Origin of the sequence: Legionella israelensis (genome assembly GCF_004571175.1) — a bacterium.
GTDB classification, from domain to species: Bacteria; Pseudomonadota; Gammaproteobacteria; order Legionellales; family Legionellaceae; genus Legionella_D; species Legionella_D israelensis.
In genome coordinates this window covers 57,672-115,342 of the sequence record NZ_CP038273.1, presented here as the reverse complement: position 1 = coordinate 115,342, position 57,671 = coordinate 57,672, and the positions used below count along the sequence as shown (strand labels likewise).

Below are 57,671 nucleotides of genomic sequence, written 5' to 3'. Positions count from 1 at the left end.
AGTCATCCACGACTAAAAATGAACTTTTTCGCAAGCTTATCGCACAAGCGGTTAGTAATCATGTGTTGTTTGACTTTGTACTTGCGGACAATTGGTTTGGCTCGAAGGCCAATATGGCTTACATCCATAATGACCTTCAAAAATCGTTTATTATTGGGATTAAATCTAATCGAACCTTAGCTTTATCCAAAAACGACGCCAACAACGGACGGTACACAAAAGTCAGAGAATTAGAGCTTGAAGAGGACATAGCCCACACAGTCTATCTCAAGGGATTAGACTTCCCAGTGAGGCTTTTGAAGAAAATTTTCAAAAACGAAAATGGTTCTACAGGTGTTCTCTATCTCGTTTCTAATGACATGACCAGTAGTGCCGAACGTCTTTATGAAGTGTACCAGAAACGGTGGCGGATTGAAGAGTATCACAAGTCAATTAAACAAAATGCAAGCCTGAACAAATCTCCAACCCGCACGGTTAAAACACAATCCAATCATATCTTTGCCGCAATCATTGCATACTGCAAACTGGAAATGATGAAAATAAAGACAAAATTGAATCACTTTGCCATCAAGTACAAATTAATACTCAGGGCTAACCAAATTGCCATGCAGGAGTTAAAAAATATGGCTCGTTAAAGTCAATTGTGCGTAACATGAGTAAATCATAGTATTTGATGTTCGAAGCGTTTTATCTTTTTGTCATTTACAGGATACGTTTTTTCATAAGGGGTATAGATAAGCCTGAGTTAATAGCTGAATGTGGCTTTTTCCGAGGGCTTCCAATCTCGCTCTTCGTCTTTAAAAATCAATAAGAAACTCTCATTGTCTTCCTGACATGAATCATTAAATTTTTCGATGATCTGTTCTTCATATTGTTTTTCAGCATCAAACCGTTTCCTGAACCAGGACAGGTAAAAACCATTTAATATTTCTTCATCGACCACATGAATAATAAAATCACCACTGTTTCTGCAATAATTATCGAAGAGTTTATTTAATATTAAATTGCCAATTCCTTTGCCCTGAGCATTTTCGTTGACTTCTATCCAGCGCAGGTGGAGATTATTGTTTTCATCATAATTATATTTGGCCCATCCAAGGGTTTTATTTTCCTGCGTTATCGTAAGAATAAAATCATCAGAATAGTTTTTTGATAACTTAAATTGAATGGCGTCAATTTTCATGTTTTAAAAAATAAAAACAGCCACTACTGCCCGTTCATTTAGCAATACATTATAAGTCCGGCAGGCAGCTCCAATAGACATGCATTCGATGCCAATTCGTTGCTTAGACAATTGACTTATGAGTTTTGCGGATAAAAAATGTCCAGGTTGGCTGTGGCCAATAATAATAACTTCCGGACTAAATTCAATGAGCCTGTTGATAAAATTTTCATCGATCTCTTGAATAGATTGAAGGGACAATTCACTGAGAATGGCATCCTGAGAAACTATAAGGCTTTTCTGATAAGTGATCGCATTAATTTTAATTTCATTTTCTGAGTAGGCTTCTACTGCATGATTTTCACGTTTTTCCAGATGAAGATGCATAGCGTTTCATGGTTCATTCATTTATAATCTCTTTATTATATCACAATGAGGTTGTAAAATGAGTCAGTTTTCCCGCATTAACCGACTTCCCCCTTATGTTTTCAATACATTAAATCAGTTAAAATCAGAAGCGAGGGCACGCGGTGAAGATATTATTGACTTCGGTATGGGTAATCCAGATCAACCGACACCACCACATATTGTGGATAAACTGATAGAAGCCGCCCAACGTCCGGACACCCATCGTTATTCCATGTCAAAAGGGATCCCGCGATTAAGAAAAGCTATGGCCTCCTGGTATGAGAGGCATTATAGTGTCAGCCTTGACAGCGAAACTGAAATTGTAGCTACTATCGGCTCCAAAGAGGGGCTAGCACATCTGGCGCTTGCTATTTCAGAGCCGGGAGATACTGTCATTGTTCCTGATCCAGCTTATCCTATTCATACTTATGGTTTTATAATTGCAGGAGCCAATGTCAAACAGATTCCATTAATTGATGAGACCCAGTTTTTACAGGCAATAGATGAGGCCATTAATAGTTTATGGCCAAAACCGAAAGCAATCGTATTGAACTTTCCGGCCAATCCCAGTACACACTGTGTGGATATCCAGTTTTTTGAACAGGTTATTGCTTTGGCAAAACGACATAATATCTGGATTATCCATGATCTGGCTTACGCAGATATCGTCTTTGATGGATATAAAGCACCTTCCATTTTACAGGTTCCCGGTGCGATAGATATTGCTATTGAAACCTATTCAATGTCCAAATCATATAATATGCCAGGCTGGCGAGTGGGATTTGCCTGCGGGAATAAGGACCTGGTGGCCGCTTTAACCCGAATTAAATCCTATCTGGATTATGGAACTTTCACTCCCATTCAGGTTGCTGCTATCGCTGCGCTGGAAGGATCTGATGATTGTGTTCATGATATTAGAAAATTATATGAAAAACGACGGAATGTATTGTGCGAAGGTTTGCAGGAATTAGGCTGGTTTGTGGAAAAACCAAAGGCCACGATGTTTGTATGGGCGCCGATTCCTGAAATGTATCAATACATGGGTTCATTGGAGTTCTGTAAGTATTTGCTCAAAGAAGCCGAAATCGCTGTATCACCAGGCATAGGTTTCGGACAGCAGGGAGATGGCTATGTACGATTTGGATTAATTGAAAACATTCAGCGTACAAGACAGGCCTTAAGAAATTTAAAAGCTTTATTCAGACGTGATGGGTTGTTAAAAGCTGTTTAATATGGATGTTATTATTGATTCAAGAATAAAGGCTGTACCGGCTTCTACATTGGAGCTGACAGGCCAGAAGCTGGTTTATTTGAATCTATTGCAAAGCCTGGGATATGCAAGTCATCAATTGCCCCTTGCCTCTCTGCTTAGCCAATTACACGATCTTGAGGGAGACTGGTTGATTCTTTCTCCAATTCATTGGCAGGCCACTCATAATGATGCCATGATCATGGCGCACGGTGACACCTTATCTTTAAGTGAAGATGAGTCCAGAACCTGGTTTAAGGAGTTGTCGGCTTATCTTGAAAAGGATCAATTTGAATTAGTCTACCATAATGCCGAGATATGGCTGATTCGAAAGAAATCCATGCTCCCCATTCAGGCAAAATCGGTGTATCAGATGTTTCATCGTTCAATGATGCCTGAGTTAAGTGCTCTGGATGATACATTGTTCTGGCAACAATTTCTGACCGAAACACAAATGTTTCTAAGTTCTCATGATTTGAATCAAGCCCGTATACAAGAACAAAAACCTGTCCTCAATGGTGTTTGGGTCTGGGGAGCCGGTCATTTGGCTTTAAGCGAGGCGGTCATATGCACAGTACAATCTTTTGAAAAAATAGCTAGAATCTGTTCGACAAACGTTCATATATATTCTCCTCAAGTCTCCTTGAGAGATATAAATATTTTACTCCTTAGTGATTTAAGCGATCTCTCATCACAGCATAAAGAAAAACTTACCCAATCCTCAATAAGATGGTTCTGGAATGATTTCAGTTATCTCAGCAAAAAACGCCGTTGGTGGCATCAATTAAGGAGAAAATTAAGACATGCGGATTAAACAACGTTCTTTGATGGTTGAATTATCTCATCTGTCGGCGCTTCCTCCAGTGTTACAACGTATTTATGCATGCAGAGGGATTAAGGATACATCACAATTGAATATTCCGTTAAAGGCTATGCTTTCCTTTGATGCTTTAAAAGACATTGGCAAGGCTTGCCAGCGTTTAGAGCAAGCCTTGCGAGAGCAGCAAAGGATTCTCATTGTAGGAGATTTTGATGCAGATGGAGCCACCTCGACGGCCCTGGCCATAACGGCTCTAAGAGCTATGGGAGCCGAACAAGTGGAGTATCTTGTCCCTAATCGCTTTGCGTTCGGCTACGGATTGACTCCGGCTATTGTAGAGGTTGCCAGTCGTTGGCAACCTCATTTAATTATTACTGTTGATAATGGAATTGCCAGTTTTGAAGGGGTTGAAGCGGCTAATGCAAAAGGAATAGATGTTTTAATTACCGACCATCACCTGCCTGCAGAACATTTGCCCGATGCTTATGCCATCATTAACCCCAACCAAAAAGATTGTGCATTTCCCAGCAAATCTATTGCAGGCGTAGGTGTTATATTTTATGTAATGAGCGCTTTGAGAAGACATTTGTCAAATATTGGCTGGTTTGAGGAAAAACAGATGCTACAGCCTAACATGGCGGAATTTCTTGATTTAGTTGCTCTTGGCACTATTGCAGATGTGGTTGGACTTGATAGGAACAACCGAATTTTAGTTCAGCATGGCTTATTAAGAATAAGGCAGGGTAAATGTCGAGCAGGTATTAAAGCCTTGATTGAAATTGCCGGGCGTGATGTAGAAAGAATAAGAGAATCTGATTTGGGATTTGCCATAGCACCAAGGCTAAATGCTGCTGGACGACTGGATGACATGTCGCTTGGCATAGAATGTCTTATCAGTGATAAGGAAGAAGAGGCAAAGGAATATGCATGCCAGCTTAACGAGCTAAACCTTGAGCGACGTCAAATTGAATCCGAGATGAAAGAACAGGCGATAGCGGCATTGGATAAACTGTCCTTGAAAGACACAAATCTTCCTGTGGCTTTATGTTTATTGGATAAAAGCTGGCACCAAGGCGTGATTGGTATTTTAGCAGGTCGGCTTAAAGAACGTTTCCATCGCCCGGTCATTGTATTTGCTCAGGTTAGTGAAAATGAATTAAAAGGCTCAGCACGCTCTGTGGCTGGGTTAAATATCAGAGATATTCTGGCTATCCTTGATAAGGATTATCCTGGCTTGGTCACTAAATTTGGCGGACATGCTATGGCTGCCGGGCTAAGTTTGCCGAGTGATCATTTTAATCAGTTCAGAGATTACTTTATTAAAGAAGTCAGCCTTCATCTTGATCCTTCACAATGTGAAGGAGAAATACTGACGGACGGTTCATTGCACATAGAAGAGTTTAATTTAGAAACAGCGAGGCTTATTGAAGAGGCAGGACCATGGGGCCAACAATTTCCATCCCCTGTGTTTGATAATCATTTTGAAGTGTTAGAACAACGACTAGTCGGGCAGAATCATTTGAAAATGACACTTTTACCCCAAAATAGTACGCAGACGATTGACGCAATTGCTTTTAATGTCGATTTGAATACCTGGCCTAATCATCGTGTAAAAGCCATTCACGCTGCTTTTCAGTTAGATATCAATGCTTACCAGGGAAGAGAAAAGCTGCAACTGCTGATTGAAACCATGAACATCGTGTAAGAGGCATAATGCAGGCCGCTACCTGTGATATAATATGAACTTATATCTATACGCCAAAATTTTAAAACCTTGATTTACCTTTAACTCGCCAAGTTATGAAAAATGATGCTTTAAAGTCAACCCTGTCAATTGCACCGATGATTGACTGGTCATATTCACATTTTCGCCGGTTTATGAGAATACTGGCTCCATCTTCTTTAATTTATACGGAAATGCAAACCACAGGTGCCATTGAACATAATCCAAAGCGAACACTTTACTTTAATTCTTTGGAGCAGCCATTGGCTTTGCAGCTTGGAGGATCAGATAAAGGACAACTGGCTGATTGTGCAGTAAAAGCAGAATTACAAGGGTATTGTGAAGTTAATCTGAACCTTGGTTGTCCAAGTGACAAAGTGCAGGCTGGTCGCTTTGGCGCTTGTCTGATGTCTGAGCCGAAACTGGTTGCTGATTGTATTAAGGCGATGAAAAAAAGTGTAAATATTACTGTATCAGCCAAAACACGAATTGGTATTGATCATCAGGACAGCTATTCATTTTTCCGGTATTTCATTGAGCAGCTGATAGAAGCAGGCAGTGATAAAATTATCGTTCATGCGCGCAAAGCCTGGCTAAAAGGATTAAGCCCCAAACAGAATCGTTCCATCCCTCCCATAAATTATGACTATGTTTACCGTATTAAGCAGGAATATCCCCATATACCGATCGTTATTAATGGTAACATTTTAAATTCTGAAGACATTAAAGCCCATCTTAATAAGGTAGATGGCGTCATGCTTGGACGACTTGCCTGTCAGAATCCCTTTGCCATTGCCAGAATCCATGATGAATTAACGGAAAAACAGAAAGACCTTAGACGAACAGATTTGATTAGAACATATTTTGATTATATTCAACAGGAGTTTGAACAGGGGGAAAGGCTCACTTTGCTACTGAAACCTATATTTAATTTTGCCCATGGACTTGCAAGCGCCAGCCAGTGGAAAAAACTATTAACAGATATGATTCAGCAAAAACAATTGAGAGCTAAGGAGGCTATTAAACTGTTGTTTAAGCTTGAGGAAGAAGCAAATACCACTGAGATTTCTATTTAAACAATAATAAACTATAATTAAGTGGAGTTTAAACCTCTGAATACTTTATCTGAATTTCTCGGTTGTTTCTCGGTTTCATGGTATTTTTAATCAATTTCTAGTACATTAACAGCTTTTATTTAAAAGATTGCCAAGAGGATAATCCAAGCTATGCTGAACACGCTTATGAAAAAAATGTTTGGAAGTCGTAATGAACGTACTTTACGGCGAATGGATAAAATTGTATCCGCGATTAATGCCTTTGAATCCGAGATGAAAACTTTGAGTGATGCTGAGCTTAAAGCTAAAACGGAACACTTCAGGTCTCGTTATGCCGAAGGGGAAACGCTCGATGAAATGTTAGCTGAAGCTTTTGCTACGGTCAGAGAAGCCTCCGTCAGAACACTTGGGTTACGGCATTTTGATGTCCAATTGATTGGCGGAATTGTATTGCATGAAGGAAATATCGCAGAAATGCGCACCGGTGAAGGTAAAACGCTTGTAGCCACTCTGCCTGCCTATTTAAATGCCATCAGCGGCGATGGCGTGCATATTGTCACGGTGAATGATTATCTTGCGAAGCGTGACAGCGAGTGGATGAAACCTATCTATGAATTTTTAGGCCTCAGTGTAAGCGTCATTTATCCAGACATGCCCCAGGATGAAAAACAAAAAGCCTATAAAGCCGATATTCTGTATGGTACCAACAATGAATTTGGCTTTGATTATCTTCGCGACAATATGGCGTTCAGTCTGGAAGAAAAAGTACAGCGTCGGCTAAATTTTGCTGTTGTCGATGAAGTGGACTCTATTTTAATAGATGAAGCACGTACTCCTCTTATCATATCTGGTACGGCAGAAAGTGGCTCTGAATATTATATTAAAGTCAATAAATTGATTCCTCATTTGCACCAACAGATAAAAGAGGGTGATGGTGGACATTACACCGTTGATGAGAAACAAAAACAGGCTCATTTAACGGAAGAGGGCCATCAAAAAATTGAAGAATTATTGGTAAAAGAAAACCTGTTGGCTCCAGGAGAAAGTTTGTATCATGCGAGCAATATTATGCTGATGCATCATGTGAATGCTGCACTTAAAGCGCATGCCATGTTCCATCGTGATGTTGATTATATTGTAAAAGATAATCAGGTGGTGATCGTAGATGAGCACACAGGTCGGACCATGCCGGGACGGCGCTGGTCAGAGGGTTTGCATCAGGCCGTTGAAGCCAAAGAAGGTGTTCCAATTCAAAAAGAGAATCAGACTCTGGCTTCTATAACTTTCCAGAACTTTTTCAGGCTGTATAATAAACTGGCCGGTATGACTGGTACTGCTGACACGGAAGCTTATGAATTCCAGCAAATTTATAATCTGGATGTGGTAGTGATTCCAACCAATAAACCCATGATTCGTAAAGATGAGCCGGATCTGGTTTATTTAACTATTCAGGATAAATATCAGGCCATCATTGAAGATGTAAAAGATTGCATTAAAAGAAAACAGCCTGTGTTGGTCGGAACAGCCTCTATTGAAGCTTCGGAATTGTTGAGCCAGCTGTTAAAGAAAGCTGGTATCAAACATCAGGTGCTCAATGCCAAATTTCATGAAAAGGAAGCTCATGTTATTGCCGAAGCCGGCCGTCCTGGGGCTGTAACGATTGCAACGAATATGGCAGGTCGAGGAACCGACATTGTATTAGGAGGCAGTTTTGAGGCTGAATTGGCTCAACTCCCTGATACAGCCACAGAAACGGATAAACAAGCTATTCGTGAGAGCTGGCTAAAACGGCATGACGAGGTGATTGCAGCGGGTGGGTTAAGAATTATCGGTTCAGAACGACATGAATCACGACGTATTGATAATCAGTTACGCGGCCGCTCCGGTCGACAGGGTGACCCGGGAAGCAGTCGCTTTTATTTATCTCTTGATGATAATCTGATGCGTATTTTTGCATCCGAGCGCGTAGCATCCATGATGAAGCGTCTTGGGATGAAACCTGGTGAGCCTATTGAACATAATTTAGTGACTCGTGCTATTGAAAATGCACAAAGAAAACTGGAAGGTCATCACTTTGATGTGCGGAAACAATTACTTGATTATGATAATGTAGCTAATGATCAACGTATGGTTATTTATACGCAACGTGCTTCTGTTATGTCCATGGATGACCCGCAAGAGTATATCGAAGAAATGCGTGAAGAAGTTATTAATCATCTGGTAGATACCTATATTCCCCCTAACAGTCTTGAGGAACAGTGGGATGTAGAGGTATTAACAAGGGTGTTGGCCGATGAGTTTCATTTAAATGCCCCTGTTAAAAACTGGGTAGAAGAAGATCACAGCATTCAGCCGGATGAAATAAAAGACAAAATTCTTACCTTATGCATTGAACAATATAAAGCCAAGGAAAAGAGCGTTGGCCGTCAGATTATGGCACAGTTTGAAAAATCTGTGATCTTGCAGACTTTAGATAATCAGTGGCGGGAACATCTCGCCTCCATGGATCATCTTCGTCAGGGAATACATCTACGAGGGTATGCACAAAAAGATCCAAAGCAGGAATATAAGCGCGAAGCGTTTACTTTATTCACCATGATGCTTGATAACATGAAGTACGATGTGATTCGGCTGCTTTCTTCAGTTGAAATACAAACACAAGAAGACGTGAATGAAGTTGAAGAACAACGTCGAGCCGATCAAATCCAAAATATGCAATTTGCACATATAGATGAGAATGAATTACAACAGGAAGAACAACAAACTTTTAAACGATCTGAAAAAAAGATAGGTCGCAATGAACCCTGTCCTTGTGGCTCAGGCAGGAAATATAAGGTTTGTCACGGTCGCTTGGCATGAAAGTAGCTGTTGGTGTTATCTTCAATAAAAATAAGGAAATATTAATTACCCGACGTCCACTTGAGGCCTCTCATGGTGGATATTGGGAATTCCCGGGCGGTAAATTGATGCAGAACGAAGAAGCTGACTCAGCACTGCTGCGGGAAATAAAAGAAGAAATAGGAATAATTATTTCTGATTATTGCTTTTTAACAGAGGTTTTTCATCAATACGATGATAAATTGGTCCATTTACTAGTTTATAAAATAACCGCATTTACGGGTAAACCTCAATGCCTCGAAGGACAATTGGCCATGCGGTGGGTTTCTCTGTCAGAGCTAAAATCACTAAAATTTCCTGAAGCTAACCATAAAATTATTTCTCTTATTGATTTGAAGTAAGTGCTCAGCCTTGCTTAGGAAACGTCCATATTTAGTCCTACTTGCCAGAAAACTCCACTAAAAAGCATTAGTGCTCCCGTCAACACAGGGGATTGAGATATGGAACGCCAGTTTTACAACTGACAGATTGCAATTTCCATATCAATAGAGCAATGTTTTGCTTCCTTTAAAGATAATAATTCATAAAGTCTAATTGTTAAGCCATGATGGCCAACTTGTAGTTTGGGGACAAGTTTTAGACTTTTATCAATTTGCAACTGAATTAAATGACATGGGATTTTAGGAGACAGACTATATTGATAATAGCCATTTAATGCTCTGATGGTTGAGTAGAAAGTAGTGGCTCTTAATAAAGATAAATATATGTTTACTGTTTCTTCTAAATCAGTGAGTAACTCGAGCCAGGCCATAAACTCAGTTTGTCTTTTTTTAGGGTCAAGATCCAGCCACATAATAAGTTGAGGTGAGCTGAATTCACATTCTTTTGAGTTTGGCTGTTGGATATGTCGCACCGACTTTAAAAAATGTTGCTTATTGATTTCTTCTCCAAAAGGGCCTGCCACATGATTAAGCAGATAGATTTGATCGGATAAATGTTCAAGCAAGTTGTTGTTTATTGAAGTATTCGATTTGCTGATAACGTACTCAAAACGCATAAACTCTTTAAGAAAGCGGCTTTTTAATTCAGGTTTTTCGACGATTTCAGTGATTTCAACAAGATTTTTTAAGGCATAGCGATGTATTGCTTCATGAGATTCTTCACAGGCCTGTTTTATGGTGCTCAACAAACATTCTATACGAAGAGCTATCCTTGATAAAAAATGTGTTGCTAACTGAAATGTAATTGTTTTCGTTTGCATAAATGTATGCTTTCCATAGCCCGGGGCTTTTTAACGTCGTTAATTTCATTAATAACACTACCATAGGGAAAACAGGAGGGCAACTTTCATTTTGATGTAATTTATTTTCTTCCCGTGAGAGAAGAGTATCTTAGTCACAAATATTAAACTTGATGAAACATCTGGAAGGTAGGGGATAGTTAGTTGATATAATGTTGATATTTACGGTTCAACTCATCAATACGTTGTTTTAAGGTGCTTAAATTACCGTCATTACATATCACATCGTCCGCGATAGACAGCCGCTTTTTCAAATCAGGTTGATGATTTATGGTGGCCATAGCCTCTTCCTTTGAACATTGGTCACGTTGCATGATTCTTTCAATTTGTAGTGATTCTGGGGCAGTGACTAACAGAACCCGATCGATATAAGGATAATCCTCACGCTTAAAATACAAGGGTATTTCAATGATAATATAGTCGTTTTGTGTTGAGATGATTTCTTTCTGAATATGTTGACGAATTAAGGGATGCAGCAGATTTTCCAACCACTTTTTTTCTTCAGGTTGAGAAAAAATAATTTCTCTTAATTTTTTTCGATCAAGCTCACCATCCTTTTTTACAATATCTTCATTAAAATGCTTAATGATTTCATGATAGGCAGCAGTTCCTTTTTCTGTTAATTTCCTAGCTATAGAATCTGCATTGATAATTTTTGCACCGTATTTTTTAAACTCTTCAGAAACGGTTGATTTACCTGTAGCTATATTACCGGTTAACCCTATACACAACACTTTCAGATCCTTTTATTTAAATTTTCGCAAGTAATTAAGTTAATATAGCAACTATCAGGATAGTCGCTATTATCCTTACAATAAGCTTGAGCAGCAAGGGCTGCATCATATTTTCGTTTGTAAATGTTGCTTGTAAAAGGATTGGCATAAAAGTCCAGTGCCATGCATTGCCACATGGGTCTTGTCGTTAGTCCGTTAATAAAAGCTTCACAGTTTTCAACGGCCGCTTTACAGGATGAAGGTTTGTCACTCATTTTTTTACAGGCATCATAAGCTTTATTAATGGCTGTTCTCCTGTACGCACTTTGGGCTGCCCAGTGTTTCTGTTCAGCATCCGAAACCACACATCTCCAGTAGTCATTCTCGCCATGCAAAACGACAACGGCAAATGCTGGTCGCACCAAAAGTAAGGCAAATACTGCAATACGTATGAATGGATGCATATAGGCTCCTTTTAGTCATTTTATCCCAACCAAGCAGGTTATATTTCGCTGCTTTTTTTCTCCTGAATTAAATCCATGAATTGATCAATCGCCATGGCTTTGGCAAATAACCAGCCCTGAATAAGATATACCTCATGGGCGGTTAAATATTCCAGTTGTTTTTCTGTTTCCACACCTTCAGCAATAATAGTAAGCTCAAGTTTACTTGCCATTTGTATAATAGCTTCAGTTAATGTTTCTGTAATAGCTCCTGAACCTATTGATTGAACATATATTTTATCAATTTTAAGATAATTAAAAGGAAAATGCTGTAAATAACTGATACTCGCATGTCCGGTACCATAATCATCCACTGCAAGAGAAAATCCTTTTGTTTTAAGCAGACGGATTTTATGGTTTATTTGTTCGTCATTTAAATTAAGCAAGGATCGCTCCGTTAACTCAAGTAAAATTTGTTTCGGATTAATATTATGTTCCTCACACAGCCGCAGTAAGTCATCACTAAATTTACTATCTGTAAAATGATGTTTGGATAAGTTAAAACCAAGATGAAAATAGCTATGGTGGTGGAGAAATGATTTACACTTGATAAAGGCCTGATGAATAAGAAATAAAGTGATGGGTACAATTAATCCCGAAGTTTCAGCTTCATCGATATAGATATCTGGATGTATAATTTCACCGCTGTCTGTACGCCACCTCAGCAAGACCTCAGCTCCAATATATTTTGTAGCTTTGGTGTTATATATTCCCTGATAAACCGGGAAAAACTGTTTATTTTTTAAGGCATACTGCAGCGTACCTTTTAAGGAAAAACGATGCGACAAGTGCCTGTGTATTTGCAGATAAAATAAAAAGGAAATTAAAATAACAAGGAGAGCAAATAACAATTCAATAAACCATAGTTTTTTTAACACAAGTCCTTGGTTGGATTGAATTAAAACGAGATTGTCATCAATACTTTGCAGTTTATCAGTGGCTATATGGGGTTGATTTTTCTGATCCAGGATCATTCTGGAATATTTGTCTGGAGAAATTGATTTTTTTTGGTGGCCATCAAAAACCAGAAGTGTCTTGTTGTTTTTCAAATCATATAAGATAACCTGGCCAACATAGCTTGAAGGAGGTTTTAACTGATTTTCTAAAACACTTTTAAGCAAATATATACCAATATAAGCATCACCTATTTTTTTTTGCAGAATAAAATAGGGTTTATTGATGAGTGTATTATAAAAAGGACCTAATAATACGGATTGTTTGTTACTTTTTATGGAATGTGTCTCAAAGTGCCCGACAGTGGAGCATATCATTTGCTGTTTGTTATTGGCTAAAAATAGTCCTGAAATATATGGATTATCGAAAGAAATTTTCTGCATTTCTGCCAACAAGTCTTCAGGGCAGGTGTTATCGATTTTATGAAGCGGAAGGAAAATGATTTCTCGAAACAAATCATACATAAAATCATCTATATTCAAGCGAATTTCTTTTGCCGTAATTTTTAAGTCATCAGTCTGTTTATGATGATAATAGTGCCAGGCCAACAACAGAATCACCACGAGCGCAATTATTGTTATTAAAAGCCATAACCATTTTAAAGCCTGGTGTACTCGTGTTTTTTTACGATAAAGCTGTTGGTTTAGCATCAATTTTATTTTGAATAAACTGCATTTATAGAGTTTAGTGTGATTTCAGCTAAATTACTAATTGTGGCTTCATCTATATTTAGCGGTGGCAACCAGTAAAGGGTATTTCCCAAGGGCCTTAGAAAAGCACCTCGTTCAAGTGCTTCCGCATATACCTGATAACCGACACGAGAATTTGCAGTAGCCTGCAAGTCTGCAGCTATTATTCCACCAATGTGGCGAATGTTAGTCAGTTTGCCACTGACAACGGCAATATCATGAAAAAAATTTGCCATGGCTTTTTCCAGTTGCTGAGCCTGCTCTAATATCTTTTCCTCTTCTATAACTTTAAGTGTTGCTAATGCCGCGCTTGCTCCCAAAGGATTGCCGCTATAGGTATGGGAATGAAGAAATGATTTTCCTTTCTCATAATCATCATAAAATACCTCGAAAATAGAATGATTGATCATCACGCAACTAAATGGTATCGAACCGGAAGTTAAGCCTTTTGATAAGCAAATCATATCTGGAATAATATCAGCATGATGGCTGGCTAGCCATTTACCGGTTCTTCCACAACCTGTCATGATTTCATCAGCAATGAGTAAAATATTTTTTGATTTGGCCCATTGACTTAATCGAGTTAAAAAGTCAGGACTATAGAGTTTCATTCCACCGGCGCCCTGAACCACAGGCTCTACAATAATTGCACAGACATTTTCTGAAATGGTATCGAGATAAGATTCACATTGTTTCCAACAGTGTTCGCTATCAGACCATAAAGGATCATCACGGTTAGAAAGATAAGGAAGAAAATCGATAAAATGGCAGTGAACACCAAAATCTTTATATGGATCTTTATATATTCCCAAATCGCTGACAGCCAATGTGGCCAGTGTTTCACCATGATATGAATTGGCAAGAGCAATAAACTCTCTTTTATGAGGTAAGCCTTTAATCATATTTACATGCAACGCTAATTTCATGGCAATTTCAACCGCCGTCGAACCGTCACTAGCAAAGAAAACATGTTGTAGTTTGCTTATTTTTGTCAGGTATTCAGCCAATTCAACCAGGATTGGATGCGTCGTATTGGCTCCGATAACATGTTCAAAGGAAGATAATTGTTTTTTTATTGCTTCAATGACGGCCGGGTGCTGATGGCCTAAAGATTTGCACCACCAGCTGGAATTAGCATCAATCAAGGGCCCTTTGTCTGTATAAAGAAAACTTCCCTTTGCCATATTCACAATAAGGGGCGGTACCGTTTCAAAATCTTTCATTTGCGAGCAAGGATGCCAGATATGGTGTAAATCACGTTGAATTAAAGTTCTGTTTACCATTTTAAAAATTTTGGTTGACAAGAAGTGAGGTGACTCTATCATGATCTCCAATCATAATAAAAGGGGAAAATATGACTGAATCTGTTCAATGGACCTTTGATAAGGTTGCAATGATTTATCAACAGCCATTTAATGACTTGCTATATCAGGCTCATCTCGCTCATCGAGAGCATCAACCGAGCAATCAGTTGCAATTAGCAACACTGTTAAGTATTAAAACAGGCGCTTGTCCTGAAGACTGTGGATATTGCTCGCAAAGCGGGCATTACGCCACCCATGTGGAAAAGGAAAAACTGATGTCTGTCGAAGCCGTGCTTGCCAAAGCCAAAGAGGCAAAAGAAGGAGGGGCCAGACGGTTTTGTATGGGGGCTGCATGGCGCACGCCACCTAAAAAAGCCATGTCAGAATTGAAAGCCATGATCAAAGGTGTTAAAGCGCTGGGAATGGAAACGTGCATGACATTGGGAATGCTTGATGAAGAACAGGCATCGGAACTGAAAGAAGCCGGGCTCGATTTCTATAATCATAATATTGATACTTCTCCGTCTTATTATGACAAAATTGTCAGCACGCGTAAATTCAGCGAACGGATTGAAACGCTTCAACATGTAAGGGATGCAGGAATTCATGTCTGTTGTGGCGGTATTTTAGGGCTGGGAGAAACTCGTGAAGATCGCATTGAATTTTTATTGACTCTGGTTAATTTGCCACTGCCTCCGGAAAGTATACCTATTAACCGATTGATTCCTGTTGAAGGAACCCCTCTTGCCAAAGCTCAGCCCGTTGAAGGCATTGAATTGGTGAGAACAATTGCTACTGCACGTATTCTTATGCCTCAAAGTGTCATAAGACTGACGGCCGGACGAACGGAAATGAGCGATGAGCTTCAGGCTTTAAGCTATTTTGCCGGCGCCAACTCCGTATTTATTGGTGAGAAATTACTGACAGAAGAAAATCCGGAGCGAATTAAGGATAAAGAACTCTTTAACAAACTCGGGTTGTTGGCAACTGCGCAATGATATGGAAAAAAAAATTGCCTCGGAAATACGAAAAATTAAGGAATCAGGTCATTATCGCTCAAGGAAAGCCGGTATTTCTGAATCCGATGTTCTGGTTAATTTTTCCAGCAACGACTATCTGTCATTAAGCCATGACCCCCGCGTATCTAGCGCTTATCAAAAGGGCTATCAACTTTATGCAAGCGGTAGTGGGGGTTCCATGTTGCTCAATGGCTATCAGAGAATACATCAATCAACCGAGACATCATTTGCCCAGTTTCTTGCTGTGGATGACGCTATATTGTTGAGTTCAGGCTATACGGCTAATCTTGCCATTATGGCTTTATTAAAACATCTAGGAGTTTATTGCCTGATCGATAAGGGGCTTCATGCTTCTTTTTATGATGGATTGAAACTTTATAGGCCGGAATTTGCTCGTTATAGACATAACGACATGAAAGATTTTTTACAGAAAATTAAATGTAGTCCCAAAAGCAGCATAACCATTACTGAGGGTATTTTCAGCATGAGCGGCCAGCAACCGCATTTAAGCGAGATGGCAAAAATCAGTCCTATGGAAAAAGGGCAATTGATTGTCGATGAGGCGCATTCTATAGGTGTTCTTGGTGAAGGGGGAAGAGGGGCTGTTAATTTACATGGATTATCTCAAAAATCCGTGCCTTTAAGAGTGATTCCTCTAGGAAAGGCTTTTGCCTCGCAGGGTGCTGTTATTGCTGGTCAACGTTTATGGATTGAGGCTCTTGTTCAAGTTGCACGCTCTTATATTTATTCCACTGGCATCAGTCCTGCGATAGCCTATGGCTTGCAACACACATTGGATATTTTGCAAAAATCTGAACATCGCAGAGAAAAATTAAGGTATTTAATCCATTTTTTCCGTCAGCAAATTAAAGAATCCTCCTTGCAATGGACCGATTCCATATCACCAATCCAGCAACTAAAGTTAGGCTGCGCACATAAAGCTTTGTGCTTTTCGGAGACTTTGAAAAAAGAAGGTGTGTTTTGTCTGCCCGTTCGTCCTCCCACGGTTCATAAGCGAGATACGGGCTTAAGAATTATTTTAAATTACCATCATCGAGTTGAAGATATTGGTTTATTATTTAAAACCTTACACAGGATAGAACATGACTATTCGTTTTAATAGACAGGGCCGTGGAAGAACCCTCGTTTTCTTCCATGGTTGGGGGTTTGACAGTCGCATCTGGCACACGTTATTACCAGAACTTACCGCTGATTTTGAGGTTTATTGTGTCGATTTACCAGGTTTTGGTGGCACGCCCTTGATGAATTGGTTGACCTTTAAAGAAGAATTGCTGGATATTCTTCCTCAAACATTTGTACTGCTTGGATGGTCACTTGGTGGCCTTTATGCTACACGTTTATCGATAGAAGCCCCACAACGGATATCCGTTCTTATTAATGTTGCAGCGACACCTCGATTCATTAAGGATAAGCAATGGCCAGGCATTGAAAAAAATATACTGGATAATTTTTACCAAGCCCTTTGTTCCAATCCATCTCATACCTTACAGGAGTTTATAAAATTGCAGAATAGAGGGTTAAGTTTGTTTGATTATTCACTGGATGTACCTGATAAAAACAGTTTAAAAAAAGGATTAAATGTTTTAAGTGAATGGGATTTGCGTGAAAAGTTAATGCATTTTACAAAGCCTGTTTGTTTCATGTTTGGGCGTCTCGATGCCATTGTACCTGTGAAAACCATGTGCACCATGAAGAAGAATTATCCTTATTTTCATTATATTGTATTTAAAAAATCAGCACATATGCCTTTTATTTCCCATCAGAATGAATTTCTTGAATCATTGAGGACTTTTATTATATGAAACGGTATTTTATCACCGGTACCGATACCGATTGTGGCAAGACCTATGCTACTTGCGAATTACTCAAATATCTTGCTTTAAAATCTTTTAAGGTGGAAGCCATTAAGCCGGTTGCCAGCGGTTGTGTTTCTTATGAAGGTAAACTGGTCAGTCCTGACAGTCTGGCGATTCGTGAGTATTCTCAACTTCATCTCGAACAAATTAATCCCTGGGCTTATGAAATGCCGGTATCACCGCATATTGCCGCGTCAGCGGTTGGTGATACTTTATCGGTAAATGCCATTGTGGATTACTGTTTTAATTCTTGTTGGAATTATCTGGATTACTTATTGATTGAAGGGGCAGGCGGGGTACTTGTTCCTCTGAATGAACATCAGACCTGGCTGGATATGTTGAAATTGAGTCAGCTTCCTGTCATTTTAGTGGTTGGTATTCAGCTAGGTTGCATCAATCATGCATTACTTACTGAGTCTGTATTAATGAATCATCATATCCCTTGCGCAGGATGGATTGCCAATTATGCCGGTAATAGTCTAAATCTTACAGCCAGCGAACAAACCATCGAGACTTTACTCAATCATTTAAAAATGCCTTATTTGGGTTTTATTCCCTATAAAAGCGAGATGATCATTGTTAATCCGGCTATTCTTTGATTGTTCAAAGGTGAGGACTTGGATATAATTAGCTGCTATTTTGAGTTTTTAAATGAATAACTCATGTTATGCAGCATGGTATTTTTTTTCGGACTTATTTTGAAATTTCAAAACGCAGTTTAACAATGAAGTAAATGAGCCTTGAAATTACAAAATAAGTCTGAAGATGTAAAAAAGAGGAAGCTATAACATGAGCAAATAATTACGGGGTTTCAGATGCCGATTTATGAATACCAATGTACAAGTTGTCATCATCAATTTGAACTAATGCAAAAAGTGAGTGATCCTCCTGCGAAACAGTGTCCAGTTTGTTATGAAAATCATGTGATCCGATTAGTTTCACCGACCGGGTTTCAACTGAAAGGCAGTGGCTGGTATGTGACTGATTTTAAGAACAAAGGCAAGCCTGAAAGCAAAGCACAGGAGAACAAAAAAGAAGAGAAAGGTAAATCAGAAGAAACCAGTAAGAAGGACATGAAAACGACAGAAAGCAACAAGACTGCAAAGAATAAAGGTGAAAAAGATTGAAATCCAAATCCCTAAGAAGTTACTTATTTGCTGGACTAATTGTATGGTTGCCGATATTAGTCACTTATGTGGTGCTTCGTTTTATTATAGACTTGCTGGATCAAACCATAGCCTTATTGCCTGCTGCCTATCAGCCTGAGCAACTGTTTGGAATGCATCTTCCTGGCTTTGGCGTTTTGCTTTCACTGCTTTTACTGATGATTACAGGCATTGTAGCTACCAATATTTTAGGACAGCGGTTAGTGGCTTGGGGAGAGGCGCTGTTATCTCGGATTCCTCTTGTGCGTTCCATATATAATTCTGCAAAGCAGGTGATAAGTACGCTTTTTGCTTCCGACAGTCAAGCTTTTCGCAAAGTTATTTTGATAGAATATCCACGAAAAGGACTTTGGAGCCTCGCATTTCAAACCGGAGTAGCTCTTAGGGAAGTCAAAGAAAAAGAATCCATACAGGAGATGATTTCTGTTTTTGTTCCGACAACCCCCAATCCTACATCGGGGTTTATCATGATGATACCGCAGCATGAAGCGATTGAGCTATCTATGAGTGTTGATGAAGCATTGAAATTTATTATTTCTCTGGGAGTCATGCAACCGAATTCTCTTGCATCTCTCAAAAACAAAAAAACAGTAAACAATTAAACAGGCGGTATAATGCGTACACATTATTGTTGTGAAATTAACGAATCTCATCTTCAACAAACCATCACTGTCTGCGGTTGGGTTCATAACCGTCGGGATCATGGCGGTGTTATTTTTCTTGATATACGGGACAGTTCTGGTCTTTTGCAAGTGGTTTATGAGCCGGAAAATAAAGATATATTCATGGAGGCAGAGAAATTAAGACATGAATATGTCATTAAAGCGACAGGTACAGTAAGAAGGCGTCCTGCTGGGATGGTCAATGAAAAAATGATTACTGGAGCGGTTGAAGTTCTGGGAAGTGAACTGGAAATACTCAACCAGTCTCTGACTCCGCCTTTTTTACCAGATGAACATCACCTGATTAATGAAGATTTACGCTACAGATATCGCTACATTGATTTACGCAGACCCACGATGCAGAATAACCTGATTATTCGTCATAAAATGAATAGCTGTATTCGTGATTATTTAAACGAACGTGGTTTCCTTGATATTGAAACCCCTATGCTAACAAAAGCAACTCCCGAAGGTGCGCGTGATTATCTTGTTCCTTCCAGAGTGCATCAGGGAGAATTTTATGCTTTACCCCAATCTCCTCAGCTTTTTAAGCAGATCTTAATGACTTCCGGTTTTGATAAATATTATCAAATTGTTCGATGTTTTCGTGATGAAGATTTGCGTGCAGACAGGCAACCAGAATTTACCCAGCTTGATCTGGAAATGGCATTTGTCAATGAACATCAGGTTCAGGAGATAATCGAAGGATTGTTGAAAAAAATATTTAAACAGTTATTAGATGTCAATTTACCAGAACAACTGCCACGTATGAGTTATGCTGAAGCAATAAGACGTTTTGGCAGCGATAAACCGGATTTACGTATTCCTCTAGAACTTGTTGATATTGAAGATTTAGTTGTTCACTCAGATTTTAAAGTGTTCAGTGAGGCTGCTAATGATCCGGAGGGCAGGGTAGTTGCTCTGAAACTTCCAAAGGGTTGCGAACTCAGCCGTAAAGAACTTGATGATTATGGTAAATTTGTCAGCATTTATGGAGCAAAAGGTCTTGCTTACATTAAGGTTAATGATCTTGAGCAAGGATTGTCAGGTCTTCAGTCACCCATTTTGAAGTTTCTTTCCGAAGACGTTATCCATGACATTCTAAAAAGGTGTGAAGCAGCCTCGGGGGATGTTATTTTCTTTGGCGCAGGAAAACGTCAGATTGTTAATGAGTCTATGGGGGCATTGAGAGTCAAGCTTGGCCATGATAGAAATCTAATCGAAGAAGGTTGGCGATTATTGTGGATCATAGACTGGCCAATGTTTGAAAAAAATCCAAAAACAAACAAGATTGAACCAATGCATCATCCATTTACCTCTCCTCGAGAAACAGACGCTGAACATCTGCAAAAAAATCCGACAGGTACACTGGCCCGAGCTTATGATATTGTCATTAACGGTTTTGAAATTGGTGGTGGCTCTATTCGTATACATCGGCCTGACATGCAGCAAACGGTGTTTGAACTGCTGGGGATTAATGAGCAGGAAGCAAAAAGTAAGTTCGGTTTTCTTTTGGAAGCCTTGCAATTCGGGGCACCTCCACACGGAGGTATCGCTTTGGGTATTGATCGTTTAGCCATGCTTTTAACGCACTCGGACTCTATACGTGATGTCATTGCTTTTCCAAAAACACAATCAGCTTCCTGTCTTTTAACAAATGCGCCAGCATCTGTGGGACATGATCAGCTGTTAGAACTGGGGATTAAACTTGCGTCTTCTGTTCAAATCTAATGTAAGCAAAGTTATTTTTAGCCGTTGTCTTCAGTATTTTTTGTTGGTGTTGTTATTTTTCACCTCCTCAGGCTCTTTTGGACATGACAGCGACAACACGGGCAAACTGATAGAATATTTTGCCCAGGAAAAAGTTAATCTGACTCTGGCTATTAATAATACTAAATTAATTCAGCCTCCCAAAAATGAGGCTGAACTTCTTGAGCGTTCAAATCAAAATAACATCAAACAATTATTCATCAAACTAAAAATTGATAATTTTCAGGAATTTTTAGCAAATCAACAAAAACTGCAACTGGAGTTGGATCATAAAATCAAATCCATTCAACAGGCCTTTGTAGATAAAACTGCTCTTGCCAGTGCTCAGGAACAATTAGCTAAATTAGAGACATTAAGTACAGTCAATAAAAAAACCATTGAATTAATTAATGAAGCGATAAAACTTGCCGAACAATATCAATTGATTTTAAAGGAAGAAAAAAAACAGATTCAAATATGGGAAAGCAAAATAAAACTTAATCAACAAATTAAAGCTATAGAAACAAAAGAGGAGGAAGTCAATCTACTCCTTGGACAGCTTTATCAACGCAATATTGATTTACAACAACAGCAAAACAAAACAGATATTAATGATCAGTTTTTAATGGCTTATGAATCAAATTTATTAATTAACAATCAAAATATTCGTCTTGCCCAGCAGGAAATAAATGTGCTTCATTTGCAAAAAAAAATCCTCAAGGCACATTATCTGTTGCTTAAAAACCGAACGAATAAAAGTTTGGCCAATGTTGTGGACATTTACAAACAAGCCGTTGAGTATCTTTCCACTATGCAACAATCTTTAATCAAAATGTCGGCGTCATTGGCACAAGACCACTATTTTTCAAATAATACAGAAATAAAGCAGCAATATCTGAAGTTAGAGCAAAATATAAAAAAAAGGATAGGGGAGAGTATTGAACAACAGAAAATATGGCGTGAAAAACTAGAAAAATATCAGCAATTATTAAAAAAACAACCATCTTCTGCTCATCAGACTTTAGCTGAATATCGGATAGACAGTTTGCCATTGATTTTCCAGCAAATTGTATCCATTCCCAAACAATTTTATAATTATTTAAAAATATTGGCTTATAAAGTTCGTAATAATTATCTTTGGACTGATCCTGTTCCAGCCGCACTTTTATGGGTATCTATGATAATTATTTTAATCTTTGCTTTTCTTTTTAATCAATTTCTGCTTTCTCTCTCTCATAATAAGGAACGTTATCGTCTGACTGGCTATCTTTATGATGGCCTGTTAATTTTAATAAAGCGCAACATACCTCATATTACTCTGTTCAGTCTACTGCTGATGTGTCTACTGATTACTAAAGTCCCATATTCCAATTATCAGTTATTATTCAATTTAATGGTGGTCTGGTTAACTTTTCGAACCTTAATTTTGATCGCACGTTTGGTTTTGTTAGAGCGGATCAGCGATGCATCAGGCAAAGATGTAAAATTATATTATCGACTTAAATGGTTGTTGCTGGCGGGGGGATGGGCAACTGCTTTAATGGTTATTAGTCATCAATTACCCTTATCTGTGATTTTGCAAGATATATTTAATCGGCTATTTATGCTTTTTATACTGGCTATTTCGCTGGTTACCTGGAAAAGCAAAGATGTTCTGCAGCATTTATTAAAACCTTATTTGAAAAGAAAAAAACGCTATTATCAGAATGCTGTAAAAATATTTGTGCTTCTACTGCCATTAACGCTCTTTACCACGGCCATTATCGGTTTACTTGGATTTTCGACGCTCGCTTGGACAATGTACTTATATCAGGCTTATATACTTTTAATTTTAATGGCTTATGTATTAACACGTGGACTGCTTTTTGATGCTTTGGAGCTTATCTCTGAATGGATGATTTCTTCTTTACAAAATGGTTGGCTTTGGATTGAAGTTCTATTAAAACCTTTAGATAAAATATTACGTATCCTACTTCTTATCGTCAGTATCTTGCTTTTATTTCAGCTTTTTGGCCTGTTTTCTGATCAAACTATCATGAACCGTTTGGAAACGATTATTTTGTATCCGTTTATTAACCTGTCAGGCGTACATATTACTCTTTTAAGTGCATTTGAATTTTTGATTTTACTTTCTATTTTTATTTGGGCAGCCAAATGGACAAGAGAATTTTGTTATCGCTGGTTATACCGTAATGCCAAAGATGCCGGAATAAGAAACAGTCTGTCGGTATTCTCTCAATATGCGGTTATTCTGATTGGCAGTATCATTACTTTACGAGTGCTGGGTCTGGACTTCAGTGGCATGTCCTTTATATTAGGTGGGTTGGCCGTTGGTATGGGCTTTGGCTTACGTGATTTTGCCAGCAATATTATTGGCGGAATTATGTTATTGATTGAGCGCCCTGTGCGGGAAGGAGATTTAATCACACTTGGCAGTTATGAGGGTCGTGTCGCTCATATCGGCATTCGCTCTATGCGGGTATCCTCTTGGGATAATATGGAAGTTTTGATTCCCAATGCTGAAACTTTCAACAAACCATTCACCAACTGGACTCATCAGGATAATATTGTCAGAACTGTTGTGCCGGTTAAAGTCAGCAGAGCAGATGACCCGGTTACGGTACAACAACTTATCCTGGATGTTTTAGCTATTATTCCGGAAGTATTAAGTGAACCACCGGCACAGGTTTTTCTAAAACAAATTGATGAAGCATTGATTGAATTTGAAGTAAGATACTTCATTAATGTGGAACAACATACACGGTTTGAAGTTCGTTCTAAAGTATTGTTTGCCATTACGGCACAATTTAAAGCAGCGGGAATAAAGCCCCCCATTCCTCCGCTGAATGTAGAATTGGTTAATGTTGATGAAGATGAAAATGGCCTTTGTAAAGAATCCACCAAAAAATGAGCGAGAGTTAATTGACAATTATCAACAAATTGCCGGGTTAACATTTTTTCAATTGGCAGAACAATTAGGATTAGACTTTCCTGCTCTACCATCGCAGCGCAAAGGATGGGTAGGGCAGGCTATTGAGTTGGCTTTGGGGACGACGGCAAGCAATCATTCATTGCCCGATTTCCATCATTTGGGAATAGAACTTAAAACCCTCCCTCTTGGCTCAAATGGTAAGCCAACAGAGTCTACCTTTATTACTACTATTCCTCTGTTAACCATACATCAACAAAACTGGTCTGCCTCTCAATGTTTTGCCAAATTAAAAAAAGTTCTCTGGTTACCTGTTGAAGGCGACACAGAAATTCCTTTTTTGCATCGTAGAATAGGATTGGGTTTTTTATGGTCACCGACTTTACAACAAACTCAGATTTTAGAAGCAGACTGGACTTATTTAACCAACATGATATGTATGGGACAACTGGAAGAAATTGACGCCCGACACGGAGAGTATCTCCAGATTAGACCCAAAGCAGCAAATGCCAAGTCCTTAAGCTATTCTTTTGATTCTACAGGAAAAAAAATAAAGACCCTACCTCGAGGCTTTTATTTAAGAAGTTCTTTTACAGCAGAGATATTAACATCCGCATTAATTTGAGTATCGTTCTAATCAACAATATTTCATGGAAACTAGAAATTTGGTGAAAATCATGTTGAAAAAAATATAAATTTTGACAAATTCTATTTATAGAGTATATTTATATATAAATAGATAATTTTTATATTATTATTATGATTTCTAATACTCCTCATCAATTAACAGATGATATTTTAAAACGTAATACAAAAAATGTTATTGCTCTTTTTCAGCATTGGAAGCTGAAAAATGAGGAAGAATGTAGTTTACTGGGTGGTATAAGCCCTGCGCAACTGGCAAAATATAAAAAGGGAACAGCAATTATTCATGGTCGGGATACAATAGAGCGAGTAGGCAATTTATTAGGGATTCATAAAAATCTACGTATTTTATATCCTTATAATCGAGAAGTGGTTTATAAATGGATTAAAGCCCGAAATCATAAGCTACATAATCTTGCTCCTTTAGAAGTTATGTTGGAACATGGATACATGGGTATTGCTCAGATTAGACGTTTTACTGATTTTTTAAGAGGACAATAATTTGTCTTTATTTGATTGCTCCATGGACTATGCAAGAGATGTTTTTAGAAACATCCGAGGTATAAAAAAGTCACAGGATTTATTTGATGATTTAAGCAACGATCCCATGGATTGGGAAGCAGCAAACTCTCTTGAAATTTATACCCATCCGCCTTTACAGAATGCACAGATTATTCAGCGTGCTTTTGACTACAGTAAAAATGATTTTATTGACTATCCGTTTGAGCATATTACTCAATCCCGTTACAGCGATGGTTCTATTGCGGTCTGGTATGGCTCTGAAACCATGGAAACGAGCATTTATGAAACAGCCTTTCATTTTATGAAAGAAATTCTGGATGCACCTGATGCTTTTAGCGAAGAAAGCTTTATTCAGATTGACCGTAGAATAGCAAAAGTAAATTGTTGCGGCTTGGCTTTTGATCTTTCCCCTAAAGCAGATGAATTTCCCTGGTTAATTGATCCGGTGAATTACACAAAGTGCCAGGAAATTGGAAGACGCGTTGCTACAGAAGGGCATCCTTTATTACGGGTACCTTCAGCAAGGCATGATAAGGGTATTAATATAGTTGCTTTTTCTCAACAGGTATTATCCAATCCAAGAGAATTTTGCAAACTTCAATACAAATTTGATTTGATAAATAATAATTTAATGGTTTTCAGAAATAAGGAGCAAGTAAAACAATTTGATTTTTTCATAAATGAGCTGAACAATTTCAATATTACCAGTTTCATGGCTGACAATAAGAGCAGGGAAAAGACAAGAACTTAGTAATTCACCATTTACCAGCGTGTTAAGATGATCTCTGCTTGGTAAATAACTATATGGGTTTGTATTTTTCCAAAGCTATTTTTCCCAATCGAGTTCCTGCTACTTGATAGCGGGGTCTAAAACAGAGTTTCGTATGGATACTGCGGTCGATGTCGATTTTAAGTCTGGCTCTGAGTTTTTCCAAGTCATCGATTTGTCGGGAGCTCTGATAAGGTCTTAGTGATCTATTAGATATTATAATCTCTATCGTAAACTCAGGCCAATTGATGTTTTTTTAACGTATCCATACGTGTGGTGTAAATTTCAATGAATTTCTCAGCTTTTTTGTCTTCAACCGGATAACCATTAGTTGTGAGGACTTGATTAATGGCTTTGCATATCTCATTACGAATACTGGGGTCAGAAATTGCTTTTGTGGCGGTTCGAATGGTATAAAGACCGCCAGCAAGTTCATGCGCTGACAGAGGGTCTGAAAGAAGATTTCTCAAAGATTTGGCCAATGACTGATATTTCTGGATGGTTTTACCTGTGCAAAGAAAAGGCAAGCAATGGCTGGCTTTATGTTCTCTGATGTAATGACTAATTTCCTGTTCAACTTGACTAATACCATACATCAGGTTGATGCGCCTGAATTTTTTGGTAGATACATCGATGGCTTTTGATGCTTTTTCAATGATTTCCTTTTCCTTTTTATCAGTGGATTTTTTGCCTATAACCATTGACAATAAACCAGCATACTTATCAATTACAGCAGCAGCAAGTTCGATTTTTATTTCCAGCTCTTTTGGGCTTTGAGGATTATCAGGATCACGGTTTTTTACCGTTAATTCAATTTCAGCGCTATCTAGAATTTCCTGTAGATGATCGTTCATTTTGCCGTTGTAACCATCTTTCAATAAAGAAAATATTTCACGGAATGGAATATTTTGTCTTGCCGCTAAAAAGCCGACTTGTTTGGTCACAGGAGGTGATTGTATGTAATGTTCAGCTTGTGTCAGGAGATCAACAACGCCATCCAGTTTTGCATCCTGTTTTGAAAATTGAGAAATTTTGCTTGCTAATTGATCCGTTGAAACAAGAAAAGAGTTAATACTTCTTTTTATTTTGTCCAGTTCCGTTGCTGATATACCGTTCTTTTCATTGCACATGTCCAATTCCTTTTGTAGATAAAACAATGTTATATGGCGCTCACTTGCAATCACAACACACTAAATGTAAATACTCACTGCGTAACAAGAGTAGTAAATAATTATATTTGACTTTAAATTTAACAAAATTGCAAATCTAATTTATTCATCTTAATACAGGTCTACGCATTAGCGAGTTGTGTAATTGACATCAGTGAAAATATGGCAAGGGGCTGTAATACCACTTGCTCTAAGTGTTAAAACTGAGATTGGGGTAGAGCGTCATGGTGTTCTGATTCGGGCTTTATACGTTTACCAATCGTTTCAACCAGTTTGTCAATCTGCAATTGCAGATTCTTGTCTTCTGAAGGTTTGGTTGAAACAGGGTTATTAATAGCATAATTGTTGGTAATGATTACCTCAGCATATGTACGAGTAGGGGCAACATATTTAAAAAAGCCCTCTCTTACAAAACGCAGTTCATGCTTTTTGACTTCTTCTTCTGTACGACATCTTTCCTTAATATCACGTTCTGTGCGTTGTTTCTGATAGGAAAGATAAGACACTGATTCCACAAAAACAGTAAGCGTATTCTCTTCAAGATTCAACCTGCCAAAATCATATAAGGCAAATATACCTTCAATAATAACAACATCTTGCGCAGAAAATTCTTCTTCTCCAAGCCTATCTGATTCAATAAAGGAATAAAGGGGTTTTTTTATACTTTTATTTTGAGCTAATTGCTTAATATGCTCTTGAAGCAAATCCATATCCATGGCGTGTGGGGCATCAAAATTTGTGTTTTTTTGGTATTCAGAGATTTCTTCTTTGCTTTTAATGGATACAGGTCTTTGCTTGTAATAATCATCCATTTTTAAAAAATTTGTTTTAATTCCCGTTTCTTGCAATTTTTTTGCAAGTTCCTTAGCAATACAGGATTTTCCTGAGCCAGAAGCGCCAGCAATCAATACAATTAAAGTCATAAAACAACCTGATTAAATTTAAAATGGATTGAATAATAAACAATTAATTTTTTTTTGTAAAATAATTTTGCATTGTGACTTAGGAAAAATAGAAACAGCTATCAGATAGCTGTTTCTTGAGGTCACTATTATTGAGATGGATTTGAGATAATAGGGGGGTTAACATTTAATGGATCTATTTTCCCTTTAGTGAAAATAGGGCCATGAAAGCCTGGCTCATATATTTCTCCCGATTCATTAGGGAAAACCAACAGTTGAACACTGACTCCTTCTATAGGGAATTGAGCAAATAAGTCATCGCCAATTCTCTCAGCAATGATTTCCCAGTAAGTATTTGTTGGCAGTTCATCACTGGGTTCCAAATAGTCCAGAACCTGCTTTCGCAGCAATCTGTAATCTGGATATTGAGAAGAATCGAGATCTTTTTTCAATGCATAACGTACATACACGTTCAATTCCTGCCCACCCTGGCGCTGAGTGTGATATTTCTGAATCTGGAACTGAAAATCATTTCGAACCTGTATATTACTCTTATCAGCGAAACTGAATTGAGCCGCCAGTAATAGCGCACTTAACAGAAATAATCTTATATAATTTTTCATCTTAAAACCTCAAATTTAATATCAAAACAAGGATCCATACGAAAAAACATGTCGTAAAGATCAATTTATAAAGACTAAAAATTTTATGTAGAATCAAAAGCTTAATTTAGGAGGTTTATAGATCTTTTTCAGTTTTCCAATTGTTAATATGCCCGGAAGAAAAAAGATAAGTAATTGACCAAAAGGGGCGTATGTAGTTGAAGTGTACTCCGTATATAACATGCAAAACATTGAGCTTTGCGATTTTTGACAAGGTTTGAGATTTATATTTTCACTTGCATTTTTACGGCATTTTGAATTGCTGCTTAAATATTTAGTCGTATGTTTCACTGATTTTTGTTCAAAAAAATTGCTATGGATGCTAGTCACCCATAATTGGCACGAAGCTAATAATAAAATTGAGAGTTTTAAAAAAAAGCTTTGCTTTAAGTGCATGTTTTTGAGCATTAATTAATCATGCCAACTGTTTTTTACAATGTTATCATTTTTTTTATGGCCGATAAAGACCGCTTACAATGACCAGTTTCTTGCTTATTGCCTGGCTTTAAGGCTATCTGATAATGTAAAATTATGTTTTATCGAGATGTTCGAGAGTAGTGAGACATGAACGACATGCTAAAATATCAATCGGCTAATGAATCGGAATTAGGTAAAAAGTCTGCTTACGAATCAAGCTATAATCCAAATCGACTCTATCCTATTCCAAGGATGTCTAAGCGGCAAGAGATAGGCATTGATCCAGTTCATCTTCCTTTTGTGGGCTTTGACTATTGGAATCACTATGAGGTGTCCTGGCTTAATAAAAAAGGAAAGCCTATGGTTGGTATTGGTGAAATTATCTATGATTGTCATTCGCCAAAACTGATTGAATCCAAGTCACTAAAGCTTTACTTTAATTCTTTTAACAATACAAAGATTAGAAGTATTTCTGAATTAGAAAACATCATCCAAAAAGATTTGGAGAAATGTACTGGTTCACCGGTTTTCATCAAAATTTATCCTCTTGAACAAGCTAAAAAATTTGCTCTGTCACAATCTTTGAGCGGTGAGTGCATTGATCATCTCGATGTTGAATGTTCTGTTTATTTGGTTGAGCCATCTTTCCTTACCGTTCATGATGAGATGGTAGAGGAAACGTTATATTCTGATCTGTTAAAATCAAATTGTCTGGTCACCCATCAACCTGATTGGGGAAGCATACAAATAGCCTATAAAGGACAAAAAATAAATAGGGAAGGATTATTGAAATATCTTGTTTCATATAGAAACCATAATGAGTTTCATGAGCAATGTATTGAACGGATTTTTGTAGATATCATGAACCATTGTAAACCTGAAATATTAACTGTCTATGGTCGTTATACAAGACGAGGAGGTTTGGATATTAATCCTTACCGTTCAACCGTGGGCACGTCTGTTGAAAGGAAAAATACTCGATTAATTCGTCAATAAAAAATAAAATAATCAAATGCCATGCCATACACGGTTGATTATCCAGAAATGTAATTTAAAATATAATTATTTTGAATGAATTGTTTAAAGCGGTGTATGAGATGCTATAGGGTCTTTTATTATGTTCCAGCGCACTAAGTCTGATTATCAGAATAATCAGACTTAGTGCGCTGGGGTTTCAGATTTCAACGTTTAAGCACGGCTTTCCTCTACTCTTTTAAACGCTATTTAAAGAAAACTATTTTTTGTGAGATGCTGATAGCGAGGATTTGAGCCTAAGGCCTGGTTCGGATCCACGGGTACATCAATAAGCAATGATTGCTTTCTGTTTGAATAGGCATATTTCATGATATCTTTTAAGTTAGATAGATCTGGTTTTAATCTAATGGCTTGCCAGCCATGTGCTTTTGCCGCCATCACAAAATCAATGGTGTTGAGTTGAGCATGTTGTTTCTCAGAAGGCAGCCCCGGAATAATCAGATCAAGTCCATGCCGCACGATATGATATTCATTATTATTCATAATAAACAATACAATCCCCAATCTACTTACTTCTGCTAATGCACCTCCATATAATCTCCAACAGCCATCACCTGAAAAGCCAAAACAATGGACGTTGGTGTGTGTGGCTTTAGCCCCAATCAGCATACCAAATGCTCCGCCCATGGCCGAACCATCCTGAGCACTGAAAAAGCGAATATTAGGATGAGCAACCTCCATAATACATTGTCTGTCGCGATAAGATATACATACATCATCAAATCCGATACTCGGCTTTTTCCAAAGCGCAGATAAATTCTGGTAGAAATCAACTAAATCAACATATGATTTCTCAACAGAATGTACAAGATTTTTTGTAACTGGAGATAAGGATGAAACAGGAAACGGTTTTATTTCTGGCGCTACTTCTAACTCTTCAAGCAGCATGGAAAGGGATAAATGAAGTGGTCCGTGCACAACATTGAAATTATTTTTAAATCGATGTTGATATGAGCCGTCAATAAAACCATAGCCACGCTTATGACGGGTAAAACACCAGCAATCTCCCACAGGCAATTTATTTTGTGGAAAATGGTACTCCCCTGCTTCCATACCTAAGCAAATCAATATATCTTTCTCGTTCAAATGATTCCAGATTTTATTCGCCCTTTCATTGCCGCCTAGTCCAATATGACCGTAATGATGGGAAGTATTTTGACCGGCTGCACTTGAGCCATTGACAGTACAAACGACAATACCCCCTAATTTATTTTTTAATTTTTCAATTAAAGGATAGGTTTTTTGTTGAAAGCCTGCCTCAGCACAAACATATAAAATTAATCGCCTGTCTTCATGTGACGCTTTTTTTAGAAAGCAGATAAAAGAATTAAGAGCTTCTTTATCTATTGTGTTAATCGAAGGTATACTCGGCAAGTGAGTAAGATTTATCGGTTGGCATAAGATGTCTGGATAAAAAAGAAAAACAGCAGGTCTGGATTGCGATAAAACTGAAGCTATCTGATTTAACTGTTCTGGAAGTTGATCAATGTTTTTTAAGACCTGTACTGCATCGCCAAATTCAGCTTTTAATTGCGGCACAATATTCATTCCATACTCCCCCACATCCTGTAAAGGAGACTGTCTGGTCATCTGAGAGTTATTCAAAGAAAAAATGTATAAAGCCGGAATACGCATAAAACGCGCATCACTTAAACCGCTGGCAGCTAATTTTATTGCAGCACCGGTGGTCGTGATACATGCGGCTGTTTGTTCTGAGGAAAGATAATATCCAATGGGTGCAAAACCTGCAGCATACTCACTCAGGGTAAAAAAGCGCAGTTTTTTAGAAACTTCATTAACGGAAAATCGTTTAACATATTTCAGCAGATGAATGATTCCTCCCCCATTAACACCAAATGCGCAACGAATATTCCAGTTTTCCATTGCTGCTATGAGGGCTTTATTTCCTTCTTCATAATGCATTTATTAATTCCATAAAAACAACTATCGAACAGACTTCATAAATAAAGTATAGACAAATGAGTATTACTGGCAGGATAGGCCTGGTTTTCTATAATTTTATAGAACAGGGGCTATAGAAAATTAAAACGGATTCATGGAGGAAGAGTTTGAACATTGTTCTGGCGGTTATTCTTTTTATCACAGGCCTTGCTCTTCTTCTTTATTTTGCTGAAAAGCTGGTTAAAGGAGCTGTTGGCACGTCAACCGGCTTTGGTGTTTCAGTTTTTCTTGTGAGTGTTGTTTTTATTGGTTTTGACCCTGAAAATCTGGCTGTCGGAGCCGTTGGTTCTTTTAATGAAGCAGCAGGTATAGCCTTAGGTTCAATTATCGGTGCTACAATGGTGGCTATTGGGCTTGCCTTTGGAATAACTGCGCTCATAACGTCAATGAAGTTTAAGCAAACACCAATTCGCATCCTTCTTTTACCCAACCTGGCCATTTTTTTATTTGGCATATTAGCAATAGACGGAGAACTCTCAAGGATAGATGGAGTTCTCTTGTTTCTTGGATTTATTTTGTCCATAAGCTATCTTGCCTGGCTAAATAAAAAAGGATATGACATCAAATCTTCTCATGAGTTCACTGAAACTTCCACTAAACAAAAGAAGTGGAAATCTTTAGGGCTATTATTGCTTTCTCTTACTGGCATCATTGTGGGTAGCGAGCTGGTGGTTGTTGCGTCCAAAACCATGATAACTTATTTTGATATATCAGAAACCTTCTTTGGGATGACTATCCTTGCCCTTTTAGTCAGCATCGAAGAACTGGCGAGAGAATTACCTGCTGCACTAAAGGGCCGGCCGGACATCAGCTTTGGCAATGTGGTTGGTTCGGTTTTTGCGTTTTTTTTATTTAATGCAGGTATCATTGCCATGATACGACCTGTTGCGGTTGACCGCTCAACATTATATTTCTACTTGCCTCTATGTTTGCTGACCATGATGGTTGTATCTTTTTTTGTCTTTAGACAACAGATATCAAGATGGATGGGTGGATTTCTGGTTTTGCTCTATTTCATCTTTGCCGCAGGCGGCTATTTCGTGTCATGAAATTAAAACCACATCTTGATATGAAAACGAAAAAGATCAAATGTCGCTTAGACGTCCAATGGTATTTTTTAGTGCATGTTTTAATTTTTTAACGGCTCCGGTAGTTGCCTGCATAACTGTAGATGCATTATCACTGACCACAATGGGTTGATGGTGTTTGAGGCGGGCCTCAAGCAGGCATCTCTTGTCGTATTGACCTGATTTTTGGCTGTTTTCATCTCCAAGATGAACTTCAATACGTGTAAGATAATTACTGAACCTGTCCAGTTTTTTATTAATTTCGTTTTTGACTTTCTCTGCCAATTGCTCATGTCCTTCAACATTGTTATCCGTATTGATTTGAATCTGCATAATGTCTCTCCTATCTCCTGTTATTCAAAATAATATACTAAAAATAACTTAACTACTATTAAATGGATTAGCTAAATTCACGGCGAAACCAGTTTAATGCTAATAATGTCTTAACATCGTTAATCTTCATGTTATCCATCATTTGATACACGTCTTCTCTTTTAATTACATGAGTCAGGATCTCTTCACCCTCACTTTCTAAGCCACCTAATTGACTTTGTGGTACTTCTTTTACAGTGACATAAAAGATATGCGTTTTTTCAGTAATAATACCGGGGCTTGTATAAGCCACCATAATTTCTCTTAAATGCCCGACCTCAAGGCCTGCTTCTTCGCGTACCTCTTGATAAGCCGTTTCTTCCGGGCTGTGGTTTTTTTCTATTGAACCTGCTACGCACTCAAGCGGAAAGGGATCATCTTCTGATGGATTGAAAAATATTCCTGAACGAAATTGTTGGCAAAAAACAAAGCTGTCTATTTCAGAAGCATAAATCAATACAATAACAGAGTCAGAACAATGCAGTATTTCTCTTTTATTCAAATGAATATAATTTTTTTGCGGATTAAGGCTCGGAGCTTCGATATTATAAACGGAAAACTGATTAAATCCCTCATAATATTGTGTTGCTTCAAGAATACGGCCTTTTTTCATAATGATTACCTTTTTATTAATTTTATTCTGAGGCTTTTATACACCTGAGATTATAGATTTTATTTTTTATTTTTAGCAATTTATCACTTAAAATAGTATTCACTATAATAAAACCCATCATTCATATTTTACTCAGGAACTTCTTTAATGAAAGAAAACAAAGTCTATGCGGTACAAAAAAATGAAATAAGAGATGCTGCCTTTACGTTGTTTCAGGCTTTTCAGCACGATCCTTTCATGCGCTGGGTTTTTATAACGGAAGAAAATTACTATAAAAACGCGCTGGCCGTTATAGAAACATGGGTTAAATATTCTATATTGTATGGATGGGCCTGGCGAACTGAGCATTTTGAATCAGTAGCCTTGCGGCTCAAACCAGGTGATTTGCAAAATTCATTTTGGCGTTTCTTTCGTTCCGGAATGCTCAAAACCCCAAAACTCATGGGTAAAGAGTCTTTTAGACGACTCATGTTTATCTCTAATACATCTCAAAAAATAAAAAAAGAACAAATGAAAATTCACCCTTTTATTTATTGCTGGTTCTTAGGGACCAAGCCGGAACTTCAAGGACAAGGTTTTGGCTCAACCCTTATGAAAAAAACATTTTCAATTGCTGAGCAATTAGGAGTGGATTGCTATCTGGAAACAGGTTCGGATCGCTCAAAAAAAATTCATATGAGTCAAGGCTACCAAACCCTGCAAGAATATATGACACCAGATAAAGCGATAACTATCACCGTTATGTTGAAAAATTATCAGTTGACTTAAATTGAAATACAGGAACTTGCGACCTGACGTAAAAATTATTGCGCAGACTTAACAATTTGATCAAATAATCCGCAATTTGCAGCCAAATAATCTCATGACGACCGCCTTTAGTAAGCTTATATGATTTTTGTGTCTTGATTTTTTAATTTTTCAAGTAAGCCTAATGCTGCAAATAAGGCCATTTCATCTTTTGGGCAAAAATCCATGGCAACGGCAAATCCGATATGATTCTCTTCCGGTAAGGTATTACACTCTCTATTCAGAATAGGTTTAACTTTATTAATTAGAGCTTGCATGGCCATATCATCTATCGAGGTAAAATGTACTTTTCTACTAGATAGCATTTCTCCTAAAGTTATATGCAAGGCATATTTCAATAAATATAAGCTATTTTCTTGCGCTTGATACAAAATGTTTAGCTGAATAAGACCAGATTCATTATATAAATGGGTAAATTCATATTTATCAGGAGAAAAAGCATGCTGAAGAATATCAGTTTGGTTGATATGTCTGGATTTACATCGGAAGAAAAATAGAGCAGTGTTATCCCTGTGTAACTCAGTAATTTTAAAACATCCTTGAAAAACAAAAGGATTTTTCCAAGCAGCAACCAACACCAGCGTTTCCACGTTAATTCCTGCAAATTTTTTTTGCATAACATTTTAGTTCCTATTTTGAAAAATACTGAACGGATTTGTAAGCGCTTAATTAACCTCACCTAGCAAAGTTCCTTCCCAACCTTGATACTCCGTTTATTTTTAACAACGGAGAAAATCAGCATGACAGACAATCCGAAAAGATCACGACGCGAATTTTGGCAATCTCATAATGACTCATGGGAAGTCAGTGGTTTAACCCAAGCTGTTTACTGTGAACAGCAAGGCATAAGTCATTCAGCGTTTTGTTATTGGCGAGGACGTCTTCGTCCTAAAGCTTCAAAAGCGCAGAGAACATCCCCTCATTTTCTAGCGGTTAAGTCAGCTGTTGAACCTACTTCGGCAAACACGCCCTATGAGCCGGCCATTCAGTTAATGTTGCCAAATGGTGTACGCCTTGGAATCAGCGGTCAGACCGACAAAGTCATTTTACGTGAAGTTTTAACGTTTGCAGGGGCGTTATAATGTTGCGCTTACCGGAAACGACAGCGATTTATGTTGCAACAACACCTGTTGATTTCAGAAAAGCCATTAATGGCTTGGCTGCCATGGTGATTGAGGAATTTGAATCGCCGGCGAACGATGGTTCTGTTTACGTTTTTTATAATCGTAGCCGTGACAGGGTTAAGTGTTTGTTTTGGGATAAGAATGGTTTTGTGCTTTATCACAAGCGCTTAGAGCGTGGAAAATTTAAGATGGAGAAGACGTCAACCCAGCTTGAAGCCATTACTCACCAACAGTTGGACTGGTTGTTGGCGGGGCTTGAATTTAAGTTGATGTCTGAATTTCCCATGCTTGATTTCAAGCATTATTTTTAAGTTAACTTCATGATTTTATTAAATTAAACCGTTACATTGCATGCTTATTTTGGTATAATAGTGCCCATTAAAACAACACAAATAATACCAACGATGAAACAACAATCTGACTTAACAGTAGAGCAATTACGCGAAGAAAATGCGCGTTTGTTGGCATTGTTGGCTCAGCAGGAAAGCACTATCGAAACGCTTCGCCACCAGCTGCACTTATTCCGTAATGCACGCTTTGGCCGCAAAAGCGAAAAAGGTGTCGTGCCGGAACAAATGGCATTGCAATTTGACGAAGCAGAGCCATCCAGTGAACAGGATGAATCGACTGTTGAGCCTTCTCAAACTGAAACCATTACCTATACCCGTGCTAAAAAAGGCACAGGCCGCAAAGCACTGCCCAAGTCATTACCCTATGTTGAGCAGATTCATGACTTAAGCGATGAAGAAAAACATTGCGACTGTGGTTGTGAGTTAACTCATATTGGTGACGACATCTCAGAACAACTGGATGTTGTACCGCAAATGACCTTCCGTGTGGTTCATGTTCGTAAAAAATACGCTTGCAAGACATGTGAAGAAACCATTCAAACGGCCAAACTGCCGAAACAACCTATTCCACAAAGCATTGCATCGTCTGGTTTACTGGCAGCAGTGATTGATGCCAAGTTTAACCGCCACATGCCGCTTTATCGCCAGGAGGCGATGTTTAAAGAAGCGGGCATTCCCGTTACCAGAGCAACGCTTTGCAACTGGGTGGTAAAAGCCGCTGATTTATTAACGCCGCTGGTTAAACTCATGGTTGCGGCCATTCACGATTATGACATCGCTTATGCGGATGAAACACCCGTGCAGGTGCTCAAGCAGAAAAACAAACCGCCAACATCAAAATCCTATATGTGGCTATTCATTGGCGGTCCACCGGATAAACGCTGTTATGTTTATCAGTACCATCCGTCACGCACTCACCAGATACCGGCTGATTTCTTTTCCGACTTCAGCGGCTACCTGCATGCTGACTGTTATGGTGGTTATGTCGCTTTAGACAAAGAAGACCATGTTACCCATGTTGCCTGTATGGCGCACGCCAGAAGGTATTTTGTCGATGTGGTCAAACTTGCCGGCAAGAAAAAAGGCATTGCCCATAAAGTCTTGACCTATTTTACCGAGCTTTATCAGCTGGAAGCTTCCCTCAAAGAGGCAAAGGCTGCACCAGACGATATTTATCAGGCAAGACAAAAAGAGGCCAAACCTATTCTTGATGAACTCAAAGACTTTGTTGAAGATAAAAAAATCAATATCCCACCGAAAAGCCCATTGGGCAAAGCCGTTCATTACCTGTTGACGCACTGGGTTGCGCTCAAACGATACCTTGACGATGGCCGTCTCGAAATAGATAACAACCGAACAGAGCGCTCCATTAAACCTTTCGTCATCGGACGAAAAAACTGGCTCTTTCATGGCAACGAAACGGGCGCCAAAGCAGGTGCTATCCTCTATTCCCTCATCGAAACCTGTAAGCAACACCAGGTTGATGCTTTCGCATGGTTGAAATACGCACTGACCAACATCCAATATGCTGAAACCATCGAACAGCTCGAAGCTTTGCTGCCCTTTCATGTAAACCCTTCCGAACTTGAAAACATGCGCAGCTTACCTGCTTTGGAAATGCCTGAGAAGAGTGGGGTTAATTAAGCGTTTACACGGATTTGATGAGATGAGTGCGTGTTATTTAATCATTTTTTAGTCCGCTTAAACAATAATCTGGAAAGTTAAAATAAGCTCAAGCTCAGGCCATGTAAATGTGGGTTAAATTACAGAAACGGGGCAAATGCGAACTGAGAGAGCGATTCTGTTTAAATTAAAAACAAATTTGCATCTGTTCTTGAAATTTATCTTGATTAAAATCAACTTAATAAAACAATATAGGACCAGTATTATCAACACAAACTGACCCTTATAACTAATCGCATAATTATTAAAGCGCAAAAAAGCATAAAAGTCGATATATTAATTAATCAGTTCCCTTCATTAAAGCCTTAACAGAGACATCTTCATCAATCTTTGACCAATGCACTCCAAGACCATTACCAATAAACCGCCAATTTTTACGTTCATCATCCGTTGCATCTCTAAGACGTGGAAACCATTCAAGAGGTGCTGAAATTTCTCGACCATCTGCCAATACAAAGTGTAATGAAGTTTTTGTAAAACTTACATCAACCGCGTGATCATCAAATTTAATAGCTAAAGTATTCATACCATTTCTCCAAAAATAATTCTTTATGTTCAATAACCAAGAGCCTAAGTTTTCCTAGCTCATGGCTTCTAAACCCATATGAGCTGGCCAGGCTTACAGGTTCAAGCCAAAATTTTCCCACCTTATCCCCATGTTCAATATGAATATGAGGGGGTTCCGATCCCTCAAGACTATAGAAGAAAAACCGGTAACCTCTAATCCTTAAAACTGTTGGCATATTTATGTCCCATATTAATGTAATTCACTTAAGCTGCCCTAAAATTAATTACCTCATCCAATATAAATTCAGAATCATTTGAACTAAACAGGTTACTAAAATCATATGTACCGTGCAGATTGACATGTTGCCAGGTCAAAATAGATGCATTGGTAATATTTTCAAGAAGAATATTCCTCTCATCATTTTCTACTTGCATCACTACTTTGGTTAACTCGATATAGTTCCATAAAATAATAATGTTTTGGATAATTGTTTTGCACATAACCGTAATTTCCTGATCTTCTTTTAAGGGTTCTAAAATATTCGGATCAGCAAAAGATATGGCATCAGAAAATTTATTGGCTAACTCGCCCTTGTTTAATTGTTTTTCAATAGCCTGCCGCCATTGCACATCGTCTATATATTTCAGGATAAAGATTGATTTGATGATACGGCCAAAATCTTTAAGGGATTCTTCCAGTGGATGTTGATTTGAGTATTCGCTTAATCTTTTTAGAATTGTTGAGGCACGGTGTTCCCGTAGTTTTATTGTTGCAATCAACCTTAATATGTTATCCCAATATCGTTTAATTTTACTCTCATTAACATAGTAAGTGGGTAATATGGGATACTCCTTACTTTCTAATATATTTTTTAGTTTTCCAAAGCTGACCAGCTTTTGTGAAGCAATATCTTTAAGTCGTGGCGCAAAAGTCACACTGAGTAGGTGTGATATAGCAAACACTTTTTCAGTGTAGCCATGTGTGTCTGTAGAGTGCATGTCGGATGAAACCGCATCATTGTGCAACAAACCATCGATCACATAAGCAGCATCACGTTCACTGCTGGTAAATACCGTTGAATAAAATAAGATGCCACGCTCATCGATAAAACGGTAAACACTGGCTCCTTTTCCATTGCCAAAGTACTTATAGGAAAAGTTGGTATTCAGTGACTCTGCTGATACGCATTGCTTTTTGCCATCACTGGATGTGTGCAACAAGTCTCGCTCTCTCTTAAATTTCTGAGGCAACCATAATTTACTCATCAGATCCACAAGTGATTGATTAACGGCATGAAGGTTATCTAAGGAAAAATACCAGTTAACAGCATGAGACAGAGTATTATAATTAATACCAATAGCTGTATGGCTAAGTTTATGAAGCCCGATGTTGCTTCCTAAGCCAAAGATACCTGCATAAAAGATTTCATTTTCTGGTGGTGTTTTCGAGCCGGTAATTTTGTGGTGTTTAAAACAGGCTGTGAATTTGGTTAATGCATTCATTTGCGCCATCATTTGTAAAATGGGAATATATTTACCTTCGCCAATAATACTTGTAATAGAGTCATACTTGGGTTTTTCCACCGCTGGCGTGTAGACCGAAAACCCGCCATCTTTGCGAATTGTTATATAATTATTGACTCCTTGAACAATACGTTGGTTCACATCAAAAAATTGTTTATCCAGCGTGCTTCGCAATAAAGAAAGTACTTTTTCGGCATCACTAAACTCGGTAAGTCCAAGTTTTTCTAACAAATGGGTTTTATGTTTATGCCAATACTGTTCATCAAGCAAGTAAGAATCAATAGACAAATAACGGAGCGAATAATTCAAACTTATCTGGCCACATTTTATAGCTTGAGCAACTTTGCAAAACAAGATGGCTTTATAAAGCGATATGTTAAACTTCCCATCACGATGAATAGCCTGGTACTCATGATCATCTAAAAATTCATTTGGTGCAGTAGCAGTTATTGTTTTATTGTTTTGATAGAACTCAATTGCCTGAAAAATCGCTTTTGCATTATCCTCATACTCAAAGCTTAGATGCTTTATAATTTCGGCAACACGATTTTGTAGCTTCCTGGACAAGTTACTCAGCACATTAAATTCATCATTGCATTTTTTCTCATTTTCCATCTGAAGCTGTAATTCCTTCGCATCCAGTTCGACCTGAGAAAATGAATGATTTTCTTTAGGTAGAATATTATTGAGTTCCCTAACCTTTTCATCATTATTTAAATTAATATCATGAACGACTCGTTGAACTTTATCTAAGGTATCTTTGGCATTATTAAAACCAGTGATGACTGATTTGGCCAGTCTGTTTTTTTCAGGCAACCTGTCCTTAATTAATAAATCAACTTCACGAGCCGCCTTATTTAAGTGTTGTTGAACTGATTTTAACAAAATATCAACAAGATTATCCTGCCAAAGCCTATACCAATAGTCAATAAATGCTATTAAATACAGATTTCTCTTATGGGTATCAGCCATCTCAGCAAGTTGTGTTGTTTTCGCCTTGTTTACCCAACCCGCATAATATTTAATCGCCTCAGAAGATAAAGCCAGTTTCTCTATTACAGATATTAGTTCTCGATGAAGTTTTTTTATAATTAAAAAATTGCGCATGTCCTGTTTGATTTTAGCGGGCTGCATTGATTGGGATATGTTTTTCAGACGTGTTAACAAAGCCCTCTCATAAGGCTCTCCTTCTTTTGACACCAACTGTTCCAATGCCTCTTGTTGCTTGGTTGTAATAACTTCGGCAATATTTTTTGTGACCCTTGCCTCAAATGCATGAAGTTTATCCGTGATGGTTCTTGCGATTCTATCATAGCTTGGCAATTCTATTTTCTTTTGTCTTAGCTGCTCAACTAGTGCATAAAACAGTTTGCGAGGATGCATCTGTTTATCGACCATGTCTATGATGGCCTCTTCAAAGAAATCTATTTTATTGTTAAATGGGAGGAACCCAGTATTTTCCAATATGAATAACCGATGCTTTTGCCTTGTTCTATCACCATATTGATGTATAAAATCCTTTGGTGGTGTGATGCCTATTATTTTTGCAGCAACTTTTATATCAGCAGACTTGAATGTTTTTGCGGTAAAGAATTTACCAGTTACTTTAAAGTAACCATATTGCAGCAAAAGCCCTAACTTATTAATATCCTGTTTTGTTTTATCAAACATTGATGAAATAGAGAGATCAACCTGAAAACAAGATTTTCGTTCATCCTGGGTTAATACTGGCGGTTTATCAAAACGCTTGGCTTCATAATTTGGTAATACTTCAATTAAACGCATTACTCAATCTCCCCAATCCTTTCTACAGCCTCACTTAAATCGGAAAAGGATGGTTGACAGTAAAGTTTCGTTGTATCTAACCGCTCATGCCCTGCAAGTGAGGCTACTTTCTCTAAGCTTATTCCAGCATCGATGAGATTTTTACAAAAAGTATGTCTTAATTGATGAGGAGAAATCATGCCAAGGTCTTCTGGGGTATGCAATCGTTTTAACATCAGTTGAATTCCTCGAGGACTAAGGACACCTCGCTGGCCATTAAAAATATATTCATTAGAACCTGCATGTTGTGCATATCCCAAGTCTTGGAAGGCAATCCTGGCATCTTTATTCAAAGGAACTTCACGGTATTTACAGCCCTTGCCAGCATTAATAGACAGGCGGCCTTTGCGTTCACTTAAGCTTATGTCATTCCACTTTAAATTACACAACTCACTGACACGTAAACCCGTATTAAGAAGTATTCTCACAATAGCAGCATCTCGCTTGCTTCCGAACTGCTCGGCGTGTCGCATTAATTGGTTCTGCTGGTTGCGGTTCAACCATTTTGGCATCGCTTGAGATTGTTTTACTGTTTTTGGAAAGGGGAATCGATACTTGATTTTCTTTGTTTTCCATCCCCATTCCAAAAAATATTTTAAAGACAGCAAGCGTCGGTTAATTGTTGGGGCCTTAAGCCCCGAATCAATTAAATGTTGTTTGTATTGACGTGCGTCAGTTGGAGTAATGTTGGTCAGTCTCATATCAGTTTTATTAACCGATTCAAACCATATTACAAATTGAAACAAGTCGCTTTGATAACTTGCCAGGGTCAACGGCGATTTATCAGTCGATTTTTGGTAATTGATGTAGGTTTCAATTTGGGTGTTTTTTGCCATTACTAATTATGCGATTAGATTATTTATAGATAATCTAGCACAAAAAAGTAAATTATGCGATGAGTTGATGGAATTTTCATCGCATAAGGATTATTATACGTATAGATTTAAAAATTATCGTTTAAGAGAAATCCAGGTTTAAATCCACAATAAGTTTCTTTTTCTTTTGTAGTATTGGTGAAAAAAAAAGCAAGATCAGAACATCCTATTTTCGATTTATTTTCAGGTTGCTTATTGGAGTGACTCTCGATTAAATTGGCTGCTGCTGTAAATCCCCGACTTTTAGCATATTCAAGAAGGGTCTCATTTTGATAGCATCTAATATCAGTTTTTGCTCCATTTTTAAGTAAACAGCGAACGACTTCTACCGCCTCAACAGAACCCTTGTCTCTAAATGATTTTTTATTATTTATTGCCCAGTGAAGTGCTAGCTTATTCATATTGTGATCGGGCATATCTACATTTGCACCCATGTTAATTAATTTTTGTACTGCATTAACAGAGTAGCCATACTCACATGCTACTCCCAACATTGTATTACCACAGCAATCAAAAGCATTTGCAGTAATAGCAAGAATATACTTAGGGGTTTCATCAGGAGAAAATTCTAAAAACTGTTTAATTGACTCCCTTGATTTTGAAGCATGCGGAAAGCTGGATATTATTTTTTGTATCTTACATAGCTCTTGTTCGGAGAGCTCTATCTCACTATCTATATAATATCTATAGCCTTCGGCATTAAATTTATATCTTTTCACTTCGTTACTCCAGTTACAATATTTTGCGCAAATATAGCATTACAGTTCGCATTTGTCCCGTTTCTGTAATTTAACCCAAATGTTCCTTGAAAATTTATAGGGTTCATGTAAATTACCGTCCTTTTTAGCAAACTTAAAAATTGAGTATGGACGAAGGAAAAGCGCTTATGCTGCTGCCAACATTCGAAAAAAGTCATGAGTTAATAAAACCGCTTAAAAATACTTAAAACCCCGAATCCCAATTATGATTACAATGATGTATTTAGATCAAGAGAAACTCTTTAGAAATCTATTCTTAACTCAGTTTGGCTGTTCACAAGACAAAGAATTATAACAAATATAGGTGAGTACAATATGCCAAAAAAAAATAAAGATGCGTTACTGAATTTCAAGGATCAATTAAGAAAATTTTCTCCTAGTACGAAGTGGCCAAAAAAATATTTATCACGGGGTGGGCTTAATTTGATACGCCTTTATAGAACCCCAGAAAAGATAAGGGTAATACGATCTTCTATTGAGGATAGAGAACGAACTCAAGCTGTTCAATGGCTTTATGAAAACTCGGATTTGGCTAGAAAAAATAATATTCTTGCCGATTATTATTATCTAAAGAATCAGGCGGCCATACAAAAGCAGTTCAGTGGTGATTTATCCGATTTTGTTAAATCGGATAAACTCGATTCTACGCGGGATTACAAAAGGATTTTTTACTCAATTGCTTATCAGTTATGTACGGCTATTGAGTTTTTGCATTCCCATAATATTGCCCATCAAGATATTAAGTTATATAACATATTATATCTTATGAAAAATGAAGATATACAAATTGCTTTGGCAGATCTGGATGGATGCTCTTATTTTGATGCCAATGGTGTTCTGTTGAATGGGAAACCATTACAATACACTGACGCCTACTTTTTGGGAAATGAATGTTCAGTAAAAAATGATATTTATGCGGCTTATCTAACATTGTTAGAATTATATTTTAAATCACCCATCCATGAAGCAATCAAAAATTATTTTCCGGAGTTCCCTGGCGCAGCCGTTTATTCATGGATTGTCAATGAACGAGAAAGATGGGTTGATGGAAAGTATAGTGAATTAAGCGTGGATAGGGATGCCAAGAAATTTTTTGATGCATTTAAACAAGGCGATTTAAGCGAAGCAAAACAATTGGCCAAAAACCATTTAAAATCGCAAACACCCAGTATAAAGAAGAATAGAAGTTATTTCTTTTGTGAGCACACCTCAAATTACCCGAAATATTTGGATATCTATACTAATAGAACAAAAAACTTCTTAATTGGAGCCATTGTTCTATACCAAAGTATAAATAATAACAATATAAGCTTTAAGACACTATCAAATTATTATAAAAGTTTCTGTCTGGCATTTAAATATGTTGAAGATAAGCCTAATAATAGCAAATCCCTTGTGGATATGTGCAGAACTTTAAAAAACTCTGTTAAAACATCACTAATAAATAAATTTGACGACCAAATGTATTTGGATACTTTCAACGACATAGAATTAAATATGGACGACGGTGGTGAGCAAAACAAAATTTAACTCTCCTGAGCAATTTGTTGCTTATAATATACCTATGCATCTAGAAATCGCCTCAGCATATATTGATTTTGCTTATGGAGGAAGAACGTAATCTATATTGGAGTTCGCCGATTACCACTTCATTTGGATAATGAACAAAAAAGTGGTTTTTGGACGCTGGGAATCTTAAAATTACTTTTTCTTCTTCGGCTTATTTGGCTTTCGAGCGGTTTCGCTAACTGTTGTTTTAGGGTGTTTTTCAGCATACTCTTTTGAGACATATTTTCCCGTTTCAGCGTCTCTAAATTTTTTTTCCATTTCAGCGCCTCCATTCATTTTCTATAATAAAAATATAACCTCCCGGCTACATTTCGTCAAAACACAATAATTTTCCCCTCCTGACAAGATATTGGCTTAAGTTATCCTCTTTGACAAGCCCACATAATTACATTCTGTTTTTTTCCGGCAAGATCGACTGCTTATTGTTTCTGTCTTAAAGGATGAGTTTCTTTAAGGAAGAATACAACAATAATCAAACTTGCTGCATAACATAAGGGCATAACCAACAAAGCTTTTTGATAACTTTCAATGGCATATACATGCACACCATTTACAATTTTCCAGGAATGACTATTATGTAATATAAAACCTACAACAGGTTGAAATATTGCTCCTCCTAACAATACAGAAAGATTATTAAACCCAGAAGCTGTTCCAACGTATTTGCTTGAATTATTATCTTTAACCACGGCGAAACTTACAGTCTGACCTCCTGATCCAAGCCCCAGAACAAAAAGAATTAGATACATTAATGATAAAGGTATATTTGGAACATACAGGAGCATCAAAGTTGCTATAAGGCCAAAAAAGCCGCTGATTCCCAAAGATAGTTTTCGACTTCCTACCCGATCACTTAACCAACCTAATAAAGGACTTCCAATGCCAATACCTATCCAAATCATACTGGTTAAGCCAGAAGCGACAAGCACACTGGTTTGATACTTAACCTGAAGATAAGGCACTCCCCAAAGAGCGGCAAATACCGCAATGGGTGTCCAGATGGTAAAAGCATAGGCTCCTGTTATCCAAGTATAAGAATGACGGCATACTGTGATTAAGCGCTTCCATTCCTCTTTAAAACCGTGTACAGGCTTCGGCTGGATATTTTGATCAGGAAAATCTCTGATGATGAGCCAGATTAATGCTGCAAGGATGCAACCCAGAGCAGCCAATATAAAATTGGCTATACGCCATCCGGCCAGATTGACCAAGGCAGCTAGAGGAACCTCGCCAAATATTGCCCCTATAGAGCTCATTAATTGAGCAACTCCTGCCATAAGAGCAAAATATTGCGGCGGAAACCAGCGTGATATTAAAACCAATACTCCGATAAATGAAAAGGCTGATCCCATACCAATAAGAAAGCGTCCAAGAGAAGCCGTTAGAACACTGTTGGTTGATGCAAAAAAAATCGTACCTGCTGCGCAAAGAAGTATAGCAAAAGTCATTAATTTTCTTGGGCCATAGCGATCAAAAAGTAAACCTGCAGGTAGTTGCATGGGTGCATAAGCGTAAAAATAAAATGCCGAGACAACACCAAAACCTTCAGCACTTACTCTAAAAGCCTGCATCATTTGTTTGGCCATAACTGAAGGAGCCACCTGCAATATGAATTCATAAAGATAAAAGGAAGCGGCGAGGAAAAAAATGATATAGGCACTAAAAAGATTAGTTTTTTTTATGTTTGTTATGCTCAAATTAGATTCACTTTGTTAATAAGTTCCAATTAAAGCTCAGTACTATTTTTAATGTCAATTATTTTTTAGTATAAACAACAAAATTTTCATCTGGCAATGTTGTGCAATGAATCCAATAATTCATCTATTAAAACGATTTGCTGGATAAATGGCTCCTAATAGCAGCGGGTATTGACTTCCAGTAATATCTGATAAATCGATGGCCTTATGGTGAATTGTTTTATCAGCTATCCAGGCAAACATCATTGCTTCCAGATAGTCCTCGGAAATTCCAACCTGGGATGTCTTTTCTACTGCAATATCAGGCAATAAAGAAGCGATTTTCATTTTCAATGCTTGATTATGCGCCCCGCCGCCGCACAAATAAAGCTTAGAAAACCTTATATTGGACTGCAGGATGGCATCGCTTATATTTCTCGCAGTTAATTCCAGTAAAGTAGCCTGGACATCAACGGGCGCATATTGTGGCGATAGATATTGCTCAAGCCATCTTAATGAAAAATATTCTTTGCCGATACTTTTAGGAGAAGACTGGATAAAAAATGGCTCAGAAAGCAGATTATCCAGCAAAGAAGGTATCAATTTCCCCTGCGCGGCCCAGTTGCCATTATGATCGAAGGAGCGATTGAGATGTTTGAATATCCATTTATCCATCAAACAATTACCTGGTCCCACATCCCAACCCCGTACACATCCATTTTTCGTAAGTAAACTGATATTGGCAATGCCTCCCAGATTAACCACAGCTATATTTTCTGTGCTGGAGGCAAGGATGGCTTTATGATACAAAGGAGCGAAAGGGGCTCCTTGACCACCTGCTACTATATCCCTGGTTCTAAAATCTGCCACAACGGTTATTCCCGTATGTTCGGCGATCGTATGGGGACATCCTAGCTGCATGGTATAATTGAGCTCCGCTGTAGTTCCGTGACAAACGGTCTGACCATGGCTGCCAATAGCAACGATCTGGCTTGCGGGAATCCTTGCCTTCGACAACAGGCTCATGGTTAAGTAGGCGAACTCGCAACCAATTAACCGATTTAATTCGCAAATGAATTTTAGAGAGTGAAGCTTCTGTTCTTGCAAACAATCTAATCGTCTTATCGCTTCTTCGCTGTATGCATTTGTTAATGCACAAACAAGCTGATTTGTTTTTACATCAAGCAAGGCAGCATCTATTCCATCCATGCTGGTTCCTGACATTAATCCAATATATAAGCTCATTATTACCTTCCATTTCTAGATTTGTGGTATATTATACAATCAAGCTTGCCAGGATGAAGTAAAAACCCGGATCAAATATATAGCTTTTTCCCGAATAATCTTGAGGGAATTTCCATTTATTAAATATATTTTCCACTGGTGATTCTAAATGCAGAATCGAAAAACACCGTTTATTTTCATCGCATCCTTGTCAGGATTTGCTTTGCTGACCTTTGATTTATATCAACCAGCACTACCTTATATTACACACCTATTTCATACTACTCACTCTATAGGCCAGCTTACTTTAAGTCTTTACTTGTTTATATTTGGCCTCAGTCAATTACTCTGGGGACCCTTGGTTGATCATTTCGGACGACAGAAATGCCTGCCTATCAGCCTTACCCTTTTTCTGATAGGTACTTTAATTTGCATCTTTGCCATCAATATCGGAATGTTGATCACAGGACGAATTATACAGGGACTATCGGTTTGCTGCGCAAATATTGTGGCCTTTTCATCTACCAGAGATTATGAAGACAGTACAATACGTGCGCGGGCTATTTCTCATATCTCCATGGCGATATCCATTTCACCTATTTTTGCACCACTTATTGGGGCAATCTTATTTGTTCATTTTGGCTGGCAATCCAATTTCATCAGTATGGCCCTTATAGCTTTAACGTTTTTGATTTTAAGCCAACATATTCTCCATGAGTCTCCTTATTGGGAGTCCAGAAAAAATGATTTCGCCCTAAGAACCTTATTTAGTTATTACCGAAATGTGATTAAACATCCACAACTATGGAAAGGCATTGTTATAATTACCGGTTCATATTCAAGTTTTATGATTTTCACGCTGAATGTCGCCTATTTGGTGATTGATGAACTTCATTTCTCTCCTTCTCAATTTGCATTTCTTTTTGCTGCTAATGGACTGATCATTATTGTTGGAAATTATTTGGGAATTCAGCTTCGAGAAATTTACCCATTAAAATGGAATATGCGTCTTGGTATTATCATCCATATGCTGGGCGGCCTTTCTATGCTTTGTCTTATGGCTTGGAGAGGATTAAGTATCTATGCATTGCTGCCTTCCGTGATTATCACCTTAGGAATAGTTCTGACAAATCCCCCGACCCTATCTCTGATGCTCACTGATTTTAAAAAAAATCCTGCTTCAGCCATGGCCATTATTAATACTTCAAGAATGAGTATTTCAGCGGTTTTTTCAATCATTATAGGAAGTCTTATCAGTTATCACCTTTGTTTTTTACCGCTTACAATTATACTTATTGCTTTTCTCTGCCTGATGTTCAGCTTTTCCTGGATACATTAAAACAACGGTAAAAATTATGCGTTGTAGTTTCAGCGATACATCGATATTCAATTTGGAGTAGTTCGGCTAGAAAAAGAGCAGTATGCTTAACTAAAGCAGGATGATTTTGTTTTCCTCGATATGGAACCGGAGCAAGATAAGGAGAATCTGTTTCAATTAAAATACGTTCTAAAGGTATTTGTCGGGCAACAATTTGTAAATTTTTGGCATTTTTAAAAGTGACGATTCCAGAGAATGAAATATAAAAATTTAAGTCAATAGCTTGCTTTGCCACCTCCAAGCTTTCTGCAAAACAATGCATAACTCCACCAATATGCTGAGCATTTTCTTCTGCCATGATTCTTAAGGTATCTTCGGCCGCATCCCTGGTATGAATAATTAATGGCTTTTGGGTCCGAATGGCTGCTCTGATATGCTCTCTGAAGCGTGACTGTTGAATATCACGTGCTTCATCACTGCTGGTACGATAGTAATCAAGACCAGTTTCGCCAATAGCAATGCATGCAGGATGAGCATTCGCTAATGAAATTAACTGCTCGGAAGTCACTTCTTCCGTCATTTCCGAGTTTGGATGCACCCCTACCGAGATACTGACATTTAAATGATCTTCGGCAATTTTTTGTAATTGAGGATAATCATCGAGCTCTACACAGACGGAAAGCATATGCTCTACATTTTCTTTTCTTGCCTGATCAAGAACATTTTGCAGGCTGTTGTCAAAAGGCGTTAAATCAATAAAATTTAAATGACAATGGGAATCAACAAGCATGATTTGGTTTTCCGCTTAAATTGTATCGGTGATTTGTGTGGATTTTAACATACCGGCTAAATAGGTCTCAATTTTATTACATAAATAGCGTTTTTGCTCACCGCAAAACTGAACGCCGATGCCGGCAGGTTTGTTACCCTGAGCACCTTTTGGTGTGATCCAGATGATTTTTCCTTCAATAACATAAGGCTCCGTTTCATCCATTAGCTTGATACAAAGTTTGACCTTTTCAGTTAAGGAGTAATTCTGTATTGTGCGGACAAAAATGCCCCCGCCTTTGACAAATGGCATATAGGCAAGATACAAAGAAGCCTCGCTTGTAAAAGTGCAACGAATTTCCTTCACCTCACTCGTCATGACTCATCCTTCTTATTTCTTCTCATATCTATCAAATGAATGCACAAATCCTCAATGGCCAAACTTTGATTTATATTCACATTATGGCTTATTTTTTGCAGTAATGAAGTAATTTTGGATAGCTGTAAAAACATTCTATGCAAATTGACTAAGGGCAAAAGCTGATTCAAATATTTATCATAAGTTCCTGTTGCCTTTTGATTTTGAATAAGTAAATAGATTAATTGAGAAAAAACCAGTGATAATAACTCTAATAAATCTTTAAATTCATGATCTTTCCATCGAATAGCAATCAGAGTTGGTATGGTTTTTCCTATTAATAGCTCAATTAGATCATCCAAAACAGAAACAATAAGCGAACTCTCAGGTTCTGAATTTAAAGCAAAAAGGTGATTTGCGAGTTGTAAAAGCTCATTATTTTTTATATTTTTATGAAAGCGCAATATATGACAGCGACTAATAACGGTGGGTAATAAAGAACTTAAATGTTCAGCTACTAAAACAAAAAAACTGTGTTCTGAGGGTTCCTCTAATATCTTCAAAAGCGCATTTGCTACGGACGGATTCATTCGTTCTGCCGCTTCCAGAACAAAAAATTGTGAAGCAGCACATTGCGGGGTTTGATAAGCTAATCCTTGTAACTGGCGTATCTGTTCTATCTTTAACCCATTGCCAGGTTTGTCAGGCTTAATCCAGTGAACATCGGGGTGTTCGGCTTTATGAATCATTCTGCAATGATGGCATTTCATACAGGGTTCACTTGTGTTTGCCACGCAAAAACTTAAAGAAATCAGCTTTTTAACGAATTGTGGTAAAGAACAATCGGTTGAGCCAATCAACAGTAAGGCCTGGGACAGACGTTTTTTGAGTATGGCCTGTTGTATTTGCTGCCATTGGTTATGATGTTCTGGCAGTAAAGGAGTTGCATCAAAGATTTGCATGAGTAATGAGATAGTTGTCTATTATTTGTGAGATTTCATTCTGTACTTCATTTAATGGAGCGGATGCATTGATGATTTTCACATTAGGAGTTAGTGTTATTAGTTTCATATAAGCATCATAAATTTTATGAAAGAACGCCATGGACTCCTGCTCAATTCTGTCAGCCTTCCCCCGCTGTCTGGCTCTTGCCATTCCTTCTTCAGGAGAGATATCAAGAAATAAAGTTAAATCAGGAGAAAATCCTTCCAGACAATATGCAGACAATTGTTTAATAAATTCTTTATTTAAGCCACGCCCGCCACCTTGATACGCAAATGTAGACAGTTCAAAACGATCGGTAATGACCCAAATGCCCTGTTTCAGTGCAGGTAAAATCACTTCATTAATCAATTGGATTCTTGCGGCATACAATAGTAATAACTCGGTTTTTGCATTTAGTGTTTCTTTATATCGCGGGTCTTTTAAAATTGAGCGCAGAATTTCACCAATTGCTGTTCCTCCGGGTTCACGTGTAATCAATACCTGAATACTCGCTTGCTGTAAACGATTAACCAGCAGTTCTACCGCGGTAGATTTTCCTGCTCCTTCCAGCCCTTCAATAGCAATAAATTTTCCCGAAAATGACATTATTAATCCTTGATTTGATAATGCAACACCGCCTTTCTATGCTGATCATAGGTTTTAGAAAAATGGTGCGAACCATCGCCCTTTGCCACAAAATAAAAATATTCAGTAAATTCCGGGTGTGCAGCGGCATCAATTGCATCCTTACCTACCATTGCAATGGGTGTTGGGGGTAGTCCGGGATATCGATACGTATTATAAGGTGAATCAACCTGTAAATCTGAGCGACTTAATTTACCTTTAAATTCAGAACCTAAGGCGTAAATCACTGTTGGATCCATTTGTAAAGGCATACTTTTTTTTAATCTATTCACCATGATTCCTGCTATAATCTTCTTTTCCCTGGGAATAGAGGCTTCTTTTTCCAGAATTGAGGCGGCGATAAGCAATTGATAGGAAGATCGATAAGGCAGGTTTTTATCACGATTTGCCCAACGAAAATCCAAATAATCCTTCAGTTTTTGATTGGCCTGATGTAGCAATGAAAAACTATGACTACCTGCCTGATATTGATAAGTATCTGCCAATAACAGCCCTTCGGCATTAAGATGATTTCCCGCTATTCGTTTCCATACGTCAGAGGTGTAAGTCAAATAGGGTGACTTCTCAAGCTTCGTACTTATTTTAGTTATATTACTCCCTTCAATAATCTGAAAAGACTCTGTAAGTACATCACCACGGACAACTCGATAAAGAAATTGCTGCGCTGATTCACCAGGATACACCTTATAGATTCCCGCTTTTAACTCTTTGGAAAAACCTTGCATTCTAATGATTAGAAGAAAAAGTTTTCCAGAACGAATGAGGTGCTTTTTCTTAAGTCTTTTGACAAACTGGTTCGCAGAAGTCTGATTTTCAAGATTAATGATAAGCGGTTCTTGTTTTACTGAGAGCATGGGCTTTTTAACTAAACGATACATATCCCATAACAGAACAGAAGCGGCAAAAAATAAGAAAACAGAGCTATAAATAATTAATTTCTTAAGCCAATTTTTTTCCATTTATATCCGTTTAAATATCAGGCTGCCGTTCGTACCCCCAAAACCGAGAGAATTACTTAACACATAATTAATTTCTCTGTATTGTGGCACATGCGGTACATAATTCAAATCACATCCTTCATCAGGATTATCCAGATTAATGGTTGGCGGTGCGACTTGATCCCGGATGGACAATACACTGAAGATGGCTTCAACAGCACCAGCTGCTCCAAGAAGATGACCTGTCATGGATTTTGTTGAACTGACCGCTAAATCATAAGCTGTATCAGAAAACACACGCTTGATAGCTATAGTTTCATTTAGATCATTTAAATGAGTAGAGGTTCCATGAGCATTAATATAATTAATATCCGATGGAGAGATGTTCGCATCTTGAACAGCGGCTTCCATTGACCGTGCTGCCCCGTCGGCATCCTCATCAGGTGCGGTAATGTGGTAAGCGTCTGCAGACATTCCAAAGCCACAAAGTTCAGCATAAATTTTTGCACCCCTGGCTTTTGCGTGTTCATATTCTTCCAGAACAAAAATACCGGCCCCCTCACCCATGACAAAACCATCGCGATCTTTATCCCATGGTCTTGATGCTTTTTCAGGCTCATCATTTCGTTTGGATAATGATCGAACAGCAGAAAATCCTGCCAGGCACAAGGGAGTCGTTGTCATTTCAGCACCGCCACATACCATTACATCAGCATCGCCATGGGCGATCATACGACCAGCAAAGCCAATGTTATGTGTGCCGGTAGTACAGGCCGTAACGACGGAAATATTAGGTCCTTTTAAACGATGACGGATGGAAATCTGGCCGGCAACCATATTGATAATACCTGCAGGAATGAAAAATGGTGATACCTTTCTGGGACCTCCTTCAAGCAATCGTTCCTGATTATTGGTAATAGTCTGAATGCCGCCAATACCAGCTCCTACAGCAACTCCAGTACGTAAAGATAAATGATCGTCAATTTTCAACCTGGCATCATTAATGGCTTCATCAGCTGCAGCGATACCATATTGAGTAAAAACATCCATTTTTCGTGCATCTTTAAGCGGCACATATTTTTCAATGTCAAAATTTTTTACTTTGGCCCATATCTTTGTAGGATAATCAGTGGCATCAAAGTCCTCAACTTTGCCAACACCACTAACACCAGACAAAATATTTTTCCAGCTTTCTTCAACATTAAGTCCAACAGGGGTAACCATCCCCATGCCAGTAATTACTACACGCCGCTTATTCAATGTAAAACTCCTAAATAAATCAGGCTTCTTCTTTATTTAAATTAGCCTCAATATAATCGATTGCTTCTTGAATTGTGGTTATTTTTTCAGCTTTTTCATCCGGAATTTCTGTTTCAAATTCTTCTTCAAGTGCCATCACTAATTCAACAGTATCCAGAGAGTCAGCTCCCAAATCATCAACAAAAGAGGCGTCATTTTTTAATTCCTCTTCTTTAACGCCCAATTGCTCAACCACAATTTTACGCACTCGTTCTTCAACTGTACTCATAATTTTTTTGTCCTCTCTCGGTTAAAAAAACAGTTTCTTAATTATACCTATTGAAAATCATTTAACGAAAATCATATTGCTTTAGTCAAATGAACTGCATTTCATAAAAACGAATTCCAATAATTCTGTTGCGTAGTTTATTCAAATATTCAGAGAACGCAAGTCTCTTAGTCCATATACATCCCACCATTGACATGAATTGTTTCACCTGTGATATATTTCGCACTATCTGATGCTAAAAAAACAACAGTTTCTGCAACGTCATCTACCATTCCCAGTTTTCTTAATGGTATTCTTTTTAACATTTCTTCTTTCACTGCATCAGGTAATGATGCTGTCATATCCGTATCAATAAAGCCTGGGGCCACCACATTCACTGTTATACCCCTACTGCCGATTTCCTGAGCCAGTGATTTTGAAAAACCTACTATCCCGGCTTTAGCTGCTGTGTAATTTGACTGACCTGAATTACCACTTGCCCCAACCACTGAACCAATATTAATGATTCTTCCCCAACGGGCTCGAAACATGGATTTTAAACAGGCTTTGCTCATGCGGTAGACTGAATTTAAGTTGGTTTCTATCACTCGATACCACTCCTCATCATCCATACGCAGCAACAAGTTATCTGCAGTGATTCCTGCATTGTTTACCAAGATGGCTGGAGATTGGTTTTTATCCGACAACTGACTCATTAAATTTTCAATCTGAGCCGAATCTGTCACATCTAATTGTAAACCTTCACCGCTTAGATTTTCCTGGCGCAACATATCATTAATGGCAATAACACCTTTTTCAGAGGTAGCTGTACCAATGACATAAGCGCCATTTTTTGCCAGTTGCAAGGCAATGGCCTTGCCTATTCCACGAGTAGCTCCTGTAACCAGTGCAATTTTATCTTCTAATTTTAATGACATACGTTCCTCTTATACAACTGCATTGTTCATTTGTTCAAGACTTTGTAAATCGGATACATTAATGGCTTTTAAATCACGATCAATACGTTTCGTAAGGCCAGTCAAGACTTTACCAGGACCGCACTCAATAACCATTTCAACTCCCCGGTTTTTCATTAGCTGTATCGTCTCAACCCAACGGACCGGGCTATATAGTTGTTCCTGTAAACGAGTCTTTATTTGCTGTGGAGTTTGATAAACACTTAAGTCCACATTATTAATGACATCTATGGATGGTGTTGTAAAATGGGTAGCTTCAAGATATTCACCAAATTTTTCTGCAGCCTCCGTCAATAAGGAACAATGGCACGGCACACTGACTGGTATTTTCTTGGCCATCCTGGCTTCCTGCTTCAAAGCCATTTGAATTGCGCGATCCACTGCAGACAGGTGCCCGGCAATAACCACTTGCCCTATGGCATTATAATTGGCAGCTGAGACATTTTCTTTTACATTGCAGGCCTGTTCACATATTTGGCGCACCTGCTCATCTTCAAGCCCTATTATAGCAGCCATAGCTCCCTGACCTAAAGGCACATTTGTCTGCATAAGCTGCCCGCGTTTCATGACTAATGGCGCAGCTTCAATTAATGATATTGCATCAGCACATACAAGAGCAGCATATTCACCCAGACTGTGACCAGCCATCATGATGGCTTTACTCAAGCCACATTGTTGAAGGATTTTAAAAACAGCCACATCGGCTGTCAGCATGGCTACCTGGGTATATTCTGTCTGATCTAATTTCTCCTGTGGGCCTTGCTGAATTAGTTCCCATACGTCAAACAATACAGCGTCTGATACTTGTTCAAAAGTCGCTTTAACGATGGAAAACTCCTGAGCTAGATCATGAAGCATGCCAACAAATTGCGAACCCTGGCCTGGAAAGACAAAAGATTTATTTACCATACAACCTTACCTTAACACTTAATAACCATAGCACCCCAGGTCATGCCTCCACCGAATGATTCCAACAAAATAATATCATCATGTTTTATACGATTTTGACGAATGGCATAATCCAGTGCCAATGGAATGGATGCAGCAGATGTATTGCCTTGGTAATCAATAGTAACAACAACCTGAGACATAGGTAAACTTAGTTTCTTGGCAATGGCCTGGATAATTCGTATGTTAGCCTGATGTGGAACAAGCCATTTTATATCGGATTTCTGTAACTGGCTTGAGCTAAGCACTTCATCAACAATGTCACTCATAATGTTTACAGCGATTTTAAAAACATCATTGCCCTTCATCCCGATAAAAGCCTTTTCATCCATGGATGAAAAATTTGGATAGGTTAACAGCATATCCTTATCATATACTGAATGAAGTGTACTACCTAAAATTCCCTCCCGATGATCACTGGCGCTGAGGACCACTGCACCTGCACCGTCACCAAAGAGAATGCAAGTGGAGCGATCTGTCCAATCAACGGCTCGTGACATACTTTCGCTGCCAACAACCATAATATGTTTGGCTGCGCCGCTTCGAATATATTGCCATGCCACATCCATCGCATAAATAAAACCACTGCAGGCAGCACTAATATCAAAAGCAGGAATAGTGCGTGTAATATTTAATTCATTCTGAACACAACAGGCCATACTGGGAAATATTTGATTCGGAGTACAAGTTGCGACAAGAATTAAATCAATATCATCAGGTTTCAAACCAGAGTTTCTGAGTGCTGCCGAGGCCGCCTTGGAAGCCATGTAGGAGGTTGTTTCATGTTCCCCAGCTATTCGCCGACTTTGAATGCCTGTACGAGATACAATCCATTCATCACTGGTATCCAGCTGTTTTTCCAGTTCAGCATTAGTGAGAATTTGCTCAGGCAAATAGCTTCCAGTTCCATTAATCACAGCATTTTTCATAATAGTAAACCTTGATTGATAAAGTCAGTGATTTGATCACGGACCAAATCCACCACATTATTTTTCACTTCCAACATAGCTTCCTCAATGGCATATTGAAAGGCAAGTTCATTTGCTCCGCCA

At 38.1% G+C, this 57,671-nt stretch carries 59 protein-coding genes (2 of these 59 cut by a window edge); 26 read left to right on the top strand and 33 right to left on the bottom strand.

Annotation, left to right across the window (positions count from 1 at the left end):
- Positions 1-635 carry the 3' portion of an IS701 family transposase gene (locus E4T55_RS00510; protein ID WP_115325221.1) on the top strand. Its footprint begins 415 nt before the window's first position, so the window shows 635 of its 1,050 coding nt (coding positions 416-1,050); the start codon falls outside the window, past its left edge; its stop codon occupies positions 633-635.
- Between the two features lie 110 nt (positions 636-745).
- Here E4T55_RS00510 and E4T55_RS00505 read toward each other — a convergent pair whose 3' ends face one another.
- Both E4T55_RS00505 and E4T55_RS00500 read right to left on the bottom strand, forming a co-directional pair.
- A complete protein-coding gene (locus E4T55_RS00505) occupies positions 746-1,183 on the bottom strand; it encodes a GNAT family N-acetyltransferase (RefSeq protein ID WP_058501933.1) in 438 nt (145 codons plus the stop codon).
- Between the two features lie 3 nt (positions 1,184-1,186).
- Entirely contained in the window at positions 1,187-1,549 is a 363-nt protein-coding gene (locus tag E4T55_RS00500) for an Mth938-like domain-containing protein (protein ID WP_058501932.1), read from the bottom strand.
- Positions 1,550-1,607: 58 nt separating this feature from the next.
- On the opposite strand from E4T55_RS00500, the gene alaC reads away from it, so the two are divergent.
- From alaC to mutT, 6 genes are all read left to right on the top strand, one after another.
- Entirely contained in the window at positions 1,608-2,801 is a 1,194-nt protein-coding gene (gene alaC, locus E4T55_RS00495; protein ID WP_058501931.1) for an alanine transaminase, read from the top strand.
- A gap of 1 nt (position 2,802) precedes the next feature.
- Positions 2,803-3,633 carry a hypothetical protein gene (locus tag E4T55_RS00490; protein ID WP_058501930.1) on the top strand — a complete coding sequence of 277 codons (831 nt, stop codon included), beginning with the start codon at positions 2,803-2,805 and terminating at the stop codon, positions 3,631-3,633.
- Entirely contained in the window at positions 3,623-5,344 is a 1,722-nt protein-coding gene (gene recJ, locus E4T55_RS00485; protein WP_058501929.1) for a single-stranded-DNA-specific exonuclease RecJ, read from the top strand. Before E4T55_RS00490 ends, recJ begins: the two co-directional genes overlap by 11 nt.
- A gap of 95 nt (positions 5,345-5,439) precedes the next feature.
- The gene (gene dusA, locus E4T55_RS00480) at positions 5,440-6,438 is read left to right on the top strand and encodes a tRNA dihydrouridine(20/20a) synthase DusA (RefSeq protein WP_082636532.1); all 999 of its coding nucleotides are present in this window, start codon (positions 5,440-5,442) and stop codon (positions 6,436-6,438) included.
- 150 nt (positions 6,439-6,588) lie between these two features.
- Positions 6,589-9,276 carry a preprotein translocase subunit SecA gene (gene secA / locus E4T55_RS00475; RefSeq protein ID WP_058501928.1) on the top strand — a complete coding sequence of 896 codons (2,688 nt, stop codon included), beginning with the start codon at positions 6,589-6,591 and terminating at the stop codon, positions 9,274-9,276.
- Positions 9,273-9,656, top strand: coding sequence for an 8-oxo-dGTP diphosphatase MutT (gene mutT / locus E4T55_RS00470; protein WP_058501927.1), 384 nt, complete (start codon positions 9,273-9,275; stop codon positions 9,654-9,656). Before secA ends, mutT begins: the two co-directional genes overlap by 4 nt.
- 113 nt (positions 9,657-9,769) lie before the next feature.
- On the opposite strand, the gene zapD is transcribed toward mutT, so the two are convergent.
- The 5 genes from zapD to bioA all read right to left on the bottom strand — a co-directional run bounded on the left by zapD (position 9,770) and on the right by bioA (position 14,697).
- Positions 9,770-10,516: a cell division protein ZapD gene (gene zapD / locus E4T55_RS00465; protein WP_058501926.1), complete on the bottom strand. Its 747-nt coding sequence runs from the start codon at positions 10,514-10,516 to the stop codon at positions 9,770-9,772.
- A 179-nt stretch (positions 10,517-10,695) separates the two neighbouring features.
- Positions 10,696-11,289, bottom strand: a complete 594-nt coding sequence (coaE, locus tag E4T55_RS00460; protein WP_058501925.1) for a dephospho-CoA kinase — start codon at positions 11,287-11,289, stop codon at positions 10,696-10,698.
- 2 nt (positions 11,290-11,291) lie between these two features.
- Entirely contained in the window at positions 11,292-11,732 is a 441-nt protein-coding gene (locus E4T55_RS00455) for a hypothetical protein (RefSeq protein WP_058501924.1), read from the bottom strand.
- A gap of 38 nt (positions 11,733-11,770) precedes the next feature.
- Positions 11,771-13,375 (bottom strand): EAL domain-containing protein, encoded by a 1,605-nt coding sequence (locus tag E4T55_RS00450; protein ID WP_058501923.1) that lies wholly within the window; start codon positions 13,373-13,375, stop codon positions 11,771-11,773.
- 5 nt (positions 13,376-13,380) lie between these two features.
- Entirely contained in the window at positions 13,381-14,697 is a 1,317-nt protein-coding gene (gene bioA, locus E4T55_RS00445) for an adenosylmethionine--8-amino-7-oxononanoate transaminase (RefSeq protein ID WP_058501957.1), read from the bottom strand.
- A 71-nt stretch (positions 14,698-14,768) separates the two neighbouring features.
- Here bioA and bioB point away from each other — a divergent pair, with 71 nt between their 5' ends.
- The 11 genes from bioB (at position 14,769) to E4T55_RS00390 (ending at position 26,038) form a co-directional block, all read left to right on the top strand.
- On the top strand, positions 14,769-15,716 hold the full coding sequence (gene bioB, locus E4T55_RS00440) for a biotin synthase BioB (protein ID WP_058501922.1): 948 nt from the start codon (positions 14,769-14,771) through the stop codon (positions 15,714-15,716).
- Position 15,717: 1 nt separating this feature from the next.
- Entirely contained in the window at positions 15,718-16,857 is a 1,140-nt protein-coding gene (locus tag E4T55_RS00435; RefSeq protein WP_058501921.1) for an aminotransferase class I/II-fold pyridoxal phosphate-dependent enzyme, read from the top strand.
- Positions 16,841-17,560 (top strand): alpha/beta fold hydrolase, encoded by a 720-nt coding sequence (locus E4T55_RS00430; RefSeq protein WP_058501920.1) that lies wholly within the window; start codon positions 16,841-16,843, stop codon positions 17,558-17,560. The genes E4T55_RS00435 and E4T55_RS00430 overlap by 17 nt, the downstream gene beginning before the upstream one ends.
- Positions 17,557-18,213, top strand: a complete 657-nt coding sequence (gene bioD, locus E4T55_RS00425) for a dethiobiotin synthase (RefSeq protein WP_058501919.1) — start codon at positions 17,557-17,559, stop codon at positions 18,211-18,213. Before E4T55_RS00430 ends, bioD begins: the two co-directional genes overlap by 4 nt.
- 216 nt (positions 18,214-18,429) lie before the next feature.
- Complete coding sequence (locus E4T55_RS00420; protein ID WP_058501918.1) at positions 18,430-18,741, top strand: FmdB family zinc ribbon protein; 312 nt, start codon at positions 18,430-18,432, stop codon at positions 18,739-18,741.
- Complete coding sequence (locus E4T55_RS00415) at positions 18,738-19,382, top strand: DUF502 domain-containing protein (RefSeq protein WP_058501917.1); 645 nt, start codon at positions 18,738-18,740, stop codon at positions 19,380-19,382. Before E4T55_RS00420 ends, E4T55_RS00415 begins: the two co-directional genes overlap by 4 nt.
- A 12-nt stretch (positions 19,383-19,394) precedes the next feature.
- The gene (gene aspS / locus E4T55_RS00410) at positions 19,395-21,173 is read left to right on the top strand and encodes an aspartate--tRNA ligase (protein ID WP_058501916.1); all 1,779 of its coding nucleotides are present in this window, start codon (positions 19,395-19,397) and stop codon (positions 21,171-21,173) included.
- Complete coding sequence (locus E4T55_RS00405; RefSeq protein WP_223168293.1) at positions 21,151-24,102, top strand: mechanosensitive ion channel domain-containing protein; 2,952 nt, start codon at positions 21,151-21,153, stop codon at positions 24,100-24,102. The genes aspS and E4T55_RS00405 overlap by 23 nt, the downstream gene beginning before the upstream one ends.
- Complete coding sequence (gene mutH / locus E4T55_RS00400; RefSeq protein ID WP_058501915.1) at positions 24,065-24,745, top strand: DNA mismatch repair endonuclease MutH; 681 nt, start codon at positions 24,065-24,067, stop codon at positions 24,743-24,745. The genes E4T55_RS00405 and mutH overlap by 38 nt, the downstream gene beginning before the upstream one ends.
- Before the next feature lie 134 nt (positions 24,746-24,879).
- A complete protein-coding gene (locus E4T55_RS00395) occupies positions 24,880-25,266 on the top strand; it encodes a hypothetical protein (protein ID WP_058501914.1) in 387 nt (128 codons plus the stop codon).
- Position 25,267: 1 nt separating this feature from the next.
- On the top strand, positions 25,268-26,038 hold the full coding sequence (locus E4T55_RS00390; RefSeq protein ID WP_065235998.1) for an RES family NAD+ phosphorylase: 771 nt from the start codon (positions 25,268-25,270) through the stop codon (positions 26,036-26,038).
- 254 nt (positions 26,039-26,292) lie between these two features.
- Here the strand turns inward: E4T55_RS00390 and E4T55_RS00385 are convergent, their stop codons facing one another.
- The 3 genes from E4T55_RS00385 to E4T55_RS00375 all read right to left on the bottom strand — a co-directional run bounded on the left by E4T55_RS00385 (position 26,293) and on the right by E4T55_RS00375 (position 28,750).
- Positions 26,293-27,186, bottom strand: coding sequence for a hypothetical protein (locus E4T55_RS00385; RefSeq protein WP_058501913.1), 894 nt, complete (start codon positions 27,184-27,186; stop codon positions 26,293-26,295).
- 236 nt (positions 27,187-27,422) lie between these two features.
- Entirely contained in the window at positions 27,423-28,148 is a 726-nt protein-coding gene (locus tag E4T55_RS00380; protein ID WP_058501912.1) for a uridine kinase family protein, read from the bottom strand.
- Between the two features lie 128 nt (positions 28,149-28,276).
- Entirely contained in the window at positions 28,277-28,750 is a 474-nt protein-coding gene (locus E4T55_RS00375) for a hypothetical protein (RefSeq protein WP_058501911.1), read from the bottom strand.
- A 603-nt stretch (positions 28,751-29,353) separates the two neighbouring features.
- Between E4T55_RS00375 and queF the strand changes: the two genes are divergently transcribed.
- On the top strand, positions 29,354-30,202 hold the full coding sequence (gene queF, locus E4T55_RS00370) for an NADPH-dependent 7-cyano-7-deazaguanine reductase QueF (protein WP_082636530.1): 849 nt from the start codon (positions 29,354-29,356) through the stop codon (positions 30,200-30,202).
- A gap of 228 nt (positions 30,203-30,430) precedes the next feature.
- Here queF and E4T55_RS00365 read toward each other — a convergent pair whose 3' ends face one another.
- Positions 30,431-32,164 carry a thiamine pyrophosphate-dependent enzyme gene (locus E4T55_RS00365; RefSeq protein WP_058501908.1) on the bottom strand — a complete coding sequence of 578 codons (1,734 nt, stop codon included), beginning with the start codon at positions 32,162-32,164 and terminating at the stop codon, positions 30,431-30,433.
- Between the two features lie 146 nt (positions 32,165-32,310).
- On the opposite strand from E4T55_RS00365, the gene E4T55_RS00360 reads away from it, so the two are divergent.
- Positions 32,311-33,252, top strand: coding sequence for a sodium:calcium antiporter (locus E4T55_RS00360; protein WP_058501907.1), 942 nt, complete (start codon positions 32,311-32,313; stop codon positions 33,250-33,252).
- A 36-nt stretch (positions 33,253-33,288) separates the two neighbouring features.
- On the opposite strand, the gene E4T55_RS00355 is transcribed toward E4T55_RS00360, so the two are convergent.
- Together E4T55_RS00355 and E4T55_RS00350 are read right to left on the bottom strand one after the other, a co-directional pair.
- Positions 33,289-33,603 (bottom strand): HPF/RaiA family ribosome-associated protein, encoded by a 315-nt coding sequence (locus tag E4T55_RS00355; protein WP_058501906.1) that lies wholly within the window; start codon positions 33,601-33,603, stop codon positions 33,289-33,291.
- A 67-nt stretch (positions 33,604-33,670) separates the two neighbouring features.
- On the bottom strand, positions 33,671-34,255 hold the full coding sequence (locus E4T55_RS00350; protein WP_058501905.1) for an NUDIX domain-containing protein: 585 nt from the start codon (positions 34,253-34,255) through the stop codon (positions 33,671-33,673).
- 147 nt (positions 34,256-34,402) lie between these two features.
- Between E4T55_RS00350 and E4T55_RS00345 the strand changes: the two genes are divergently transcribed.
- Positions 34,403-35,023 (top strand): GNAT family N-acetyltransferase, encoded by a 621-nt coding sequence (locus E4T55_RS00345; RefSeq protein ID WP_058501904.1) that lies wholly within the window; start codon positions 34,403-34,405, stop codon positions 35,021-35,023.
- Between the two features lie 116 nt (positions 35,024-35,139).
- On the opposite strand, the gene E4T55_RS00340 is transcribed toward E4T55_RS00345, so the two are convergent.
- Complete coding sequence (locus E4T55_RS00340) at positions 35,140-35,679, bottom strand: hypothetical protein (RefSeq protein WP_058501903.1); 540 nt, start codon at positions 35,677-35,679, stop codon at positions 35,140-35,142.
- Positions 35,680-35,802: 123 nt separating this feature from the next.
- Here E4T55_RS00340 and tnpA point away from each other — a divergent pair, with 123 nt between their 5' ends.
- The 3 genes from tnpA to tnpC all read left to right on the top strand — a co-directional run bounded on the left by tnpA (position 35,803) and on the right by tnpC (position 38,180).
- The gene (gene tnpA / locus E4T55_RS00335; protein ID WP_058501899.1) at positions 35,803-36,144 is read left to right on the top strand and encodes an IS66 family insertion sequence element accessory protein TnpA; all 342 of its coding nucleotides are present in this window, start codon (positions 35,803-35,805) and stop codon (positions 36,142-36,144) included.
- A complete protein-coding gene (gene tnpB, locus E4T55_RS00330) occupies positions 36,144-36,497 on the top strand; it encodes an IS66 family insertion sequence element accessory protein TnpB (RefSeq protein WP_058501898.1) in 354 nt (117 codons plus the stop codon). The genes tnpA and tnpB overlap by 1 nt, the downstream gene beginning before the upstream one ends.
- Before the next feature lie 93 nt (positions 36,498-36,590).
- A complete protein-coding gene (gene tnpC, locus E4T55_RS00325; protein WP_058501897.1) occupies positions 36,591-38,180 on the top strand; it encodes an IS66 family transposase in 1,590 nt (529 codons plus the stop codon).
- 319 nt (positions 38,181-38,499) lie between these two features.
- On the opposite strand, the gene E4T55_RS00320 is transcribed toward tnpC, so the two are convergent.
- The 5 genes from E4T55_RS00320 to E4T55_RS00300 all read right to left on the bottom strand — a co-directional run bounded on the left by E4T55_RS00320 (position 38,500) and on the right by E4T55_RS00300 (position 43,668).
- On the bottom strand, positions 38,500-38,745 hold the full coding sequence (locus E4T55_RS00320) for a DUF2442 domain-containing protein (RefSeq protein ID WP_058502386.1): 246 nt from the start codon (positions 38,743-38,745) through the stop codon (positions 38,500-38,502).
- Positions 38,726-38,962, bottom strand: a complete 237-nt coding sequence (locus E4T55_RS00315) for a DUF4160 domain-containing protein (protein ID WP_058502385.1) — start codon at positions 38,960-38,962, stop codon at positions 38,726-38,728. Before E4T55_RS00315 ends, E4T55_RS00320 begins: the two co-directional genes overlap by 20 nt.
- 28 nt (positions 38,963-38,990) lie before the next feature.
- Complete coding sequence (locus E4T55_RS00310) at positions 38,991-42,035, bottom strand: Tn3 family transposase (protein ID WP_058502384.1); 3,045 nt, start codon at positions 42,033-42,035, stop codon at positions 38,991-38,993.
- On the bottom strand, positions 42,035-42,910 hold the full coding sequence (locus E4T55_RS00305) for a tyrosine-type recombinase/integrase (protein WP_058502383.1): 876 nt from the start codon (positions 42,908-42,910) through the stop codon (positions 42,035-42,037). Before E4T55_RS00305 ends, E4T55_RS00310 begins: the two co-directional genes overlap by 1 nt.
- A 107-nt stretch (positions 42,911-43,017) precedes the next feature.
- Positions 43,018-43,668: an ankyrin repeat domain-containing protein gene (locus tag E4T55_RS00300; protein WP_058502382.1), complete on the bottom strand. Its 651-nt coding sequence runs from the start codon at positions 43,666-43,668 to the stop codon at positions 43,018-43,020.
- 354 nt (positions 43,669-44,022) lie between these two features.
- On the opposite strand from E4T55_RS00300, the gene E4T55_RS00295 reads away from it, so the two are divergent.
- Complete coding sequence (locus tag E4T55_RS00295) at positions 44,023-45,237, top strand: protein kinase domain-containing protein (protein WP_058502365.1); 1,215 nt, start codon at positions 44,023-44,025, stop codon at positions 45,235-45,237.
- Between the two features lie 171 nt (positions 45,238-45,408).
- Here E4T55_RS00295 and E4T55_RS00290 read toward each other — a convergent pair whose 3' ends face one another.
- From E4T55_RS00290 to E4T55_RS00280, 3 genes are all read right to left on the bottom strand, one after another.
- Positions 45,409-45,534, bottom strand: a complete 126-nt coding sequence (locus E4T55_RS00290; protein ID WP_065236006.1) for a multidrug transporter — start codon at positions 45,532-45,534, stop codon at positions 45,409-45,411.
- A 161-nt stretch (positions 45,535-45,695) separates the two neighbouring features.
- Positions 45,696-46,973 (bottom strand): MFS transporter, encoded by a 1,278-nt coding sequence (locus E4T55_RS00285; protein ID WP_058502364.1) that lies wholly within the window; start codon positions 46,971-46,973, stop codon positions 45,696-45,698.
- Positions 46,974-47,093: 120 nt separating this feature from the next.
- On the bottom strand, positions 47,094-48,197 hold the full coding sequence (locus E4T55_RS00280; protein ID WP_058502363.1) for an anhydro-N-acetylmuramic acid kinase: 1,104 nt from the start codon (positions 48,195-48,197) through the stop codon (positions 47,094-47,096).
- Positions 48,198-48,345: 148 nt separating this feature from the next.
- Between E4T55_RS00280 and E4T55_RS00275 the strand changes: the two genes are divergently transcribed.
- Entirely contained in the window at positions 48,346-49,515 is a 1,170-nt protein-coding gene (locus tag E4T55_RS00275) for an MFS transporter (RefSeq protein ID WP_065236005.1), read from the top strand.
- Here E4T55_RS00275 and E4T55_RS00270 read toward each other — a convergent pair.
- The 11 genes from E4T55_RS00270 to plsX form a co-directional block, all read right to left on the bottom strand.
- Positions 49,493-50,284 (bottom strand): TatD family hydrolase, encoded by a 792-nt coding sequence (locus E4T55_RS00270; RefSeq protein ID WP_058502362.1) that lies wholly within the window; start codon positions 50,282-50,284, stop codon positions 49,493-49,495. The genes E4T55_RS00275 and E4T55_RS00270 overlap by 23 nt on opposite strands.
- A 15-nt stretch (positions 50,285-50,299) precedes the next feature.
- Positions 50,300-50,641, bottom strand: a complete 342-nt coding sequence (locus E4T55_RS00265) for a PilZ domain-containing protein (RefSeq protein ID WP_058502361.1) — start codon at positions 50,639-50,641, stop codon at positions 50,300-50,302.
- A complete protein-coding gene (locus tag E4T55_RS00260) occupies positions 50,638-51,582 on the bottom strand; it encodes a hypothetical protein (protein WP_058502360.1) in 945 nt (314 codons plus the stop codon). The genes E4T55_RS00265 and E4T55_RS00260 overlap by 4 nt, the downstream gene beginning before the upstream one ends.
- Positions 51,569-52,213 (bottom strand): dTMP kinase, encoded by a 645-nt coding sequence (gene tmk / locus E4T55_RS00255; protein ID WP_058502359.1) that lies wholly within the window; start codon positions 52,211-52,213, stop codon positions 51,569-51,571. The genes E4T55_RS00260 and tmk overlap by 14 nt, the downstream gene beginning before the upstream one ends.
- The gene (mltG, locus tag E4T55_RS00250; RefSeq protein WP_058502358.1) at positions 52,213-53,208 is read right to left on the bottom strand and encodes an endolytic transglycosylase MltG; all 996 of its coding nucleotides are present in this window, start codon (positions 53,206-53,208) and stop codon (positions 52,213-52,215) included. The genes tmk and mltG overlap by 1 nt, the downstream gene beginning before the upstream one ends.
- Positions 53,209-54,447, bottom strand: a complete 1,239-nt coding sequence (fabF, locus tag E4T55_RS00245; protein WP_058502357.1) for a beta-ketoacyl-ACP synthase II — start codon at positions 54,445-54,447, stop codon at positions 53,209-53,211.
- Between the two features lie 19 nt (positions 54,448-54,466).
- Positions 54,467-54,715 carry an acyl carrier protein gene (acpP, locus tag E4T55_RS00240; RefSeq protein ID WP_058502356.1) on the bottom strand — a complete coding sequence of 83 codons (249 nt, stop codon included), beginning with the start codon at positions 54,713-54,715 and terminating at the stop codon, positions 54,467-54,469.
- Positions 54,716-54,882: 167 nt separating this feature from the next.
- The gene (fabG, locus tag E4T55_RS00235; RefSeq protein WP_058502355.1) at positions 54,883-55,632 is read right to left on the bottom strand and encodes a 3-oxoacyl-ACP reductase FabG; all 750 of its coding nucleotides are present in this window, start codon (positions 55,630-55,632) and stop codon (positions 54,883-54,885) included.
- 9 nt (positions 55,633-55,641) lie between these two features.
- Entirely contained in the window at positions 55,642-56,580 is a 939-nt protein-coding gene (fabD, locus tag E4T55_RS00230) for an ACP S-malonyltransferase (protein ID WP_058502354.1), read from the bottom strand.
- Between the two features lie 11 nt (positions 56,581-56,591).
- Positions 56,592-57,548, bottom strand: coding sequence for a beta-ketoacyl-ACP synthase III (locus E4T55_RS00225; protein WP_058502353.1), 957 nt, complete (start codon positions 57,546-57,548; stop codon positions 56,592-56,594).
- A protein-coding gene (plsX, locus tag E4T55_RS00220; protein ID WP_058502352.1) for a phosphate acyltransferase PlsX crosses the window boundary here: on the bottom strand, positions 57,545-57,671 show its final stretch. The gene runs 902 nt beyond the window's last position; 127 of the gene's 1,029 nt are visible here — the last part of the coding sequence; the start codon falls outside the window, past its right edge — the gene reads right to left on this strand; the stop codon is at positions 57,545-57,547. The genes E4T55_RS00225 and plsX overlap by 4 nt, the downstream gene beginning before the upstream one ends.

Bases quoted from the DNA above. Each gene is read 5' to 3' on its own strand.
- E4T55_RS00505 (WP_058501933.1), bottom strand. From the start codon at position 1,183: ATGAAAATTGACGCCATTCAATTTAAGTTATCAAAAAACTATTCTGAT.
- E4T55_RS00500 (WP_058501932.1), bottom strand. From the start codon at position 1,549: ATGCATCTTCATCTGGAAAAACGTGAAAATCATGCAGTAGAAGCCTAC.
- alaC (WP_058501931.1), top strand. From the start codon at position 1,608: ATGAGTCAGTTTTCCCGCATTAACCGACTTCCCCCTTATGTTTTCAAT.
- E4T55_RS00490 (WP_058501930.1), top strand. From the start codon at position 2,803: ATGGATGTTATTATTGATTCAAGAATAAAGGCTGTACCGGCTTCTACA.
- recJ (WP_058501929.1), top strand. From the start codon at position 3,623: ATGCGGATTAAACAACGTTCTTTGATGGTTGAATTATCTCATCTGTCG.
- dusA (WP_082636532.1), top strand. From the start codon at position 5,440: ATGAAAAATGATGCTTTAAAGTCAACCCTGTCAATTGCACCGATGATT.
- secA (WP_058501928.1), top strand. From the start codon at position 6,589: ATGCTGAACACGCTTATGAAAAAAATGTTTGGAAGTCGTAATGAACGT.
- mutT (WP_058501927.1), top strand. From the start codon at position 9,273: ATGAAAGTAGCTGTTGGTGTTATCTTCAATAAAAATAAGGAAATATTA.
- zapD (WP_058501926.1), bottom strand. From the start codon at position 10,516: ATGCAAACGAAAACAATTACATTTCAGTTAGCAACACATTTTTTATCA.
- E4T55_RS00455 (WP_058501924.1), bottom strand. From the start codon at position 11,732: ATGCATCCATTCATACGTATTGCAGTATTTGCCTTACTTTTGGTGCGA.
- E4T55_RS00450 (WP_058501923.1), bottom strand. From the start codon at position 13,375: ATGCTAAACCAACAGCTTTATCGTAAAAAAACACGAGTACACCAGGCT.
- bioA (WP_058501957.1), bottom strand. From the start codon at position 14,697: ATGGTAAACAGAACTTTAATTCAACGTGATTTACACCATATCTGGCAT.
- bioB (WP_058501922.1), top strand. From the start codon at position 14,769: ATGACTGAATCTGTTCAATGGACCTTTGATAAGGTTGCAATGATTTAT.
- E4T55_RS00435 (WP_058501921.1), top strand. From the start codon at position 15,718: ATGGAAAAAAAAATTGCCTCGGAAATACGAAAAATTAAGGAATCAGGT.
- E4T55_RS00430 (WP_058501920.1), top strand. From the start codon at position 16,841: ATGACTATTCGTTTTAATAGACAGGGCCGTGGAAGAACCCTCGTTTTC.
- bioD (WP_058501919.1), top strand. From the start codon at position 17,557: ATGAAACGGTATTTTATCACCGGTACCGATACCGATTGTGGCAAGACC.
- E4T55_RS00420 (WP_058501918.1), top strand. From the start codon at position 18,430: ATGCCGATTTATGAATACCAATGTACAAGTTGTCATCATCAATTTGAA.
- aspS (WP_058501916.1), top strand. From the start codon at position 19,395: ATGCGTACACATTATTGTTGTGAAATTAACGAATCTCATCTTCAACAA.
- mutH (WP_058501915.1), top strand. From the start codon at position 24,065: ATGAAAATGGCCTTTGTAAAGAATCCACCAAAAAATGAGCGAGAGTTA.
- E4T55_RS00395 (WP_058501914.1), top strand. From the start codon at position 24,880: ATGATTTCTAATACTCCTCATCAATTAACAGATGATATTTTAAAACGT.
- E4T55_RS00385 (WP_058501913.1), bottom strand. From the start codon at position 27,186: ATGTGCAATGAAAAGAACGGTATATCAGCAACGGAACTGGACAAAATA.
- E4T55_RS00380 (WP_058501912.1), bottom strand. From the start codon at position 28,148: ATGACTTTAATTGTATTGATTGCTGGCGCTTCTGGCTCAGGAAAATCC.
- E4T55_RS00375 (WP_058501911.1), bottom strand. From the start codon at position 28,750: ATGAAAAATTATATAAGATTATTTCTGTTAAGTGCGCTATTACTGGCG.
- queF (WP_082636530.1), top strand. From the start codon at position 29,354: ATGAACGACATGCTAAAATATCAATCGGCTAATGAATCGGAATTAGGT.
- E4T55_RS00365 (WP_058501908.1), bottom strand. From the start codon at position 32,164: ATGCATTATGAAGAAGGAAATAAAGCCCTCATAGCAGCAATGGAAAAC.
- E4T55_RS00355 (WP_058501906.1), bottom strand. From the start codon at position 33,603: ATGCAGATTCAAATCAATACGGATAACAATGTTGAAGGACATGAGCAA.
- E4T55_RS00350 (WP_058501905.1), bottom strand. From the start codon at position 34,255: ATGAAAAAAGGCCGTATTCTTGAAGCAACACAATATTATGAGGGATTT.
- E4T55_RS00345 (WP_058501904.1), top strand. From the start codon at position 34,403: ATGAAAGAAAACAAAGTCTATGCGGTACAAAAAAATGAAATAAGAGAT.
- E4T55_RS00340 (WP_058501903.1), bottom strand. From the start codon at position 35,679: ATGCAAAAAAAATTTGCAGGAATTAACGTGGAAACGCTGGTGTTGGTT.
- tnpA (WP_058501899.1), top strand. From the start codon at position 35,803: ATGACAGACAATCCGAAAAGATCACGACGCGAATTTTGGCAATCTCAT.
- tnpB (WP_058501898.1), top strand. From the start codon at position 36,144: ATGTTGCGCTTACCGGAAACGACAGCGATTTATGTTGCAACAACACCT.
- tnpC (WP_058501897.1), top strand. From the start codon at position 36,591: ATGAAACAACAATCTGACTTAACAGTAGAGCAATTACGCGAAGAAAAT.
- E4T55_RS00320 (WP_058502386.1), bottom strand. From the start codon at position 38,745: ATGAATACTTTAGCTATTAAATTTGATGATCACGCGGTTGATGTAAGT.
- E4T55_RS00315 (WP_058502385.1), bottom strand. From the start codon at position 38,962: ATGCCAACAGTTTTAAGGATTAGAGGTTACCGGTTTTTCTTCTATAGT.
- E4T55_RS00310 (WP_058502384.1), bottom strand. From the start codon at position 42,035: ATGCGTTTAATTGAAGTATTACCAAATTATGAAGCCAAGCGTTTTGAT.
- E4T55_RS00305 (WP_058502383.1), bottom strand. From the start codon at position 42,910: ATGGCAAAAAACACCCAAATTGAAACCTACATCAATTACCAAAAATCG.
- E4T55_RS00295 (WP_058502365.1), top strand. From the start codon at position 44,023: ATGCCAAAAAAAAATAAAGATGCGTTACTGAATTTCAAGGATCAATTA.
- E4T55_RS00290 (WP_065236006.1), bottom strand. From the start codon at position 45,534: ATGGAAAAAAAATTTAGAGACGCTGAAACGGGAAAATATGTCTCAAAA.
- E4T55_RS00280 (WP_058502363.1), bottom strand. From the start codon at position 48,197: ATGAGCTTATATATTGGATTAATGTCAGGAACCAGCATGGATGGAATA.
- E4T55_RS00275 (WP_065236005.1), top strand. From the start codon at position 48,346: ATGCAGAATCGAAAAACACCGTTTATTTTCATCGCATCCTTGTCAGGA.
- E4T55_RS00270 (WP_058502362.1), bottom strand. From the start codon at position 50,284: ATGCTTGTTGATTCCCATTGTCATTTAAATTTTATTGATTTAACGCCT.
- E4T55_RS00265 (WP_058502361.1), bottom strand. From the start codon at position 50,641: ATGACGAGTGAGGTGAAGGAAATTCGTTGCACTTTTACAAGCGAGGCT.
- E4T55_RS00260 (WP_058502360.1), bottom strand. From the start codon at position 51,582: ATGCAAATCTTTGATGCAACTCCTTTACTGCCAGAACATCATAACCAA.
- mltG (WP_058502358.1), bottom strand. From the start codon at position 53,208: ATGGAAAAAAATTGGCTTAAGAAATTAATTATTTATAGCTCTGTTTTC.
- acpP (WP_058502356.1), bottom strand. From the start codon at position 54,715: ATGAGTACAGTTGAAGAACGAGTGCGTAAAATTGTGGTTGAGCAATTG.
- fabG (WP_058502355.1), bottom strand. From the start codon at position 55,632: ATGTCATTAAAATTAGAAGATAAAATTGCACTGGTTACAGGAGCTACT.
- fabD (WP_058502354.1), bottom strand. From the start codon at position 56,580: ATGGTAAATAAATCTTTTGTCTTTCCAGGCCAGGGTTCGCAATTTGTT.
- E4T55_RS00225 (WP_058502353.1), bottom strand. From the start codon at position 57,548: ATGAAAAATGCTGTGATTAATGGAACTGGAAGCTATTTGCCTGAGCAA.